At 66.5% G+C, this 56,099-nt stretch carries 54 protein-coding genes, 1 tRNA gene and 1 pseudogene (1 of these 56 running past the window's edge); 28 read left to right on the top strand and 28 right to left on the bottom strand.

The features are described 5' to 3' along the window. From NNX35_RS11540 to NNX35_RS11525, 4 genes are all read right to left on the bottom strand, one after another. Positions 1-179 carry the 5' end (the start) of a threonine/serine exporter ThrE family protein gene (locus NNX35_RS11540; protein WP_370647048.1) on the bottom strand. The gene continues 1,324 nt to the left of window position 1, outside the view, so only the first 179 of its 1,503 coding nucleotides appear in the window; the start codon lies at positions 177-179; its stop codon lies beyond the left edge, outside the window. 507 nt (positions 180-686) lie between these two features. Continuing rightward, positions 687-1,760 (bottom strand): peptidoglycan bridge formation glycyltransferase FemA/FemB family protein, encoded by a 1,074-nt coding sequence (locus tag NNX35_RS11535; protein ID WP_255863760.1) that lies wholly within the window; start codon positions 1,758-1,760, stop codon positions 687-689. A gap of 129 nt (positions 1,761-1,889) precedes the next feature. Then, positions 1,890-3,455, bottom strand: a complete 1,566-nt coding sequence (locus NNX35_RS11530; protein ID WP_255766658.1) for an MFS transporter — start codon at positions 3,453-3,455, stop codon at positions 1,890-1,892. A gap of 13 nt (positions 3,456-3,468) precedes the next feature. Beyond that, positions 3,469-4,986 carry a CHAD domain-containing protein gene (locus NNX35_RS11525; protein ID WP_255867842.1) on the bottom strand — a complete coding sequence of 506 codons (1,518 nt, stop codon included), beginning with the start codon at positions 4,984-4,986 and terminating at the stop codon, positions 3,469-3,471. 136 nt (positions 4,987-5,122) lie between these two features. On the opposite strand from NNX35_RS11525, the gene NNX35_RS11520 reads away from it, so the two are divergent. From NNX35_RS11520 to NNX35_RS11510, 3 genes are all read left to right on the top strand, one after another. After that, positions 5,123-6,100: an aldo/keto reductase gene (locus NNX35_RS11520; protein WP_255867937.1), complete on the top strand. Its 978-nt coding sequence runs from the start codon at positions 5,123-5,125 to the stop codon at positions 6,098-6,100. 146 nt (positions 6,101-6,246) lie between these two features. Continuing rightward, positions 6,247-6,618, top strand: a complete 372-nt coding sequence (locus NNX35_RS11515; RefSeq protein WP_255766656.1) for a DoxX family protein — start codon at positions 6,247-6,249, stop codon at positions 6,616-6,618. Further along, on the top strand, positions 6,615-7,592 hold the full coding sequence (locus tag NNX35_RS11510; protein ID WP_255867841.1) for a transposase: 978 nt from the start codon (positions 6,615-6,617) through the stop codon (positions 7,590-7,592). The genes NNX35_RS11515 and NNX35_RS11510 overlap by 4 nt, the downstream gene beginning before the upstream one ends. On the opposite strand, the gene zapE is transcribed toward NNX35_RS11510, so the two are convergent. Continuing rightward, entirely contained in the window at positions 7,593-8,663 is a 1,071-nt protein-coding gene (gene zapE / locus NNX35_RS11505) for a cell division protein ZapE (protein ID WP_255867840.1), read from the bottom strand. A 136-nt stretch (positions 8,664-8,799) separates the two neighbouring features. Between zapE and NNX35_RS11500 the strand changes: the two genes are divergently transcribed. Genes NNX35_RS11500 through NNX35_RS11490 form a run of 3 tightly spaced genes read left to right on the top strand, consistent with a single transcriptional unit; the run spans position 8,800 to position 10,357 of the window. Then, positions 8,800-9,090 (top strand): DUF1540 domain-containing protein, encoded by a 291-nt coding sequence (locus NNX35_RS11500; protein ID WP_255766652.1) that lies wholly within the window; start codon positions 8,800-8,802, stop codon positions 9,088-9,090. Positions 9,091-9,093: 3 nt separating this feature from the next. Next, positions 9,094-9,963 (top strand): restriction endonuclease, encoded by an 870-nt coding sequence (locus NNX35_RS11495; RefSeq protein WP_255863756.1) that lies wholly within the window; start codon positions 9,094-9,096, stop codon positions 9,961-9,963. Positions 9,964-9,976: 13 nt separating this feature from the next. Continuing rightward, the gene (locus NNX35_RS11490; protein WP_255766649.1) at positions 9,977-10,357 is read left to right on the top strand and encodes an RNA-binding S4 domain-containing protein; all 381 of its coding nucleotides are present in this window, start codon (positions 9,977-9,979) and stop codon (positions 10,355-10,357) included. A gap of 22 nt (positions 10,358-10,379) precedes the next feature. Here NNX35_RS11490 and NNX35_RS11485 read toward each other — a convergent pair whose 3' ends face one another. Beyond that, positions 10,380-11,906, bottom strand: a complete 1,527-nt coding sequence (locus NNX35_RS11485; RefSeq protein WP_255766648.1) for an acetyl-CoA hydrolase/transferase family protein — start codon at positions 11,904-11,906, stop codon at positions 10,380-10,382. 160 nt (positions 11,907-12,066) lie between these two features. Between NNX35_RS11485 and NNX35_RS11480 the strand changes: the two genes are divergently transcribed. Genes NNX35_RS11480 through NNX35_RS11470 form a run of 3 tightly spaced genes read left to right on the top strand, consistent with a single transcriptional unit; the run spans position 12,067 to position 15,444 of the window. Then, complete coding sequence (locus tag NNX35_RS11480; RefSeq protein WP_255766647.1) at positions 12,067-12,834, top strand: tyrosine-protein phosphatase; 768 nt, start codon at positions 12,067-12,069, stop codon at positions 12,832-12,834. A gap of 2 nt (positions 12,835-12,836) precedes the next feature. Then, entirely contained in the window at positions 12,837-14,663 is a 1,827-nt protein-coding gene (nhaA, locus tag NNX35_RS11475; protein WP_255863755.1) for a Na+/H+ antiporter NhaA, read from the top strand. 22 nt (positions 14,664-14,685) lie between these two features. After that, positions 14,686-15,444: an SDR family NAD(P)-dependent oxidoreductase gene (locus NNX35_RS11470; RefSeq protein WP_255867839.1), complete on the top strand. Its 759-nt coding sequence runs from the start codon at positions 14,686-14,688 to the stop codon at positions 15,442-15,444. Between the two features lie 19 nt (positions 15,445-15,463). On the opposite strand, the gene NNX35_RS11465 is transcribed toward NNX35_RS11470, so the two are convergent. Genes NNX35_RS11465 through NNX35_RS11455 form a run of 3 tightly spaced genes read right to left on the bottom strand, consistent with a single transcriptional unit; the run spans position 15,464 to position 18,249 of the window. Beyond that, positions 15,464-16,231, bottom strand: coding sequence for an SDR family NAD(P)-dependent oxidoreductase (locus NNX35_RS11465; protein WP_255863753.1), 768 nt, complete (start codon positions 16,229-16,231; stop codon positions 15,464-15,466). A gap of 50 nt (positions 16,232-16,281) precedes the next feature. Beyond that, positions 16,282-17,541, bottom strand: a complete 1,260-nt coding sequence (locus NNX35_RS11460; RefSeq protein WP_255766643.1) for an MFS transporter — start codon at positions 17,539-17,541, stop codon at positions 16,282-16,284. Positions 17,542-17,583: 42 nt separating this feature from the next. Further along, entirely contained in the window at positions 17,584-18,249 is a 666-nt protein-coding gene (locus NNX35_RS11455; RefSeq protein ID WP_255863751.1) for a peptidyl-tRNA hydrolase, read from the bottom strand. A 285-nt stretch (positions 18,250-18,534) separates the two neighbouring features. Here NNX35_RS11455 and NNX35_RS11450 point away from each other — a divergent pair, with 285 nt between their 5' ends. Next, positions 18,535-18,912: a hypothetical protein gene (locus NNX35_RS11450; RefSeq protein ID WP_255867838.1), complete on the top strand. Its 378-nt coding sequence runs from the start codon at positions 18,535-18,537 to the stop codon at positions 18,910-18,912. Between the two features lie 28 nt (positions 18,913-18,940). Here NNX35_RS11450 and NNX35_RS11445 read toward each other — a convergent pair whose 3' ends face one another. The 3 genes from NNX35_RS11445 to NNX35_RS11435 all read right to left on the bottom strand — a co-directional run bounded on the left by NNX35_RS11445 (position 18,941) and on the right by NNX35_RS11435 (position 20,541). Next, a complete protein-coding gene (locus NNX35_RS11445; protein WP_227922892.1) occupies positions 18,941-19,360 on the bottom strand; it encodes a hypothetical protein in 420 nt (139 codons plus the stop codon). 93 nt (positions 19,361-19,453) lie between these two features. After that, the gene (locus tag NNX35_RS11440) at positions 19,454-19,990 is read right to left on the bottom strand and encodes a hypothetical protein (protein ID WP_255766640.1); all 537 of its coding nucleotides are present in this window, start codon (positions 19,988-19,990) and stop codon (positions 19,454-19,456) included. Next, positions 19,990-20,541, bottom strand: coding sequence for a hypothetical protein (locus tag NNX35_RS11435; protein WP_255863749.1), 552 nt, complete (start codon positions 20,539-20,541; stop codon positions 19,990-19,992). Before NNX35_RS11435 ends, NNX35_RS11440 begins: the two co-directional genes overlap by 1 nt. Before the next feature lie 197 nt (positions 20,542-20,738). Here NNX35_RS11435 and NNX35_RS11430 point away from each other — a divergent pair, with 197 nt between their 5' ends. Further along, the gene (locus tag NNX35_RS11430; RefSeq protein WP_255867837.1) at positions 20,739-21,239 is read left to right on the top strand and encodes a GNAT family N-acetyltransferase; all 501 of its coding nucleotides are present in this window, start codon (positions 20,739-20,741) and stop codon (positions 21,237-21,239) included. 152 nt (positions 21,240-21,391) lie between these two features. On the opposite strand, the gene ligK is transcribed toward NNX35_RS11430, so the two are convergent. The 4 genes from ligK to NNX35_RS11410 form a co-directional block, all read right to left on the bottom strand. Continuing rightward, positions 21,392-22,075, bottom strand: coding sequence for a 4-carboxy-4-hydroxy-2-oxoadipate aldolase/oxaloacetate decarboxylase (ligK, locus tag NNX35_RS11425; protein ID WP_255867836.1), 684 nt, complete (start codon positions 22,073-22,075; stop codon positions 21,392-21,394). Further along, positions 22,068-23,123 carry an amidohydrolase family protein gene (locus tag NNX35_RS11420; protein ID WP_255766626.1) on the bottom strand — a complete coding sequence of 352 codons (1,056 nt, stop codon included), beginning with the start codon at positions 23,121-23,123 and terminating at the stop codon, positions 22,068-22,070. Before NNX35_RS11420 ends, ligK begins: the two co-directional genes overlap by 8 nt. Next, positions 23,120-24,313 (bottom strand): 4-oxalomesaconate tautomerase, encoded by a 1,194-nt coding sequence (locus NNX35_RS11415; RefSeq protein ID WP_255867835.1) that lies wholly within the window; start codon positions 24,311-24,313, stop codon positions 23,120-23,122. The genes NNX35_RS11420 and NNX35_RS11415 overlap by 4 nt, the downstream gene beginning before the upstream one ends. 121 nt (positions 24,314-24,434) lie before the next feature. Next, complete coding sequence (locus NNX35_RS11410) at positions 24,435-25,100, bottom strand: GntR family transcriptional regulator (protein WP_255766624.1); 666 nt, start codon at positions 25,098-25,100, stop codon at positions 24,435-24,437. Between the two features lie 160 nt (positions 25,101-25,260). On the opposite strand from NNX35_RS11410, the gene NNX35_RS11405 reads away from it, so the two are divergent. Beyond that, the gene (locus tag NNX35_RS11405) at positions 25,261-26,043 is read left to right on the top strand and encodes an NAD(P)-dependent oxidoreductase (RefSeq protein ID WP_255867834.1); all 783 of its coding nucleotides are present in this window, start codon (positions 25,261-25,263) and stop codon (positions 26,041-26,043) included. Between the two features lie 124 nt (positions 26,044-26,167). Further along, the gene (locus NNX35_RS11400; RefSeq protein ID WP_255766622.1) at positions 26,168-27,130 is read left to right on the top strand and encodes a catechol 2,3-dioxygenase; all 963 of its coding nucleotides are present in this window, start codon (positions 26,168-26,170) and stop codon (positions 27,128-27,130) included. A gap of 64 nt (positions 27,131-27,194) precedes the next feature. Here the strand turns inward: NNX35_RS11400 and NNX35_RS11395 are convergent. From NNX35_RS11395 to NNX35_RS11375, 5 genes and pseudogenes are all read right to left on the bottom strand, one after another. After that, positions 27,195-27,878, bottom strand: a pseudogene (locus NNX35_RS11395) (ABC transporter ATP-binding protein); the annotation flags it as partial. A gap of 181 nt (positions 27,879-28,059) precedes the next feature. Next, a complete protein-coding gene (locus tag NNX35_RS11390; protein WP_255766621.1) occupies positions 28,060-28,833 on the bottom strand; it encodes an ABC transporter permease in 774 nt (257 codons plus the stop codon). Further along, positions 28,830-29,669 carry an ABC transporter permease gene (locus tag NNX35_RS11385; RefSeq protein WP_255867833.1) on the bottom strand — a complete coding sequence of 280 codons (840 nt, stop codon included), beginning with the start codon at positions 29,667-29,669 and terminating at the stop codon, positions 28,830-28,832. Before NNX35_RS11385 ends, NNX35_RS11390 begins: the two co-directional genes overlap by 4 nt. Continuing rightward, the gene (locus tag NNX35_RS11380; protein ID WP_255867832.1) at positions 29,669-30,646 is read right to left on the bottom strand and encodes an ABC transporter substrate-binding protein; all 978 of its coding nucleotides are present in this window, start codon (positions 30,644-30,646) and stop codon (positions 29,669-29,671) included. Before NNX35_RS11380 ends, NNX35_RS11385 begins: the two co-directional genes overlap by 1 nt. Before the next feature lie 139 nt (positions 30,647-30,785). Continuing rightward, a complete protein-coding gene (locus NNX35_RS11375; protein WP_255867936.1) occupies positions 30,786-31,856 on the bottom strand; it encodes a PLP-dependent cysteine synthase family protein in 1,071 nt (356 codons plus the stop codon). A gap of 92 nt (positions 31,857-31,948) precedes the next feature. Here NNX35_RS11375 and NNX35_RS11370 point away from each other — a divergent pair, with 92 nt between their 5' ends. From NNX35_RS11370 to NNX35_RS11335, 8 genes are all read left to right on the top strand, one after another. Further along, positions 31,949-32,899 (top strand): NADP-dependent oxidoreductase, encoded by a 951-nt coding sequence (locus NNX35_RS11370; RefSeq protein ID WP_255766617.1) that lies wholly within the window; start codon positions 31,949-31,951, stop codon positions 32,897-32,899. A 328-nt stretch (positions 32,900-33,227) separates the two neighbouring features. After that, positions 33,228-33,455, top strand: a complete 228-nt coding sequence (locus NNX35_RS11365) for a hypothetical protein (protein ID WP_255867831.1) — start codon at positions 33,228-33,230, stop codon at positions 33,453-33,455. A gap of 416 nt (positions 33,456-33,871) precedes the next feature. After that, positions 33,872-34,819, top strand: coding sequence for a nucleoside hydrolase (locus NNX35_RS11360; RefSeq protein ID WP_227922853.1), 948 nt, complete (start codon positions 33,872-33,874; stop codon positions 34,817-34,819). After that, entirely contained in the window at positions 34,816-36,270 is a 1,455-nt protein-coding gene (locus NNX35_RS11355; protein WP_255867830.1) for an MFS transporter, read from the top strand. The genes NNX35_RS11360 and NNX35_RS11355 overlap by 4 nt, the downstream gene beginning before the upstream one ends. Next, positions 36,267-37,700, top strand: coding sequence for an MFS transporter (locus NNX35_RS11350; protein ID WP_255766614.1), 1,434 nt, complete (start codon positions 36,267-36,269; stop codon positions 37,698-37,700). The genes NNX35_RS11355 and NNX35_RS11350 overlap by 4 nt, the downstream gene beginning before the upstream one ends. 31 nt (positions 37,701-37,731) lie before the next feature. Beyond that, positions 37,732-38,646, top strand: coding sequence for a ribokinase (locus NNX35_RS11345; RefSeq protein ID WP_255867829.1), 915 nt, complete (start codon positions 37,732-37,734; stop codon positions 38,644-38,646). 157 nt (positions 38,647-38,803) lie between these two features. Further along, positions 38,804-39,313 (top strand): hypothetical protein, encoded by a 510-nt coding sequence (locus NNX35_RS11340; RefSeq protein ID WP_227922849.1) that lies wholly within the window; start codon positions 38,804-38,806, stop codon positions 39,311-39,313. 85 nt (positions 39,314-39,398) lie between these two features. Then, on the top strand, positions 39,399-40,877 hold the full coding sequence (locus NNX35_RS11335) for an ATP-binding protein (RefSeq protein ID WP_255867828.1): 1,479 nt from the start codon (positions 39,399-39,401) through the stop codon (positions 40,875-40,877). A gap of 103 nt (positions 40,878-40,980) precedes the next feature. Here the strand turns inward: NNX35_RS11335 and NNX35_RS11330 are convergent, their stop codons facing one another. Continuing rightward, positions 40,981-41,355 carry a DUF4259 domain-containing protein gene (locus NNX35_RS11330; RefSeq protein WP_255867827.1) on the bottom strand — a complete coding sequence of 125 codons (375 nt, stop codon included), beginning with the start codon at positions 41,353-41,355 and terminating at the stop codon, positions 40,981-40,983. 54 nt (positions 41,356-41,409) lie between these two features. Further along, on the bottom strand, positions 41,410-42,234 hold the full coding sequence (locus NNX35_RS11325) for a histidine phosphatase family protein (protein WP_255766610.1): 825 nt from the start codon (positions 42,232-42,234) through the stop codon (positions 41,410-41,412). A gap of 690 nt (positions 42,235-42,924) precedes the next feature. On the opposite strand from NNX35_RS11325, the gene NNX35_RS11320 reads away from it, so the two are divergent. Both NNX35_RS11320 and NNX35_RS11315 read left to right on the top strand, forming a co-directional pair. Beyond that, entirely contained in the window at positions 42,925-43,287 is a 363-nt protein-coding gene (locus NNX35_RS11320; RefSeq protein ID WP_255867826.1) for a hypothetical protein, read from the top strand. 982 nt (positions 43,288-44,269) lie between these two features. After that, on the top strand, positions 44,270-44,686 hold the full coding sequence (locus tag NNX35_RS11315) for a hypothetical protein (RefSeq protein ID WP_255867825.1): 417 nt from the start codon (positions 44,270-44,272) through the stop codon (positions 44,684-44,686). A 501-nt stretch (positions 44,687-45,187) separates the two neighbouring features. On the opposite strand, the gene NNX35_RS11310 is transcribed toward NNX35_RS11315, so the two are convergent. Then, positions 45,188-45,264, bottom strand: a tRNA-Thr gene (locus NNX35_RS11310). A 156-nt stretch (positions 45,265-45,420) separates the two neighbouring features. Then, positions 45,421-46,290 (bottom strand): thioredoxin domain-containing protein, encoded by an 870-nt coding sequence (locus NNX35_RS11305; RefSeq protein WP_255867824.1) that lies wholly within the window; start codon positions 46,288-46,290, stop codon positions 45,421-45,423. Between the two features lie 169 nt (positions 46,291-46,459). Between NNX35_RS11305 and NNX35_RS11300 the strand changes: the two genes are divergently transcribed. From NNX35_RS11300 to NNX35_RS11285, 4 genes are all read left to right on the top strand, one after another. Continuing rightward, positions 46,460-47,941 carry a trehalose-6-phosphate synthase gene (locus tag NNX35_RS11300; RefSeq protein ID WP_255867823.1) on the top strand — a complete coding sequence of 494 codons (1,482 nt, stop codon included), beginning with the start codon at positions 46,460-46,462 and terminating at the stop codon, positions 47,939-47,941. Between the two features lie 2 nt (positions 47,942-47,943). Next, a complete protein-coding gene (gene otsB, locus NNX35_RS11295; protein ID WP_255867822.1) occupies positions 47,944-48,729 on the top strand; it encodes a trehalose-phosphatase in 786 nt (261 codons plus the stop codon). 166 nt (positions 48,730-48,895) lie between these two features. Next, positions 48,896-49,984 (top strand): ABC transporter ATP-binding protein, encoded by a 1,089-nt coding sequence (locus NNX35_RS11290; protein ID WP_255766603.1) that lies wholly within the window; start codon positions 48,896-48,898, stop codon positions 49,982-49,984. A 105-nt stretch (positions 49,985-50,089) separates the two neighbouring features. Then, positions 50,090-51,451 (top strand): DUF4032 domain-containing protein, encoded by a 1,362-nt coding sequence (locus tag NNX35_RS11285; protein WP_227922831.1) that lies wholly within the window; start codon positions 50,090-50,092, stop codon positions 51,449-51,451. A 33-nt stretch (positions 51,452-51,484) separates the two neighbouring features. Here NNX35_RS11285 and NNX35_RS11280 read toward each other — a convergent pair whose 3' ends face one another. Beyond that, positions 51,485-52,000 (bottom strand): DUF4190 domain-containing protein, encoded by a 516-nt coding sequence (locus NNX35_RS11280; protein ID WP_255867821.1) that lies wholly within the window; start codon positions 51,998-52,000, stop codon positions 51,485-51,487. Between the two features lie 276 nt (positions 52,001-52,276). Here NNX35_RS11280 and NNX35_RS11275 point away from each other — a divergent pair, with 276 nt between their 5' ends. Then, positions 52,277-53,986 carry a glycoside hydrolase family 13 protein gene (locus NNX35_RS11275; protein ID WP_255867820.1) on the top strand — a complete coding sequence of 570 codons (1,710 nt, stop codon included), beginning with the start codon at positions 52,277-52,279 and terminating at the stop codon, positions 53,984-53,986. Here NNX35_RS11275 and NNX35_RS11270 read toward each other — a convergent pair. Both NNX35_RS11270 and NNX35_RS11265 read right to left on the bottom strand, forming a co-directional pair. Beyond that, entirely contained in the window at positions 53,983-55,362 is a 1,380-nt protein-coding gene (locus tag NNX35_RS11270; protein WP_255867819.1) for an FAD-binding oxidoreductase, read from the bottom strand. The genes NNX35_RS11275 and NNX35_RS11270 overlap by 4 nt on opposite strands. 9 nt (positions 55,363-55,371) lie before the next feature. Then, on the bottom strand, positions 55,372-55,863 hold the full coding sequence (locus NNX35_RS11265) for an SRPBCC domain-containing protein (RefSeq protein WP_255867818.1): 492 nt from the start codon (positions 55,861-55,863) through the stop codon (positions 55,372-55,374). Positions 55,864-56,099 lie beyond the last annotated feature (236 nt).

Raw genomic sequence — 56,099 nt, 5'->3', positions numbered from 1 at the left:
ATGGACATGGCCTGGGTGGGCGGATTCTCCCCTTGGACCAGCTTGCGCAGCATGCGCCGCGCCGCAGCGGATGAGCGGTCGGCGCGGACGGCGGTGGAGGCCAGCGGCACCGTTCCCGGTGGAACGGTTTTGCGCGTACGCGCAGGCCGTTTCTCGCGCGGGTCGGCCGTCGTCCGCATGCGGCCCGTCGGCGGCCGAAGCACCTTGGAGCCACCCGGGCGGATTACCGACGTGGTGGGAGGAGGCGGCTTGGGCCGGGTGCTGCGCAGGGCAGCGGTGGGCATGTCCATGCCGGTGGCCGGCTGCCCCGGAGCCTTCGACGGCGGGGCCGGCGTCTTGGCAGCCTGCCGCGAAGGCCGCCCGGCCGCGCCTTGCCCCGGCCGCGGTCCCTTGCCGGACTTTGCCCTCTGGGCCTGTGGCTTCCCTGCCTGGGCGCTGCCGGGCTGAGGGTTCCCCGGCCGCACCTTCCCGGGTTCAGGGCTCTCCGGCTGCGCCTTTGCTGGCTCCGCCCGCCGGCGCGCCGGCATGCTGATCAACGGAATGGGCCCCGCAACCGGGTCCGGATTCGGTGCCGAATCCGGATTCGATCCGGGCTTGCGCCCACCCGGATCGGCTGTGTTCTCCAAGGATTCACCCTTTCGCCTGTTCCGGGACCCGCCCGGGTTATTGCCTGGTGGAACTGCTGCTTAGTAGAACGGCTGCTGGTGGCGGCGCCAGTAAATCTGCCGCGCCACGCGTTCGCCGATGGTGTTCCAGATGCGATAGCGGATCGGATCCACAATGAAGTCGTAGCAACCGACGAAATCCGTGACCGTCTTGGAGAAACTGGTCTTGAACAGACCCAGCCCGTGATGCGGGTGGCTCTTGTCCTTGAGCTGGTTGCTCGGCGGTGTGCCGCAGAAGTCGTACTGGACAATGCCGCACTCCTTCTTGAGTTCGGTGATCGCGGTCCACTGGACCAGGTGCGAATCCCCGTACTGGGAGCGCCGCGGCTTGGACCCGCCGTCCTTGTAGGTGCCCTTGTTGCCGTAGGCAATCACGAAGGCACCCACAGTGGGTTCCCCGTCCTCGAATGCGAAGTAGAAGCGTCCCTGCCCGGCAGCAACGAAGTTGGACCAGAACCGGTGGTAGTACTCGTAGGAGCGCAGCCGCGCCGCAGAGCGGTCCTCGATGTGGGCCATCAGGCGGTACATGATCCGCATGTTCTCTTCGGTCGGCTCGACCCGGCGGACATCCGCGCCTTCGCGGATCGCCCGGCGGACCGCGTTCCGGCCCCGGGAGGAGAGGTTCTTGAGCAGCTGCTCCTCGTCCGGCGTAGTGTCCAGCAGGGCAGTGGAGTCGTTGGGCTGCAGGTTGAAGGTCTTGATGAATCCGGCACCCGTGAACAGGGCCTGGACCTCTTCGCTGTCCACGATGTCCGGCTCAACCTTGATCGCGAAAACCTTGCGGCGGGTCTCCTTGATGAACCGTGCCAGCGCGTTCACCACCAGCGGCACATCTTCGGGTGCGGCGACGTCGGGACCCTTGATGAGGTACCAGAGGCTGCCGAGGGCCGGGACCTTCTTCTCGATCGCCAATGTGTAGGTCACGTAATCGGGTCCGGTGAAGGCCAGGTAGACGGGATTCCAGCCGTGGTGGGACTTCACTTCCGCGAAGGACGCTGACTGAAGGACATTGCCGCCGCCGGGGTTGGCCAGCACGTGCTTGTCCCAGTTGGCGATCTCCTCGGCAGTGGCCAGGCGTGCACTAAAATCTCGCAAAATACCTCAACTAATGGTTTGTTCACTGCATCGTTTTCAGCGCATCGTTACCAACGCGCCGGCCCGCCGCGGAAACGGCCTTCGAACCGGGTCCCAGTCTATCCGTTGCACTGCCGCCGGGCCGAACGCTCAAGTGGACGCAGGAAGGAACCAGCGGACCCGCGGTTCCACTTCGGCCAGGTCCCATGCGGCCTGGATGATCCGGCGGTCCTCCCCCGTGGTCCGCGTCTGTTCCTGCCGCAGGTACTCCCGCCAGGTGGGCACATCGTAGATCTCCCGGAACTGGTCCTGGTCAGTGACCGAGTGCACCAGCTCCCAGTCCGTGGCGCCGGTGCGCATGCGCGACAGCCGGACCGACTGCATAGCCGCCACGAACTCGTCATTGAGGTCCGCAGGCACCTCATAGGAGATCAGGACCGTCACCGGTCCGGCGCCGGGATCCGGTTCCTGGCCGGCAGGAAGCTGCAGTTCCGTGCCGGCTACGCTGCGGTCCAGGCGTCCGGTGCCCGGCAGCAACGGAAGCACCAGGACGCTGGCCCCGGCCAACAACAGCACGCCGGCGGCAAAAGCCAGGGTAGGAGCGTAGCCGGCTCCGGTGGCACCCGATCCCCAGAAAACGGCGCCCACGGCCTGCGTGCCGGAGGCGACCATCAGATACACAGACAGGCCGCGGGCACGCACCCATTCGGGCAGGGTCAGTTGCATTGCGGCGTTCAAGGTGGAGAACGTGGAGATCCAGGCGAACCCCGCGAAGACCAACAGCACGGCAACGGCCCACGCGGGCAGGTAGCCCGAGGCGAAGGCCCCGGCCGCGAAGACCACGGCACTGATGCCCAGCAGTGTGTTGTCCTTCAGGACGGTCCGGAGCCGCGGCAGGAACAGGACACCCAGCACGGCACCGATACCCAGCGCCCCGAGGAGCAGCCCGTATCCTGCCGACCCCAGGCCGAGATGGCCGTTGGCGGCAACGGGCAGCAGCGCATAGAGGGCGCTGGCGGGGAAAATGAACAGACCGGACCGTAGGAGAATCCGGCGGATGAGCGGTGCAGCACGGATGTAGCGGATACCTGCGGCGAGCGCCTCCCCCACGTGTTCCCGTTCGACGGGATCCCGCTGGGGAGCCCGCCAACTGTAGATGGCAATGGCCGTGCCCACGAAGGACAGTGCGTTCAAGCCGAACACAAAGGCTGGACCGGTCAGGGCCACCAGCAGACCGGCAATCGCGGGACCAACGGCACGGGCCGTGTTCATCGCCACGCTGCCGAGCGCCGCAGCCGCCTGGATCTCTTCCCGGGGCACCAGTGCAGGGGTGATGGCCTGCCAGGCGGGGGCGCTCAGCGCCATGCCGCAGCCGATGAGGAAGGTGTAGAGCAACAGCGAATCCGGGTCCAGCAGGCCCATCGCGGCCACGACCGTCAGCACGGTGGCAGCGCCGGCGGCGAAGATGTTGGCGCCCAGGATCAGCCGGCGCCGGTTGAAGGCGTCCGCCAGGACCCCTGCGATAAGGCCCAGCAGAAGGGAAGGTGCGAGGTTGGCAGTCTGGACCAGGGATACAAGGGCGGGGTTTTTGCTGGATTCCACCAGGAACCACTGGGCCCCGACGGTCTGCATCCAGGTGCCGATATTGGATCCCAACTGGGCAAGCCACAGAATGAGGAACATCCGCCGGCGCAGCGGCGCCCAGGGCGATTCCATTCGATTCACTCCCTCAGGGGCTGGACGGGAAGCCTTTCCACGCACGGGCAAAGCGCGCCCGGGCCGATTGGGCAGAGGCCTGTTCCAAGGCGTGCAGCCGCCCGTAGGTAAAGCCGTTCTCACCGGCGGCCAACGCTGTTGCCCCCATCCGCCGCAGATAGGCCTGCGTCACCACGCTGTCCTGGTACTCACCGAGGACTTTCTGCACATGCTCGGCGGCGTCCACCATTTCCTTCGCTTCCTTCGGCTGGACGGGTGCCCAGACCTCGGCTGCGTAGCGGAGCTGTTTTGCATCCTTGCGCGCGTCATGGAGCGCTTCCGCGTAGTCTTCGCCCGCCAATGTCCGTGTGGCCCGTACCCGGCGGTGCAGCCTTTTCCGGTCCCGCCGGACGATGCGGGCAGCGGCCGGACCGGCCGGCTTCCTCGCTGTTTCCGTCCAGAACGGGCGGTCCAGCAGCGCTTCGAGTCCGTCCAATGCCTGGAAGTACCGCTGGGAGTGCAGTGCTTCGCGGACGTGCCCGTAGGCCTGCCGATAGTCATGGAGCAGTTCCTCATCCACGCGGGCGGCAACCGGCCCCATCACCAGGTCAGCGGGTTCAGATGCAATCAGTTCCTGGAGCCGGTGCCGCATCACCTGCGCATCCCGGGCCTCCCCCAACACCCGGGCGATCCACCGCAGTTCCCCGCGCAGCGAGCGCCCCGGCTCGGGGTCCATGGTGCTGCGGTAGCTGGAGAGTGCCGAGCGCAGCCGCCTGGTGGCAACCCTCATCTTATGGATCCCGTCAGTGTCTCCCCGCCGTACGCGTGGATCGTGGCGCAGCAACTCCTCGAACTGTTCGCGCAGATACTCCAGCAGCAGCAGCGCCACCGGGCTGCCGGCGTCCAGGAGGTCGGCGTCTGTTCCGTCCGGCGCTCCCCCGGTGCCCGCGCCGGCCCTCTCCGGGTGCCGGACCGCGTCCCGTCCCCCACCTGCCTCCGGGCCCGCCGGCACGGCACCGGCAGCGAGGAACATGGTTCCAGCCTCCGTGCCCAGCGCATTGTGGTCGGAAGAAATGGTCCAGACCCGCCGGCCCGGTCCGCCGGGCTCCGCTTCTACGTCGTTTGTCCTGGTGCTTTCATCGGTGACCCGGGCAAGCACCGTGCCCGCACTGTCCAGCAGGTCGTACTCCAGGTAGCGCGTGACCAGGGTCTGCACAGGCGCAAGTTCCCGGCCCCGAACCACGGCTTGGACGTCCTCCACCAGTTCCGTCGGAATCCCTGCTTCGGGTTCGGCAGTGTTGCTGGACCGGACAGCAGGCTCCAGAGAGGGGGCGCTGCGCTCCCAGCGCGTGCCGCCGTCGTCGTCGGTATGCCGGGAGAGGCTGAACCGGTGCCTGTGGAGGGAACCGTCCGAAGTGTCATACCGGACCTCCGTGCGCCGGCCTTCCCTGGGCTGTGCCACTTTGGCGACACCCGACAACTCATGCAGCGGCGGCAGCACCAATGCAACATGCACCAAGAAGCGGCTTGCGGTACCTGTTCCGGCGGCCATGTGCGCCAGTATAGGACCGCAACGGCCGCTGCCGGGAGTCCTTGGGCCTCCTCCCTACCGGAGCCGGGGCGCATCCCGGTAGCATCGTGCGGTAATGAACCGGCACTGCAGCAGCGGAGGCCAGCGGATGAACTCGATGACATACGCCAAGCTCGGCAAGTCAGGGGCAACTGTCTCGGCCCTTGGGCTGGGCTGCCTTGCATTCGGCGATCCGGACCGCGGCGCGCACGGATGGACCATCCGCGAGGAGGAGGCCAAGTCCCTGCTGCGGCACGCAGTGGAGCTGGGCATCAATTTCTTCGACACCGCCAACGTGTATTCCGCCGGCCACAGCGAGGAAATCCTCGGAGCTGCCGTCGCGGAATTCTGCCGGCGGGAAGAGGTGGTGATCGCCAGCAAGGTCCACGGCGAAATGGGGCCGGGCCCCAATGGATGGGGATTGTCCCGCAAACACATCCTGTGGCAGGTGGAGCAGAGCCTGCGGCGCCTGGGCACGGACTATATCGACCTTTACCAGGTGCACCGCTGGGACGGCACCACGCCGCTGGAAGAAACACTGGGGACCCTCGACCAGCTGGTCCGGGACGGCAAGGTCCGGTACCTGGGCGCCTCGAGCATGCACGCCTGGCAGTTCTCGAAAGCCCTCTTCCTGCAGGAGCAGCACGGCTGGGCGCAGTTCATCACCATGCAGGACCACTACAACCTCCTCTACCGCGAAGAGGAACGGGAGATGTACCCGCTGTGCGCGGACCGCGGCATCGGGGCACTGCCCTATTCGCCGCTCGCGCGCGGGCGCCTGGCCCGCCCCTGGGGGACGAGGACGGTCCGGCAGGACTACGACGAGCAAGGCCAAATGCTCTATCGGGGCAACGAGGAAGTGGACCGCAGCATCACCGATGCAGTGGGGAACGTAGCCGAGGGACTCGGCGCCACCCGGGCGCAGGTCGCCCTGGCCTGGGTCCTGGCCAACCCGGTGGTCACGGCTCCGTTCATCGGCGCCACGGCCGCTTCCCACTTGGATGAGAACATCCAGGCCTTGGACATCCAGCTCACCGAAGAGGAATTCAGCGCGCTCGAGGAGTACTACCGTCCCCGTCCCGTGGCCGGGTTCTGAGCGACCTGCGCTGCGCCACGCCCGTTATTGCGCAGTTCCCGGACGGCAGACCATGCTTGGGTTGTGATGGTTCCACTGGTTCCAATGGTTCCACCGTGTTGTATGTGCTGACTCCTGCCCGTATACAGAAAGTCGCTTAGGTACCCATGCTGTCTCTGGTCTTGTGGCTTGTTCAACTGCTGTTGGCACTTCTATTTGCCGGAGTCGGCTTCGTAAAGATCTTCCAGGGCTATGCACGCCTTCGGGAGAACCTTCGCTGGCCCGAGGACTTCTCCCCCGCCACCGTGAAACTGATCGGCGTCCTCGAAGTCCTTGGAGCCGCCGGGCTGGTCATCCCCGAGGCGACCGGTGTCCTGCCCGTACTGACGCCGATAGCTGCCTCTGCACTGACCCTCCTGATGGCGCTGGCGGTCCTGGTCCACGCGAGGCGCGGTGAACGCAACCGGATTGCCCTGGGCGTCATTCTGATGGTGCTTTCGCTGGTGGTGGCGCTGGGCCGGTTTGGTGTCTTCGGGTGAGCAGTGCGGATCCGCACTCCCCGCCGCCGCTCGGTGCTGCCGTCGTCGAGCTCTACGCGCTGCTGCCGGCTGAATTCACCGCTGCCCGCAACGCCCGCGCCGCCGACGCCGGGCGGGCCGGGGACAAAGAACTCGCCAAACGCATCAAGGCGCTGCCAAAACCCTCGACGGCGGCCTGGCTCGTGAATCTGCTGGCGCACCAGCGGCGGGAGGACCTGGACCAGGTGCTGGAGCTGGGAGCAGCGCTGCGCGAAGCCCAGGAGGACCTGGACCAGAAGCAGCTGCGCCGCTTAAGCACCGAACGCCAGCGCCTGCTCCGCGCGATTGTCCGCCAGGCCCGGGACCTGGCCTCCGAACTGGACCACCCGGTGAGCGAATCGTTGGCGGCGGAAGCCGAACAAACGCTCTGGGCCGCGATGACCGACCCCTCGGCGGCCGACGCCGTTGCCAGCGGCCAGCTGGTCCGTTCCCTCGCCGCCAGCGGGTGGGAAGAGGTGGACCTGGACGGTGCCGTTGCCGACCCGGACTCGATCTCCCACGGCGCCGGGGGCAGGGCGGGGTCCGGGTCGGCGGCGGACGGGGCCGGGACTGCGAAGGACAAGGGCGGGAGCTCGGACAGCGCCGCAGTACGACGGCGGCAGGCCGAGGCCCGGCGGGCGGTCCGGAAGGCGGAGACGGACCTGGAGGAAGCGGCAGGCGCCGAACGCCGGGCGCAGGAAGCACTGGACACGGCCCAGCGGGAAGTGGATGAGTCCGCCGGCCGCCGGGACGGGCTCACGGATGAAATCGACGAACTGCGGGAGCGGATCAGGCAGCTTGAGCGGGAGGTCGCAACCGTGGACCGACGCTCCGGGAAGCTGGAACGCGAGCGGGACAACGCCCGGCGCACGGCCCGTGCCGCCCGGCGCACGGCGGAAAAGGCCCGGCAGAAGCTCGCCGACGCCCAGGACCTTTCCGACGGCGGGACGCCGTAACTAGCTTCCGTGTCCGGGCAGCTGCTGCAGCATCCCGAACCGGCTGCGGATCCGCGCCAGATCGGTGGGATGGGCTATCCCGGGGAACACGCCGTCGTAATCCGGCATCCCGATGACGTCCAGGCGGCAGCCGGCGTCGTAGAGCACATCCACGACGTTGCCGAAGCGCTGCCAGCCGTAGGGATTCGATCCCTCGGTCGGGGGCACGCCGCTGATTACCCAGTGCCGGTGCGCCTGCGCCAGGTGCAGGTAATCGGAGGTGGCCGACTGCGCATGGCACAGGTCCTCGAAATCGAACCACAGCTGCCCGCCGTCCGCCCGCAGCGCATCCAGCGTCCGGGTGCCCGGGGTCAGCTGCAGCGCTTCCGCTGCGCCGGGCGGGATCAGCCCGGCCGAGGCCAGCAGCACGTCGTCGTCACTGCGCAGGTGATACCCGGCGGCGAAACCCGACGCACTCCGGGGCCCTGCAACGGCCCGGTAATCGGTGTCCCCGTCCAGCTCCAGGACCTGCAGGTGTCCGGCAATCAGGGCAATGCCGGGTTCGAAGAGATGGTGGAACATCTCATCCGGAAGCAGCTCCTGCGGTGCATAGTTGGACGTCGCCACCAACACGATGCCGCGGTCCAGCACGGTGCGGAGCAGCCGGGTAATGAAGGCTGCATCTGCCGGGTCCTTCACATGGAATTCGTCAAAGCACAGCAGCCGGACCCGGCCCAGCATTTGGTCCAGGGCCGCAGCGAAGGCCGAATCCTGCCGGTAGCCGGGGTTTCCGTAACCGGCGAAAACGAGTGCATGCAGTTCCCGGAAGAAGTCATGAAAATGCAGCCGCCGTTTCTCCGGAATATCCACGGAATCGAACAACGTGTCCAGCAGCCAGGTCTTCCCCCGCCCCGGCGGACCCCAGAGGTAGACGGAGGTATTGTCCGGCGCGGGTTCGGCGGATCGGGCCGCCGCGGCAGCCGCGGCAAGCGCCGGAAGGACGGCCAGCTGGGCGGCATCCAGGGCCAGGCCCTGCGCTTGCGCTGCGAGCTGGAATTCGTCGGCGGCGCCCGGGGCCTGCATTGCGGTCATCCCTCCGTTCTACCCAACCGGACGGCACCGGCCAAACCGGTCAAATAAGGCAGGGAAATTCGCGCTAATTATTCCGGCACCGCGGTGGTACGTTCGAAGCCAGGCACGGAACGAATGACCGCCTTTTGGAGGAACCATGACCGACCACGTTGCCCAGGTGCAGGACTGCACCGTATCCAGCTGCGACTTCAACCATGAGGGATGCACCGCCTACGCGATCACGGTGGGCGGCTCACCCGATCACGCCAGCTGCGCCACCTTCATCGACACATCGGCCACCGGCGGCCTGCCCAAGGTCCTCGCCCAGGTAGGTGCGTGCCAGCGCAATGAGTGCCGGTTCAATGACCACCTCATGTGCGACGCCCGTGATGTACGGGTGGGTCCCGGCGCGGAACTCGCTGACTGCCTCACCTACCAGCCCCGCTAACCGGTGGCATCAGTCCTATTCGAATGGAATCCGGACCTCCCGGATCCCTGGCCCGGCGGTTACGGTCCGGCAGTAGCGGCGGTGAACGACGGCGGGACCTTCCGCCGGAGCATGCCCCCGATGGCCGGATTCCCGCCGGTTGCCGGAACCGAGGTATGGCTCGTACTGCGCGGCAGTAGGCGGGGGCAGCGGGGGCTGGTGGGCCACGGCGTCGTTGTGCCGTCCGGATCAGGGGACACAGCGGACGTCGTGACGGTGGACTTCGACCGGCTGCTGCCCCTTGGTGAGCAAGTACCGGCGTCGCTCCTCGAGGAAGATGTGCCCAACCTGCCCCGGGTCGACGGTGCCGCTTCCGTACCGTCAGCTTCCGTGCCGGCACTGCGGCGGCTGTGGTCGGGATTCCTCGGCGCCGGCCCGGATCCGCTGAGTCCTCCGCCGGGCACCATTGCCGCCGAAGCACTGGGCCTGCAGCGCGTCAATGCCTACGAGCATAACGCCGAGGCCCGCCGGCTGTGCCTGGCCTTCCACGGCAATAGCTGTGCGGCCTGCGGGCTGGTCCCCGCACAGCGGTACGGTCCGGGGACGGAAGCGCTGATGCAGGTGCATCATCTGGTGCCGGGCACGGACCTGCCCGCCGACTACGCACTGGATCCGGCCTCGGATCTGGTGCCGCTGTGTCCCACGTGCCACGCCGTGGCGCATACCCGGGTTCCGGTCCCCTACACCCCCGCCGAGGTGCGCGGCCTGCTTGCCGCCGCACCGGATGCAGCATCACGGGCAGTGGGGGCGGACGCCGTCGTCGTCGGGTCCCTGGTGAGCCCGGAGCAGCAGCAGGCGTTGGACGACGCCGCCCGGCTGCGCGGACTTCGCTAGACTCGGAACTCCCATGAGCATTCCAGCGAGCACTTCCAAAACCGTCCGGGTGGATGCCTGGCTGTGGGCGGTCCGCGCCTATAAAACCCGGTCCGCGGCCACCGCAGCGTGCCGCGCCGGCCATGTCCGGTTGAACGGCAATCCGGCCAAGGCAGCGCAGCCGGTGCAGCCCGGGGACACCGTCCGGATCCGGCAGCCCGGCTTCGAACGGATCCTCGAGGTACGGCAGCTGATCAATAAACGCGTGGGTGCCGAGGCGGCATCGCACTGCTTCACGGACACCACGCCGGCCCGCCCCGCAGCTCCGGCACTGGGTATTCCGGTGCGGGACCGGGGCGCCGGCCGGCCCACCAAGAAGGACCGCCGCGAGCTGGACCGGCTGCGCGGGAGCTAGGCCGGCACCCTCGGCTTCGCGCCTAGGGAACCGCGGGCTGCGGCAGGCTGGTACCCGTTTCCACGAACCGCTGGTGGAAGGACAGGGACTCGTCCAGCAGATGCGGGGTGTGCTTGCCGAGGCTGTCCCGGCTGGCGCGCTCGAAGTAGTCCTGCAGCAGCGGCTGGAAGTCCGGGTGCGCGCACTTCTCGATGATGACGCGGGCGCGCTGCTTGGGGGAAAGGCCACGCAGATCCGCCAGGCCCCGCTCGGTGATGATGAGCATGGTGTCGTGTTCGGTGTGATCCACATGGGCAGCCATGGGCACGATCCCGGAAATCTTCCCGCCTTTGGCGGTGCTCGGGGACATAAAGGCGGAGAGGAAGCCGTTGCGGGCAAAGTCCCCGGAGCCGCCGATGCCGTTCATCATGGCCGTACCGGCAACGTGGGTGGAGTTCACGTTGCCGTAGATATCGGCTTCGATCATGCCGTTCATGGCAATGCAGCCCAGCCGGCGGATCAGCTCGGGGTGGTTGGAGATCTCCTGGGTCCGCAGGATGATGCGCTTGCGGTAGAAGTCGATGTTGGAGTTGAATTCCTCGATGCCGGCCGGGCTGAGCGAGAACGACGTCGCGGAGGCTACCCGGATCACCCCGTCCCGGATCAGGTGCAGCATGCCGTCCTGGATCACCTCGGTGTAGGCCGTGAGCCCGGTGTACCCGGCGGTGGAGAGCCCGGCGAGCACGGCGTTGGCGATGTTTCCCACCCCGGACTGCAGCGGCAGGAGCTTGTTGGTCAGGCGGCCGGCCTTGATTTCGGACTCGAAGAAGTCCAGCAGGTGCCCGGCGATCTGCTGCGAGGTTTCGTCCGGGGCTGCAAACGGAGTCATGCGGTCCGGTGCGTCGGTTTCGACGACGGCAATGACCTTCTCCGGGTCCAGGCGCAGGTAGGGCTCCCCGATGCGGTCATCCGGATTCACCAGCATGATGGGCTTGCGGTGCGGGGGCAGTGCGGTCCCGTAGTAGACGTCATGCATGCCGTCCATGGCCTCCGGCTGCTGGCGGTTCACCTCGATGATGACCTTGTCTGCCTGCTCAATCCAGGTTTTGTTGTTGCCCACGGAGGAGGACGGGATGAGGCTGCCGTCCTCGTTGATGCCGACTACCTCGATCACGGCCAGGTCCACATGCCCGTAGAAACCGAACCAGGTGTACTGGGCCACGTGCCCGAGGTGGATGTCGATGTACTCGAGTTCGCCGTCGTTGATCCGCTTCCGAAGCGTGGGATCGGACTGGTAGGGCAGGCGCAGTTCCATGCCGTCTGCCTTGGCCAGCACTCCGTCGAGTTCCGGGGCCGTCGAGGCGCCGGTGAGGACCTTGATCTGGAAGTCTTCGCCCTTTGCGTGCGCGGCTTCCATCTGGACTGCGAGCGCCTGCGGAACGGCCTTGGGATAGCCTGCGCCGGTAAAACCGCTCATCGCCACGGTCATTCCCGGGCGAATCATGGCCGCTGCCTGTTCGGCGGTCATAACGAGTTTCTGGAGTCCGGGATGGGAAATGCGACGGTGCATGGAGAGGCCTTTCAGAGAACGAGATCGAATTCACCCTATCGCCCTGTGAGCCGTGCCTCATAGTCGGGTGTCGGGGCACACGCAGCCGATCGTGCCTAAGATGGTGGCCACAAGCGCCGCCGGCCGTGCCCGGCGGATGGCACCCGGGAGGAAACCTGTCATGCCGAAACCCATCATTCCTGCCCCGACGCCGCTGGCGAACCTGCGGGACCTGGGCGGAATTCCAGTGGACGGGGGGAAGATCCGCGCGGGCCTGGTGCTCAGGGCCGACGACGTCGCGACCACCACCGCGGAGCAGGTAGCCGAACTCGTGGAGGCGGGCCTGCGCACTATCATTGATCTGCGCTCGGCCGACGAAGCGGAACGCACCGGACGCGGTCCGTCCGCAGACCACCCGGTGCAGTATCTGGCCCTGCCCCTGACCGATTCCATGGACGCCCCGCCTGAACTGGCGGGGCAACTCCTGAAGTCGGTCCGTTCCCCGGCGCAGGTGGGCCAGTGGTACGCGAAGACTTTCGTCTCCCGGAAAGAGGCCCTGGTGCGGGGGCTGCAGGCTGTGGCCGACTCCCCCGGTGCTGTCCTGTTCCACTGTGCCGCCGGCAAGGACCGAACGGGCCTGTTCGCCGCAGCGCTGCTGACCGTGCTGGGTGCGGAGCCGGAGGCCGTCGTCGAGGACTACGCCCGGACCCAGGCCCGGCTCCCGGAGGTCTACCGACGGCTGGGACTTGCTGAGCTCAGCGGCGGTTATGACATCCCTGCAGATCATCCCGTGCTGGCCGCCCACCCGGCTGCGATGCGGTCCATGCTGGCAACCCTTGACGGCAGGGCGGGCGGCGCTGCCGCGGTGCTTCGTTCCGGCGGCCTCACGTCGGATCTGATCGGCCGCCTGCGCAGCAAGCTGGTGCAGCCGGTACCCGCCCAGGTGTAGCCATGCCGGCCCGCCCGCACCGCATTGCCACCACCGCTGCCACCGGCAGGGGCGGCGCGGAAAAGCGTCCTGCCGCTCTGCTGCTGCTGGCAACCATTCTGGCGGTGCTTTGGGCCAATGCACCGTTTGCCGCCTCCTACGAGGAGTTCTGGGAATCCACCGTCGAGGTGCGTGCCGGCAGCATGGATCTGGAGCTGACCACGCGGGAGCTGGTCAACGATGCACTCATGGCCGTGTTCTTTTTCGTTGTGGGACTTGAGGTGCGGCGGGAGTTTGCCCTCGGGGAGTTGACCAACCGGTCCCGGGCGGTGATTCCGGTGGTCGCCGCGGCCGCGGGGATTGCCGTGCCCGCCGGAGTCTTCCTGCTGTTCACGTCCGGCACGGAGAATGCAGGTGCGTGGGGCGTAGTCATCTCCACCGACACCGCGTTCCTGCTGGGCGCGCTGGCCGTCGCAGGACCTCGGGTTCCCGGCAGGCTGCGGATCTTCCTGCTGACCCTCGCAGTGGTCGACGACGTTGCCGCGCTCAGCATCATTGCCCTGGTCTACACCGACCATCTGGAACCCGTGCCGTTGCTGCTGGCCTTCGTCGGGCTGGCTGCCGTCGCACTGACCCGGTACCTGCCGTACGGTCGCGGCGCCGTGTACGCGGTGCTGGCGGTGCTGGTCTGGCTGGCCTTTTACGCCTCGGGCGTGCATCCGACCCTGGCCGGCGTCGGCATTGCCCTGCTGGTCCCCGTGTTTCCGCCCGCCCGGAGGGACGTGGAGCATGCGTTGGAGCAGACCCGTGTCTTCCGTCAGTCCCCCAATTCCCGGTACGCCCGGGCAGCGGTGCACAGCGTGCGGGAGTCCCTCTCCATCAACGAACGCCTGCACAGTGCCTACACCCCGTACGTGGATTACCTGATCCTGCCCGTATTCGCCCTTGCCAACGCCGGAGTGCGGTTGGACGGGCCAACATTGGAACTAGCCCTGCGTTCTCCGCTCGCCTGGGGCATTGTCTGCGGCCTGGTACTGGGAAAGTTCATCGGCATCTTCGGTGCTGCGGCAGTGCTGCAACGGCTGCGGATCGGCGAGTTCGGCCCCGGCCTGACCCTGGGCCGCATCGCCGGCGGCGCCGCCCTGTCCGGCATCGGATTCACCATCTCCCTGTTCATCATCGGCCTCGCCATCGAAGACCCCGCGGTGCAGAACGAAGCGCGGGTGGCGGTCCTGGCCGGATCACTTCTGGCGTTCGCGGCGGGAACCATCATTTTCCGGGCAGTGGAGGGACGGCGCCCTGCCGTTCCCCCGGGTGAGGTGCTGGCCCGGCCGGTGGATCCGGCACGGGACCATGTGGTGGGCCCCGCAGATGCTCCGTTGACCCTTGTGGAATACGGGGACTATGAGTGCCCGTTCTGCAGCCGGGCCACGGGGACCATCATGGAAGTGCGCGGGCATTTCGGTGCCGAGCTGCGCTATGTCTGGCGCCATCTGCCGCTGTCCCGGGTCCATCCCAATGCCGTTGCGGCCGCCGAGGCGGCAGAGGCCGCGGACCGGCAGGGGCGCTTCCGGGAATACAGCGCGCACCTTTTCGAGCACCAGGACAATCTGCTCCCCGAAGATCTGCTGGGTGCAGCGGAGAGCCTGGGGCTGGACATGGACCGGTTCGAAGCGGACCTGCGTTCGGCAGAGGTCAGCAACCGTGTGCTGGATGATGCCCTGGACGCCGAGTCAATGGACCTGCACGGAACTCCCACTTTCTTCATCGGGCGCCGCAGGCACCACGGCCCCTACGATGCCGCCACCCTGATCCGCGCCCTGGAAGCATCACGTTCCGCCGTACCGTAGGGCCTGCCGGTACGCTCGGTCGATGAGTACAAACACATTGGTCACCGGCGCAGGCCGGGGCATCGGAGCAGCAATCGCAGCCGCCCTCGCGGACGCCGGCCACACCGTGGCGGTGCACGCCGGGCACGACGCCGACGCCGCCCGCCGGGTTGCCGATACGCTGCCCGGAACGGGCCACGCCGTCGTCGTCGGGGACCTGTCCTCCCCCGCGGAGTGCAAGCGGATCTTCGCCGAGGCCGTGGATCAGCTCGGCGGCCTGGATGTCCTGGTGAACAACGCGGGCATCTTCCGGGCCCAGCCGGTGTTGTCCGGGTCTTTTGCCGATTGGCACGAGGCATGGCGGCAGACCATTGACGTCAACCTGTTGGCACCGGCGAACCTCTGCCGGCTGATGGCCGAGCACCTGGTCCAACGGCCCGCGGGTCCGGCGGGCGGGCGGCTGGTGAATGTGGGATCGCGCGGCGCCTACCGCGGTGAGCCGGAGAACGCCGCCTACGGCGCCAGCAAGGCCGGGCTGCACTCCCTCACCCAGTCCCTTGCCGTGGCGCTGGCGCCGCATGGGATCTTCTCCGCCGCCGTCGCACCGGGATTCGTGGACACCCGGATGGGCCGCCCCGCGTTGGAGGGGGCCAGCGGTGCAGCCATCCGGGCGCAGAGTCCGTTCAACCGGGTCGCGGAGCCGGAGGAAGTGGCTGCGACCGTAGCCTGGCTCGCCACGGCGGCTCCGGTGTGGGTCAGCGGCACGGTGATCGACGTCAACGGCGCCTCGCACCTGCGCTGACTTCCGCGGGGCCCGGCCCTTAGGCCTGCTGCGGCTGTCCGTTGCTCGCCGTGGTGCCGCCGTCGACGGGCAGGATCGCACCGGTAATGAACCGGGCGGCGTCGGAGGCCAGGAACAGGATTGCGTCCGCTACCTCGTCCGGCTGGCCCGGGCGGCCCAGGGCAATCCGCTCGGCGAACTTCGCCTTCTGCTCTTCGTCGTCCTTCTTGTCCTCGACCAGGTCGGTCCAGATCAGCCCGGGAGCCACGGCGTTCACGCGGACCCCGTCCTTGCCGTGGTCCAGGGCCACCGCGCGGGTGAAGTTGTTTACCCCGCCCTTGGCCGCGTTGTAGGCGCTCATGTTCCAGTCAGCTGCCATGCCGGACACGGAGGAGGTATTGACGATGCAGCCCTTGGATTCGATCAGGTGCGGTATCGCGGCCTTGGTGCCGTAGAAGACGCCCGAAAGGTCGGTCTCGATGACCCGGTGCCATTCCTCGACGTCGGTCTCTTCGACCGGCCCGTTGGCCAGCGTGCCGGCGTTGTTCACCAGGACGTCCAGGTGCCCGTGCTGCTGCACGGTGTCCTCGACCAGTTTGCGGATATCGTCCCAGTTGGCGGAATCGGCGACGACGGCCGTGGCCGTGCCCTCAGGCAGGTCGGCGACGGTGGCTGCAATTTTCTCTGCCACCGTGTCGGTCAGGACAACGGTGGCTCCTTCGGCAACGAAGCCCCGCGCCGCGGCCTCGCCGATGCCGGATCCGGCGCCGGTAACAATGACGACTTTGCCCTCAAAACGGTTATTCATGTGCAAGCCTTCCTCATGTCTAAGCAGGGTGCCAGCGGTAGTGCCAGTCCTTACGAACCTATCACCGGGCGTTTCGGCACCGCGGCCAGTTCATCGTCCACGAACCGCGGGGCGGCTGCACGGATGCCGGCTCCGACCATCACGGCGGCGGAGGCAATCAGGAGTGCCAGCGGCAGGGTCCAGCTGCCGGAGACATCGTGCAGGGCGCCGATGGCGAACGGCCCCATGGCGGCCAGCAAGTAGCCGACGGGCTGGATGAAGCCCGAGAGCTGCGCGGTGACCCGCGGTTCCCGGGAGCGGGCGGTGATCAGTGCCAGCGCGGTGGGGAACGCGAACCCGCCCACGCCCAGGAACAGCGCCCAGAGCCAGGGCAGCGTGTCCGCTGCCAGCAGCAGCCCGCTGTAGCCGGCCACCATGCAGACACCCAGGCCGACAATGTAGGTCCGCAGGCGCGGCGAGCGTGCCACCAGCACCGGCATGATCAGGCCGCCCGGGATACCAAGCCCGGCAATGATCGCGGCCATCAGTCCGGCGTGCGCCTGTTCCAGTCCGGCGTCGCGGTAGATCTGCGCAGCCCAGCCGAACTGGACGTAGGCGTGCATGGACTGAACGCCGAAGAAGATGCTCAGGGCGACGGCGGTGCGTGACGAACGCATCCGGGCGCCCTTCGTCCGGCGCGGCTCGCCCGCCGCCAGCGGGTCACGGCCTGCCCGCAGCGCCACGAGAATCCACGGGATAAACGCCGCCACGGCCGCTGCGCCCCATACCCCCAGGCTCAGCCGCCAGCCGGCCGGATCACTGCCGGCCAGCACGCCGCCCAGCAGCAGCGGCAGGCTGGCGCCCAGGGCCAGCGTGGTGCCGTACACGGAGTTCAGCAGGGCCAGGCGCGACCCGCCGTGGCGCTTGATGAAGGCGGGGACGAGGATGTTGCCCACCGCCATGCCGGCGAAGGCGAGCACGGTAAGCACCAGGAAGAGCACGGCGGAGCCTGCCAGCGCCCGCGCCAGCAGGCCTGCTGCCACCACCCCCAGCGCCAGGACAATGGCGCCGTTGATGCCGGTTTTGCGCGAAAGTGCGACGGCGAGCGCCCCCACCATGGCAAAGGTGAGTCCCGGCAGCGCGGTCAGCACGCCGGCGGCGGTGGCGTCCAGGTCCAGTGCAGCCTGCAGCTCGGCGAGGACCGGGCCAATGGAGGACGCGCCGGGCCGCAGATTGACGGCGACCAGAACCACGGCGATGCCGACCAGCCAGATCGGCAGGGTGCGGCCGCCTGCGGTGGTGTTTGCCGGTGTCCCCTTGGTCTCGCTCACCCGAGTCTTTCTATCATGGCGCCGGCACCCGGGGCCTATGTGTCAGACGGGCAGCCCGGCAGCCGGGCTGAAGCTGGCCGACTCCACGAACGCCGTCGCGGTATCCGGGGCAATCTCCGTCATTCCGGCGTCGACGATCAGCGGTCCGGCTCCCGGGCGGGCGGCGGACTCGGCGAAAAGCTTCCCGGCCGTGAAGCGGACTCCCGCAGGTTCCCCGGCGTCCTGCCACGCCTGCCGGGCGGTCGGGTCCAGCTGCAGGTACCAGGACAGCAGCGCGTGCGCTGCCTGGGCGGAGGCCTTGCCGGTCGACATGTCCAGGTCTGCGTTCAGGACGATCACCGGGGCGTTTCCCGGCCAGGGCACCGGGGCGTCATCCGGCAGCTGGGTGCCGGAAACCTGCAGCTTCGCGAGGTTCTTGGGCATCTGGTCGTAGGTGACCGGTTCGAAGGCGATGGCCTGCGCCCGGCCCACCGTCACCGCCCCCGACGGCGCTTCAGCAGCCAGCCGCCCGAAGGTACTGGGATTGGCCCGGCGGACGGTCTTCGTAAACCGGCCGTACAACCAGTTCTCCCACGCTTCGCTGCCCTCGGTGGATGTGTAGGCCCGGACACTGGCGACGGCGGCCGCGGCCACGGCGTCGCGGTGGGCGGCGGGATCAGTCTTGTCCACGAGCAGGACGATGGGCTGGACTTTGTCGAACGGCTGCATGCTTCCAGTTTTCCATGTTCCGCTGGGAGACTCCGTGCGGTGTGCCCCGCTCCGGAGACCGGCCCGCCGTCGAACCCTTGGATCTCGTCGCTACTCTGCCCCTGCTCCCGCCGCCGCGGTAGCGTGCGCGGCATGAGCGATCGCGAAACCCGGAAACAACCCCAGAAACACAGTTCCCTTCCCCCGCGGCCGGCACCCGGCTTTTCCCCGAGGCTTGGTTCTTCCAGCAATCCTGTGCCTTCCCGCGGCCCTGATTCTTCCCGCAGCCCGGGGAAAGTCGATGCGGTGGGACCGGAGGCGCAGTGGCAGTCGATGGAACGGGAGGACGGCCTGTACACCGTGGCCCAGATAGCCCAGCAGCTGGGCTTCGGCGGCGGCCCCAATTCGATGGCCCGCCAGCTCACCGGGAAGGGGAGGATCCTGGTGGTAAAGCGGGGAGAGCAGTTCCTGTATCCCGGTTTCCAGTTCGACTGGAATGCTGAGCGGGTGCTTCCCACGGTTAAGGATGTGGTCCGGATGGGCCGCCAAGCCGGCTGGCCGGATGAGCGGATTGCCCTGTGGTTCTACACATCCCACCGGCGCCTGTCCGATAAACGCCCGGTGGATGTGAGGGCCAATGAGGAAGAGCTGATCACTCTCGCCGGGGAAGAGTTCGGGCAGTAACTGATCGCCGGCATGGGTCATTCGCCGGCTAGAGGCGGATGGCCGCAGCCATCTCATTGACGAAGTCCTCGGTCTCGGCCGCGTTCCGGAACCCGTAGGAGACCTCCCGCACCGCCTCCTGCCGGGAACCGGGCACGGCGTGGTATTTGACGGCGGCAAAGTTGCCCGGTTCGCTGACCGGTTCCACCAGCGGGCGGCCATTCAGCCGGGCGAACTGGCGCAGGGTCGGGTCGATGCGCCACTGATCCGTCTCCACCCAGAAGTGATCGCCCATGCCCGAGCTTCCGCTGGCCACGCGCACGCCCTCCAGCCCGGCGGAGGCCATCAGCCAGGCAAGCGTGAAGGAAGCGGGGGCACCCAGCCCGGAGCCGTAGGGAATATGGGCCTCGGCTACGGCTGCTGCCTGTTCTGCGAGGGCGGTGGCTTCCTTGAGGCTGAGTGTCTGCATACTTCTATGTTCTCAGCCGCTGGGCACAAACCTTGCCGCCGCCCCCGCACCCTGCCAGGACATACCGCCGGGGCACACCGTGCGGGCACCGCTTCAGGCGGCCGCCCCGGTGCCCGGACGGCGCATCCGATCAGTTGCGCGCCGGACCGGCGGATCGTTTTCGGCGTTCTGCAGCAGCCGGTCGAAGTCCATCAGCCCCACGTCGCCGCATTTGAAGGACAGCCTGGCCTCCGGCCTGCTGCCCGCCGCAGTAGGCTTCCGCCGCCCGGTCAGCGCCAGGCGCAGCTGCCCGCCGCCGTCGTCGTTGACCTGCAGTTGCCGCTTCGCCACCAGTTCACGGACGCCTTTGGCGTCCACGGCGGGTGCGTTGTAGAAGTACTCGCGGACCACTCGGGTAAGGGCTTCTGCGTCCGCACGGTCCTGCCGCGGCCACCGGATGAGTTTGTCCGTGACTGCCTGGACGGGCTGAACGATAAAGCCGAATGCGATAAGCAGTGCAATCAGGTCACCGCCGCCCATCACGAGGAACAGCATCGCGGCCACGCTCAGGCCCACGATGGTTCGCACTGAGTGGGGGTGCCGTGGACTGAGCGGAACGGTGACCAGTATCGGTTGGATCTGCGCGGCCATCAGGACCACCCTCCCTTCAGCCCGGCCAATGCCTCTGCTTCGCGGGCCAGCCTGGCCGCCTCGTGGAGCTCGTGGTCGGAGCGGCTTCGGTTATAAATCATCGGGTCCTGCTCGACGGCCGCTTCGAGGGAGCGCAGCCGGTTTCGATGGTTCTCCGCCGTTTGCGCCAGCTTCAGCTGCGACTTCGAACTTGTCAGTTTTTGCATCAATTCCTCCACACGGGATTCCTTCGCACGGACAACCTCAAAATGGTGGCGCGCCGTGGCTTCAACGCGTACCGCAAGGTCATGCATGCGGCGCGCGGTCGCGGCGAGGCTGACGGCTTGGCCTGCGGTCAGCCGTTCCTCGGCAACAACGGCTTCCAACGCTTTCAACCGGGTTTCGTAGGACCGCGTGACCGCACCGTAGTGCCGCGCCACTTCCCATGCCGCGCGGACCTGGTTCCGCAGCACGTCCTGGCGTGCCGCGGTGACGGCAATCGCCGCATCGAGCCGGGCACAGGTCTCGGAATAGCTGTCCGGGGGCTCGGGAACCCCGAACTGTACCTGCACTATCCTTTGGACCCGCCTCAGGTTTTCGCCCACAGCTGCCTCTCTACAGTCTGACCGGGAAAGAGTGCCGCATCGGATTCAAAGCAGAAACGGGTCCTGACGGCGGCAACGGTCATCCGGTCCATTAACCCTGCCTGCGCCCGGGCCGCCCGGTCAATGGATGGAGCCGGTTTGCCACCGTGTGGAAGACTGCGGGCATGGAAATCCGTCCCGCCGCGTTGCTCGGCGGCTCCTACCGGGTGCGCAGGGCAGAGCGCGACGACGTCGGCCCGATCGTTCGGCTGCTGCTGGCCGACACGCCGTCGTCCCCGTCCGATCCGCCGGGCGTCCATCCCCTGGAGCCGTATCTGCGCGCTTATGAGGCCATTGCCGCGGATCCGGCCAACTTCCTGGCCGCGGTCGAGGACCCGGCAGGGAAGATTGCCGGGACACTGCAGTTGACCCTGATCCCCGGCCTGGCCGTCGGCGGGGCAACCCGGTTACAGGTTGAAGCCGTCCATGTGCGGGCCGGTCTCCGGTCCAACGGGCTGGGTGCGGCCATGATGGACTGGGCGGTTGCCGAAGGCCGGCGTAACGGTGCCACGTTGGTCCAGCTCACCTCCAATGCCCGGCGGGAGTCCGCACACCGCTTTTACCGGCGGCTGGGCTTTGAAGCCTCGCACCTCGGGTTCAAGCGTGCCTTGCCGCCGCTGCCGTAGCGCGCGTTGACTACCGGTTCCTTGCGCTGGCACTGTCGTGCCCAAGAGCGGGAGGGCACACCATGCCGGAATCAGCTGCAATCGCGGATCATTTCACCGTTGTTCCGGGTGGTGGTGCGGATCGATTTCCTATCCGCACCACCCTCCAGCGGCTAATCGATGTAGCGCAGTCCTGCCGCTTCCAGCGGTCCCCGCATCGAGTACATGTCCAGTCCGAGTTCTCCCGCGGCGAGGCGTTGGCGTTTGGCCGCCTCGTTGTCCTCCCGCTTCCGGGAGGCCTCGGCCACTTCTGCGGCACGGTCGGCAGGAACGACGACGACGCCGTCCACATCTGCAACCACCACGTCGCCGGGGTTCACCAAGGCGTTGGCGCACACGATCGGAACGTTTACCGAACCCAGGGTCGCCTTGACCGTGCCCTTGGAGTTGATGGCACGCGAGAACACGGGAAAGTCCATTTCCTGCAGGGCCGCAGCGTCGCGGCAGCCGCCGTCGATGACCAAACCAACACCGCCGCGTGCACGCACCGAAGTTGCCAACAGCTCGCCGAAGAAGCCGTCTTCGCTCTCCGTGGTGCAGGCTGCCACCAGCACGTCGCCGGGCTGGAGTTGTTCAACGGCCACGTGCAGCATCCAATTGTCCCCAGGCTGCAGCAGCACGGTGACCGCCGGGCCGCAGAGTTTGGCGCCGGGGTAGACGGGGCGCATGTAGGGCCGCATCAGCCCCAACCGGCCCATGGCCTCGTGCACGGTACTGGTCCCGTACGGGGCCAGGGCCTCGACGTCGGGCTGCGGGGCACGGGTGATGCTGCGGTGGACCACTCCGAGTTCATGCATGGGTGCTGCTCCTTTGGGGTTCACGGCCCTGCCGGGTCAACAGCGCATCCAGGCGCGGATAGACGGCACGGGCATTGTTCTCGCGGATATCGGCAAGCTCCTCGCCTGTCAGGCCGGCTGCAGCCAGGTACCGCCCGGTGTCATCGAAGTTGAACCCGGTGTCCGGGTCGACGTCGCGCACCGCTCCGATCATCTCGGAAGCGAAGAGGATGTTCCGGGTGGGCATCACCTCCAACAGCAGGTCGATACCGGGCTGGTGGTAGACGCAGGTGTCGAAAAAGACGTTGTTGAGCAGGTGTTCCTCCAGCGGCGGCTTCTTCAGTGCCATGGCCAGCCCGCGGAAGCGCCCCCAGTGGTAGGGCGCGGCGCCGCCGCCGTGCGGAATAACGAACTTCAGCTCCGGGAAGTCCCTGAACAGGTCCCCCTGGATCAGCTGCATCACCGCGGTGGTGTCCGCGTTGAGGTAGTGGGCGCCCGTGGTGTGGAAGGCAGGATTCACGCTGGTGCTTACGTGGATCATCGCCGGCAGTCCGTACTCAATCATCTTTTCGTAGATCGGGTACCAGGAGCGGTCCGTCAGCGGAGGGGCGGTCCAGTAGCCGCCGGAGGGGTCCGGGTTGAGGTTCAGCGCCACGGCACCGTATTCGTTGACGCAGCGTTCCAGTTCCGGGATGCAGGACGCCGGGTCCACTCCGGGTGACTGCGGCAGCATGGCGGCCGGAGCAAACCGGTCCGGGAAGAGTTGGCTGACCCGGAAGCACAGCTCGTTGCAGATGGCCGCCCACGCGGCGGAAGTGGCGAAGTCCCCTACGTGGTGTGCCATGAAGGAGGCCCGCGGCGAGAAGATGGTCAGGTCGATACCCCGCTCATCCATCAGGCGCAGCTGGTTCGCGGAGATACTTTCCCGCAGTTCATCGTCGCTGATGACCAGGTCCGCCGGGTCCGGAGCAGCCGTTCCGGGATCGGCGAGCGCCGCAATCTGCCGGTCCCGCCAGTCGCCCAGGGCCGGCGGGGCGGTGGTGTAATGGCCGTGGCAATCGATGATCATCGGGTGTTCTCCTCTGTTGCTGCCGCCTCCTGGAGACGGTGCGGGACAAAAACTTCGCCGGCCATGATCAGCCGTGCGGTGCGCAGCAGCGCGGATTTGGTGACGTGCTGGGGGTCCTGCGGGTCAAGCCCGAGTGCCACGGTGAATTCGCCGGAGGGATGCTCCACCGAAACCGTCAGGTCTGCTCCGGGGCCGGCATCAGCAACGGTGCTGACTTCCCTTACCACGGTGCCGTCAATGACGCACGCGGTGGCAGCGGTGACGGCGGCCAGCACGCCAATGGATTCGTGGCAGACATGCGGGATGAAGCTGCGGGTGGTGATGGTGCCGCCGTATGCCGGCGGGGCTACCAGCGTCATCTTCGGGTAGTTCTTGGCGGTGACGTCTCCCAGCCCCATCAGCTGCCCGCACTGGAGCCGCAGTGCTTCAAGCCTCTGCTTCAGCTCTTCGTCACGGTTCAACTCGGCGGCGGATTCGTAGCCGGTGCGGTCCAGGTCCGTGGCCCGGACCATCACCAGCGGTTGGCCGTTGTCGATGCAGGTGACGCGGACCGGACCTACGCCGTCGAGAACCACCGTGTCGCTGGCATTGCCGGTGGGAAGCAGGGAGGCACAGACGGAACCGGCCGTGTCCAGGAAGTTGATGGTGACTGCCGCCGCCGTGCCGGGAACGCCGTCGATCCGCGTATCCCCGCCGTACTCGACAAACCGGCCCTGGTCCCCTGCCGGCGTCGCGATGCTGATTTCGGCCACCATGCCCGTGTTCAGCGTCAGGACCCGGGCGGTGGTGGTATCCCCGCCGGGCAGAAGGAGGCCGGACTCCACGGCGAACGGAACGACGGCGGCGAGCATGTTTCCGCAGTTGGCCGTGGTATCCACGGTGTCGGAAGTTGGTTGCAGCTGCGCGAACTGGAACTCCAGGTCCACCCCGTCCCGGCTGCTGACGTCCACGATCCCCACCTTGCTGGTGAGCGGATTACCGCCTCCCAGCCCGTCAATCTGCAGCGGGTGGGGAGATCCGAGGGCGGCAAGCAGCACCTCGTCCCGGCGTTCGCCGTGCAGGTCAGCCGGCAGGTCGGTGCGACGGAAGAAGGGTCCGCGGGAGGTTCCTCCCCGCATGAACCAGCAGGGGATGCCGAACTGGCTGCCGCGGACGGAACCCGGCACCGAGGACTTTTCTGTGGTCTGCACCACAAGAATGTACCTCGTCAACCAGATTGTTGACAATAACGGTGACAAAGACAAATAGCGGAGCAGCAGCCGCTAACCGTGCCGTGCGTTCGATTGGCGGCGGCTAGGCATACTACGCGTCTTAGTGCGGGGGCGCTGAGCCTGTCCGGCGGATGGCGTCGGCAATGCTCGCCATGTGGGTCTCCATCATGCGGGCAGCCTGCTCGCCCTGCCCGGCGCAGATGGCTTCAATGATTTCCACGTGTTCCGGCAGCGAAACGTTGGCACGCCCAGGCTGGACCGCGAGCCGGAACTGGTGGCGCACATTCTGTGCCCGCAGCCTTTCGATGGTGGCTCCGGCGGTTCCCTGACCGCTGATTTCCACGATCCGCCGATGGAGCCTGGAATTGATCTCCGAGTAGCGCATCAGTTCGCCGGCCTTTACGGCGGACGCCATGTCGTCGGCCATCTGCCGGAGTTCGGAGACCTGCCCGGCATCAATCCGCTCCGCTGCCTTGCGGGCACACAGCGCCTCCAGCACGCCGCGGACCTCAATGATCTCTACGGCTTCTTCCACGGGCACCGACCGCACGCGGGCTCCGCGGTTCTGCACCCGCTCCACCACGCCCTCGACGGCGAGCTCGGCAAGGGCGGAGCGGACCGCACTGCGGCTCGCCTTGAACTGCGTGCACAGGTCCGCCTCCACGAGCCGTTGGGACGGCACCAGCTCGCCGTCAAGAATTGCCGTGCGGATTGCGTCCGCCACCTGCGCAGCGTTACTCGTGGTCGCTGCTGCATCTGCTGTCATTTGAAGCTCCTCGGCGAAACGGCACCCGCCCGCCCTCATTTTTGGTGTCACGCCAAGTTATCACTGCATCACAGTCCCCCAGCCCCCGGCGGGCGGCCGCAGCTTGGAATTGTTGACAATCATGGCAATAATCGGCGGACAGCTACGAGAGGACACAACCATGACTGCGGTGACCGTACTGGGCCTGGGCGAAGCCGGACGCCTGTACGCACTGGGCCTGGCCGAGGCCGGGGCGGACGTACGCGGCTACGACCCGTACACCGACGCACGCGACGCCGGCATCCGCCAGTTCGACTCGCTTGCCGAATCCGTTGACGGAACGGATCTGGCCATCAGCCTGGTCGGCGCCGCCGCCGCGCGCAGCGTCGCGGAGCAGATACTTCCGCTGCTTCCCTCGAACGCCGTGTTCGCGGATTTCAACACCGCCGGCCCGGAGGACAAAGCCGCACTTGCCGAACTCTCCGCAGGCTATGGAGTGGCCCTGGTGGACGTGGCCGTCATGGCGCCCGTCCCCCGGGCCGGCAGCCGAACCCCGCTCCTTGTCAGCGGCACCGCGGCGGACAGGTTTGCCGCCCTGATGGAAGGCTTCGGCACCCCGGTGGAAACGATCCCCGGTGCCCCCGGCGCCGCGGCGGGCCGTAAGCTGCTGCGCAGTGTCTTCATGAAGGGACTGGCGGGTCTGGTACTGGAATGCCGGGCAGCCGGAAAAGCAGCCGGCGCGGAGGAGTGGCTCCTGGCGGAAATCGCCGGGGAGCTGGGCCCGGACGGGCCGGACCTGGTGGCCCGGCTCCTTCAGGGCTCGGAAACGCACGCCGTGCGGCGTGCACACGAGGTCGCAGACTCCTTGGCGTACCTCCGCGGACTGGGCACACCTGCCTGGATGACGGAAGGCACATTCAGCTGGTTGTCCGCACTGGCAGCTGGCGGCACCGGCCCCGCCTGACCTGCATTGTCTGCGAAATTGTTGACAATACCCGGGGCCGCTGATTGACTCTCAGCACTGCTTCGGGACCGGCAGGCCGGCAACGAAGCCCGTGCCGTTTCAGCAGACCGCAAAGGAAACCGCAATGCCTGATGCTTTTCGCGACGTAGCCCATCTGGGCTTCGTGGAACTCTATACCCCGGATTTCGACAAGAGCCTGTGGTTCTTCACCGAACTGCTGGCAATGCGCGAAGTCGCCCGAGAGGGCGATTCCGCCTACCTGCACGCGTGGGACGACTACGAACACCACACCATCAAACTCACCGCCCACGAGACTTCCGGCGTCGGACGCCTGGGCCTGCGCGCCGCCAGCGAAGAGGCGCTGCAACGGCGCGTTGCGGCCATCGAGGCGGCAGGACGCGGAGTCGGCTGGCACGACGGCGGCCCGGGCATGGGCAAGACCTACGCCTTCACGGATCCGGACGGGCATCCGATGGACATCTACTTTGACAGCGAATGGCATGTGCCCACCGAAGAGTCCCGGCCGGCCTTGAAGAACCAGGCGGACCGCTTCCCGGGCCGCGGCGTGAACGCCCGCCGGCTGGACCACGTCAATTTCCTCGGCGCAGACGTTGCCGAGAACGGCCGGTTCGTGGAAGAGGTGCTGGGCGGCAAGCCCACCGAACAGATCCGGCTGGACAACGGCAGGCTTTCCGGCCAGTGGTTCACCTTCTCCAACAAGTCCTATGACCTGGTGTACAGCGGTGACTGGACCGGCAGCAGCGGCCGGCTGCACCACGTCGCGTTCGCCACCGACACCCGCGAAGACATCCTCAAGGCTGCGGACATCTTCCTCGAAAACGGCATCCACATCGAAACCGGGCCGCACAAACACGCCATCCAGCAGACCTTTTTCCTGTATGTGTATGAGCCCGGCGGCAACCGGATCGAATTCTGCAACGCCGGTGCCCGCCTGATCCTGGCACCGGACTGGAAAACCATCGAATGGACCGAGGCGGAGCGCGCCAAGGGCCAGGCCTGGGGCATGAAGACCATCGACACCTTCCATACCCACGGCACTCCCCCGGTGGAGCTTCCCGCCGACTGAGCCCGGCATAACGACGGCGGCCCCTCCTTCGCGGGAGGGGCCGCCGTCGTTTGTCCTACCGGGCTCAGCGCGCCGCGTCCGGCCGGTGGCCCTTCTTGGCGAGCTGGATCTGCTCGTAGACGTGATGGCGCAGCTCGGTGAAGCGCGGCATCCCCCGGGTCTCCAGCTGGTCACGGTCCTCCGGGAGGTCGATCAGGATGTCCTCCTGCACCACGGTGGGCGAGGAGGACAGGATGATGACGCGTTCACCGAGGTACACGGATTCGTCGATGTCGTGCGTGACGAACAGGATGGTCATGCCCAGGTCCTTCCACAGCCGCCGGGTAAGGTCCTCCAGATCGGCGCGGGTCTGGGCGTCGACGGCGGCAAACGGCTCGTCCATCAGCAGCACCTCCGGCTGGTACGCCACCGCACGGGCGATGGCCACGCGCTGCTGCATGCCTCCCGACAGCTGCCAGGGGTAGGACTTGGGCACGTGCTCCAGCCCCACCGCCTCCAGCGCGTCGGCTACCCGCTGCCGGCGTTCCGCTTTGGGCACGCCGGCGTTCTTCAGGGGCAGCTCCACGTTGTCCGCGACCCGCAGCCAGGGAAACAGGGAGCGGCCGTATTCCTGGAAGACCACCGCCATTTTCTTGGGCGGCGCCGTCACCTTCTTGCCGTCGAGCAGCACTTCGCCCTCGGTGGCTCCGAGCAGTCCCGCGATGCACTTGAGCAGGGTGGTCTTGCCGGAGCCGGAGGGACCGACCAGGCAGGCCAGCTCGCCGTGCCCCAGGTCGAAGGTGAGGTTGCGGACGGCTTCGATGGGGCCGCCGTCGGTGGAGTAGACCTTTTTCAGCCCGCGGACCGAAAGCAGCGCTTCCCCCTCGGGCAGCGTGCGCCCGGACGGTGCGGTGCCTTCCGGTGCCGGAGTGGTTTTGGCGGAGATGGCGTCAGGCTGCATTTTCTACCTCTTTAAGGCCGTGGTACCAGCGCAGCACGCGCCGTTCGCACCATTGGAAGATCAGGGACAGGGCCAGGCCGATCAGGCCGAGCACCAGGATGCCGGACCACATTTCCGGGATGGCGAAGGACCGCTGGAACTGCAGAATAGTGAAGCCCAGTCCCGAGGAGGAACCGAACATTTCCGAAATGACCATGAGGATCAGGCCGATGGACAGCGACTGCCGGATGCCGGCCATGATCGTCGGCGCGGCAGACGGCAGCACCTGGTAGCGGATCCGGTTCATCCCGGAGATGCCGTAGGACCGGGTCGTTTCGTTCTGCACCGGATCAATGGAGCGCACCCCTTCGATGGTGTTCAACAGCACCGGCCAAATGCAGCCGACCACAATCACGGCAACCTTCATGCCGTCATTCAGGCCCACCAGCAGGATCAGCACCGGAACCAGCACCGGAGGCGGCAGGGCACGGAAGAACTCGAACACGGGTTCGGTCAGCGCCCGCAGCGTCCGGTTCAGGCCCACCAGCAGCCCGACGACGATGCCAAGGATGATCGCGATGGCGAGCCCGGCGAGCAGCCTTCCCAGCGACGGCAGGACATCCCCGGTGATCCGCCCCTCAAACCAGGTGGGACCGAAGACATCCACCAGAGCGGACGGGGTGGGTACGAAGAAGTTCGGTTCGCCCCGGGTGGAAGCCCACCACAGGAGCACCAGCAGCAGGGGCAGCGCAACCACGTAGGCAAGGCTCTTGAGCGTCTTCACAGCACCACCTCTCCGCGGACGGACGGATGCCAGGACAACAGGCGCTGCTCGACCTGGCGCATCACGATATTGATCGCCACGCCCAGCAGGCCGGTGGCCAGCACCAGGGCATACATGCCGGAGATGGCTCCGCCGGACTGGGCGTCCGCAATCTCACGCCCGAGCCCGGGCGAGCCGATGATCAGCTCGGCGGTGATGGCCAGGATCAGCGCCACGGAGGCCGCCAGACGGATGCCCGTCATCAGGTACGGCAGCACGGTGGGAAACACCACGTGCCGGATCCGCTGCAGCTTGGAGAAGCCGTAGGACTGTGCCGTCTGCGTTGCCACGTTGTCGACGTCGGCCACCCCGTAGAGCACCTGGATCAGCACCTGCCAGAAGCAGGCGTAGATGATCAGCATCAGCGAGGATTCGATTTTGACGCCGAACAGCAGCACGGCCAGCGGGATCAGGGCCACCGAGGGAACCGGGCGCAGGAACTCGATGGTGGAGTTGGTGAACCGTCGGAGGAACGGGCTCATGCCGATCACCAGGCCCAGGATGCCGGCGGCGACGACGGCGGCTGCCAGGCCAATGGCCCAGGCCATCAGGGTGTGCCCCACGGCCACCCAGAAGGCAGTCAGCCCGAAGTCCCGGACGAGGGCCATGATGACTTCCGAGGCAGGGGGCAGGAAGCGGGGCTGGACCAGGCCGAGCCTTGGAACCAGTTCCCAGATCAGCAGGAAACCGAGGACCCCGACCAGGCCCAGCACCGGTTTCGGCACGGAACGGCGCGCACCCGGCCGGGCTGCGCGTGGCTGCGCAGCCCGGCCGGGTTCCAGCACTTCGGTACTCATTACGGCAGCAACTCATCCAGCTTCGGCTCTTCACTGATCAGACCGTCACTGAGTGAGAGCTCCGCAAGCGTTTCCACGCCGGCACGGTTGATCTCCGTGGTGAAGCTGGGCAGGGTAAGGGCGTTGGCGGTCTCGGCGTCGATCTTCGTGTAGGTGAGCAGGACCTCGCGGACGGCGTCCGGGTTCTCCTCCGCGTATTCCAAGGACTTGTTCATGGCCGCCGTGAATTTCTCCACCGTTTCCGCATCGTCCTCGGCCTTCGCCGACGTCGTGAAGTAGGCGCCGACGGCGAGGTCCTCCGCGGTATCCACATAGTTGGAAGCGATCGGAACGGACCCGGCATTCTGCCCGCCCGTCAGGAAGGGTTCCACCACCTGGATGGCATCCACCTGGCCGCGTTCCAGGGCAGCCTGCATATCGGGGAAGGCCAGCTCAACGAACTCGATGCCTGACGGGTCTCCGCCTGCCTTGCGCACGGCCGCGCGGACGGTGGTGTCGTTGATGTTGTTGAGCGTGTTCACGGCGACCTTCTTGCCCGCAAGGTCCGCCGCCGTTTCGATCCCGGCATCCGGGTTAACCAGGATGCCGCCGAAATCGGCGCCGTCCTCGCCTGTCGACGCCGCTCCGGCGGTCACCACCTGCACATCCAGGCCCTTGGACTTGGCCACCAGCATCGAGGAAATGTTGCTGAAGCCGAAGTCCATGCTGCCGCTCATGACGGCCGGAACAATGGCCGCGCCGCCCTGGGCCGGCTGCAGTTCCAGCTCCAGGCCTTCCGCTTCGAAGAAGCCCTCCTGGACGCCGAGGTAGATCGGTGCCACGTCGACGATGGGGATGACTCCGACCGTCACCTGGGTGAGGTCCCCGCCACCGGCCTCGCCGGTGTCTTCGGCCTCCCCGCTGGGCGACCCCGAGCCGCAGGCGGCAAGAGCCAGGACCGCAGTGGAGGCGGCGAGCATCCTAAGAATTGGCTTCATTGTCATTCCCCGGTTTCCGTGTAAAAAGTAAGCTAGGTCACACACACGGTATTTTTGGTAAACACGATTGTCAACAATTCTCAATAACGATCGAGGAGCGGTGCCTGCCGCTCCGGCGGCGGGGCCGGCATGGAGCGGATCAGCCCGCAGGCCACCGCCCGGTCCGGAACAGTTCCTCCAGCACGGCTGTGGCCCGGTCCGGGTCCAGTCCGCGGGACGCCAGCCAGGCGTCGTCGCCGTAGGAAGCGGTGTACCGGTCCCCGGAATCGCACACAAGCGAGACGATGCTTCCGGCACGGCCGTCCGCTTCCATGGCGGCGGCCAGCTGCCAGACCCCCCAGAGATTGGTGCCGGTGGAGGGGCCGGCATGCAGCCCGGTGAGCCGCCTCAGGTGCCGGGAAGCAGCCACAGATGCGGCGTCCGGGACCTGGATCATGTGGTCGATTACCGCCGGAACGAAGCTGGGTTCCGGCCGCGGCCGGCCGATACCTTCAATCCGGGAGGGCCTTCCGGCCGCGGGCTCCCCCGGATTCTGCCAGGCGGGGAAAAACGCCGAGTTCTCCGGATCCACGACAGCCAGGCGGGTGGGATACCGGTGATAACGGATATAGCGGCCGATCGTTGCACTTGTCCCGCCGGTCCCGGCACCCACCACTATCCAGTCCGGCAGCGGATGGTCCTCCTGGGCCATCTGGGAAAAGATCGACTCGGCAATATTGTTGTTGCCCCGCCAGTCAGTGGCGCGTTCTGCGTACGTGAACTGGTCCATGTAGTGCCCGCCGGTGCTGGCCGCGACGGCCTCCGCGGCGGCGTACACCTCCGAAGGCTCCTCGACGAAGTGGCAGCGCCCGCCGTAGTGCTCGATCAGCCGGATCTTCTCCGCACTAGTGGTCTGCGGCATCACGGCCACGAACGGCAGCCCCAGCAGTTGGGCGAAGTAAGCCTCCGACACAGCGGTGGAACCGCTGGAAGCCTCCACGATGGTGGTGCCCTCGGTGATCCAGCCGTTGACCAGGCCGAAGAGGAAGAGGGAGCGGGCCAGCCGGTGCTTGAGGCTGCCGGTGCGATGGGTGGACTCGTCCTTCAGGTAGATCTGCACTGACCAGCCGGCCGGGACCGGGACCTGGAACAGATGCGTGTCCGCCGAGCGTGCCCCCTCGGCCTCGATGCGGCGGATGGCGGTCTCGGCCCACGTGCGGTCCGGAAGCATAGGAATGTTCACGCTCCAAGCCTACGTTCGGTCGGGCACCTGCTGGCCTGTCCGCCCGTCTGCCGGCACCCGGGATTTTCATCAGCACCCTGATGGTCGATATCGTCGAGTCCATGAAGATTGTTGGCATCCGCGCCTTTGGCGGCCCCGAGGTCCTGGAGGTCCTCGACGTGCCCGAGCCCCATGCCGGCCCCGGGGAGGTTCGCATCCGGGTCCGCGCCGCCGCCGTCAGCCCCACAGACACCGTCCTGCGCTCCGGAGCCCAGGATATGGGCGGGCAGGAGCCGCCGTATATTCCGGGCATGGACGCCGCCGGCGTGATCGACGAGGTGGGTGAGGGAGCCGGCTGGCGGATCGGTGACGAAGTCATGGCCCTGGCCCTGCCCCGGGCCGCCCGGCGGGGTGCCTACGCCGAGTACCTGGTGGCGCCGTCGGACTCCATCGCTCGGGTCCCGGCCGGGGTCGGGCTGGAGGCCGCCGCCACGCTGCCGATGAACGGCCTCACCGCGGTGCAGACCTTGGAGAAGCTGGACCTTGCCGAAGGGTCGGTCCTGGCGATCACCGGTGCAGCCGGCACCCTCGGCAACTATCTGATCCAGCTCGCCAAGGAGGCCGGGCTGACCGTTGTCGCCGACGCCTCCCCGCGGGACGCGGAGCTCGTGACCGCACTGGGAGCGGACTACGTGGTGGAACGCGGCGACGACGTTGCCGACCGGGTCCGCGGGCTATTCCCCGACGGCGTGGACGCCGTGGCGGATGCGGCAGTGATGAACGAGCTGGCCGTGGGCGCAGTGCGCGACGGCGGCGGGTTCGCCACCGTACGCGGGTGGGACGGTGATCCCGGCCGCGGCATTACGGTGCAGGCGATCCGGGTCGGCGAGGAGTACTCCTCCGGCGCGAAGCTGGACCGGCTGCGGGCGTTGGCCGAAGCGGACCTGCTCAGCCCGCGGATCGCGGATGTCCTGCCCGCCGACCGGGCTGCCGAAGCGCACCGCAGGCTGGAGGCCGGCGGCCTGCGCGGCCGGATTGTCCTGACCTTCTGATCCTTCGCTCGACCGACGCTCAACCGCGCGACGGCGGCACCGGTGCCTCAGGTGCCGTCGTCGTCGTTAATGCATCGGGTTCTTTGGGAAAGGGCTATCCCGCGGACGGCCGCGCTGTTATGGTCATCCGCATGGGAACACTGATATTCGAGTAGCGCTGCGCGCTCGAAACCCACCGCAGACACCATCCACTAGAGCTTGTTGAGGCGCTGCCTCCGAGCCCGTCCGTCTGCCCCGCAAAAGCCTCCCCGTAGAACCGGTGTGCTTTCGCATGCCCGGACGGTGTCCCTGACATAACCTCAACGGCCAAGAGCCATTGGAGAACACCATGCGTGCACCTAAAGAGAAAAAGCCCGAATCCGAACAGCCCGTACTGCCGCCGGTCGGGATCCATCTCGCTCCGGCGGCCGAAGCGCGGCTGAGCGAGGCGAGCGCACAGCAGCTTGCCTCCGCTCCGGAGCCCGCCCTGCCCGGCTGGCAGAGTCTCGGCAAGGACCACAAGCCCACCCGTGCGACCACGAAGCAAGGCCCGCGGGAACGAAAGGTCCGGTGGTAAGAACGCACGGCCGCCCCGCCCTTCGCGGGCAGGGCGGCCGCACCAACGTCCCGCATCGGGCCCGCGGATAGGCGGCGCGGGCAACCCCAATCGCTGCGCCTGTCTGGCGGGGACCGTGCCGTTCGGGCAAGCTGGATGGGGAGGCGGGAGCCTGCCGCACCGCCCCGCCCGAGAAAGAGCGGCGGACAGCATAATTTCCTGGCGGGCAGATGGCAAATTGGGCCGGCGCTCTGCCAGGGGCGTGGCAGAAGCCACGGCGGAGTGGTCCGCAATACGTCGATATCGTTAATTCCGGTGCCTGATGGGCACTCCCCCATGTCCGCACCGCCGCGGGCCGCTGCAGGAGTACCGGAAGTGGGCGCCGAAATGCCGGAACCGCGGTCCCGGAGCTAGAACCTCAACGAAGCGGAGACGTAATGCCCCACAAAATCATCCTGGATTGCGATCCCGGGCATGATGATGCGGTCGCCCTGCTGCTGGCACACGGCAGCCCGGAGATCGACCTTCTGGCGGTGACCACCGTCGTCGGAAACCAGACCCTGGAGAAGGTGACACGTAACGCACTGGCAATTGCCCGTGTCGCAAATATCACAGGCATTCCCTTCGCCGCCGGCTGCGACCGCCCCCTGGTCCGCACCATTGAAAACGCCCCGGACATCCACGGCGACTCCGGCATGGACGGCCCCGAGCTGCCCGAGCCGACCCTCGAGCTGGATCCCCGCCACGCGGTGGACCTGATCATCGATACGGTCATGGCACACGAGCCGAACACCGTCACCCTTGTTCCCACCGCCGGCCTGACCAACATCGCCATGGCCGTGCGCAAGGAACCGCGCATTGCCGAACGGGTGAAGGAAGTTGTCCTGATGGGCGGCGGCTACCACGTGGGCAACTGGTCCGCCGTGGCCGAGTTCAACATCAAGATCGACCCCGAAGCTGCACACATCGTCTTCAACGAGAAGTGGCCGCTGACCATGGTCGGCCTGGACCTCACCCACCAGGCCCTGGCCACGGACGAAGTGGCCGAGCGCATCGCCGCCGTCGGTACCAAGCCGGCCAAGTTCGTCGGTGAACTGCTCGAGTTCTTCGGCGAGGCGTACAAGGACGCCCAGGGCTTCGACTTCCCGCCCGTGCATGACCCGTGCGCCGTGGCCTACGTCATCGATCCCTCCGTCATGACCACCCGGCGCGTGCCGTTGGACGTGGAACTGACCGGCACCCTGACGCTGGGCATGACCGTGGCGGACTTCCGCGCACCGGCTCCCGCTGACTGCAACACATCCGTAGCCGTCGACCTGGACCACCGGAAATTCTGGGACCTGGTTGTCGACGCTCTTCAGCGCATTGGCGAGGTTGACCTGTGAGTGAAACCGCCCGCCGCCGGGTGAGCGTCGGCGCACTGATGGCGGCTCTGCTGGCCGCCTGCGTGGCGTTCCAGCTGAACGCCTCCATGCTCTCCCCCGCCCTGTTCACCATCGAGCAGGAGCTGGACACCACTTCGGCTGCCGTAGCCCTGACCCAGACGGCATTCTTCACTGCCGCCGCATTGTTCTCCCTGTTCCTGCCCCGCCTCGGCGACATCATCGGCCGCAAGAAGGTCCTCGGCGGAATGCTGGTGGTCCTGACCATCGGCTCCGTGGTGGCCGCCCTCGCACCGAGCATCGAGGTACTGTTCCTGGCCCGGCTGATCCAGGGCGTCTCCGGCCCCACAGTTGCGCTGTCCATGATCATGCTGCGCGTGGAGATCCGCGACCCCAAGCTTTACGGCACCCTGATGGGTGTCATTGCGGCAGTCAACGGCGGCATCGCCGGCGTTGATGCCATTGCCGGCGGCTATCTGGCGCAGAACCACGGCTTCGCGTCAATCTTCTGGTCCATGGCCGTCGTCGGCGTCATTGCCGCCGCCCTCGTCATCGCCGTCGTACCGGAGTCCCGCGCCGAGAAGAAGGAAAAGATGGACTGGGTGGGCGTTGTGCCCCTGGTCATCTCGGTCGGCACCCTGCTGACCGGCTTCAACGAGGCCGGCAAGCTGGCGGAAGCCAACTGGCCGCTGGTCATTGGCCTGATCGTCATTGCAGTCATCGCGTTCGTAGTGTTCTGGAAGGTCGAGAACCGCACCGAACAGCCGCTGATCGCGACCTACCTGCTGAAGCAGCGGTCCACCTGGGCACTGCTCCTGACCACCGTGCTGACCATGACCGGCGTCTTTGCCGTCATGAACGGCATCATCCCGGCCCTGGCGCAGGACGGTGCCGTGGGCTTCGGGATGGGCGCCGAAGAGTCCGCCTGGTGGACCATCACTCCGTACGCCCTCGCAGGCCTCATCGTGGGCCCGTTTGCCGGCCGCCTGGCAGGCACCTGGGGTTACGCCAAGGTGCTGCGGATCGGCACTATCGGCTCGGTCATCGCCCTGGCCCTGATGCTCCCGGTCGTCGGCAGCGATTCCCGGCTGGGGCTGCTGGCCATTTCCATCCTGGTTGGCATCACCTACGCCGGCATCGGCAACGTAATGCTCAGCGGCCTCGGCGTTATGCTCTCCCCCAAGGAGAACCCAGGCTTCCTGCCCGGCCTCAACGCCGGCGCGTTCAACCTGGGCGCCGGCCTGAGCTTCGCCGTGATCTACGCGGCCAAGACCGCCACCACCGTTACGGACGGATCCGGCACCGAAGGCTACTACGGCGGCATCATTGCCGGCGCGGTCATTTTGGGCCTGGCCCTGGCCGCGTCCTTCCTGATCCCCAAGCCTGCTGTCACCGCGGATCCGGCGGCTGCTGAACCGACCGCCGGCCGAGCCAAGATCGAGGTGAACTCGTGACTGAAACCGCCCGCCGACGGGTAAACGTCGGCGCACTAATGGCCGCCCTGCTGGCCGCCTGTGTGGCGTTCCAGCTCAACGCTTCCATGCTCTCCCCCGCCTTGGTCAGCATCGAGGAGGAACTGGAAACGACCTCCGCGGCAGTCGGACTGACGCAGACGGCGTTCTTCACCGCCGCCGCGCTGTTCTCCCTGTTCCTGCCCCGGCTCGGTGACATCATCGGCCGCAAGAAGGTCCTCACCGGGATGCTGGTGGTCCTGACCATCGGCTCCGTGGTGGCAGCCCTCGCCCCGAGCATTGAGGTTCTCTTCATCGCCCGGCTGATCCAGGGCGTTTCGGGACCGGTGGTTCCGCTGACGCTGATCATGCTGCGCGTGGAGATCCGCGATCCCAGGCTGTACGGCACCCTGATGGGCGTCATCACCGCCGTCAACGGCGGCATTGCCGGGGTCGACGCCGTCGCCGGCGGCTACCTCGCGGAAAACCACGGATTCGCCTCCGTCTTCTGGGCCATGGCCATTGTCGGTGCGGTCGCCACGGCCCTGCTCTTCTTCCTGGCGCCCGAATCCCGGGCCGAAAAGAAGGAAAAGATGGACTGGGTGGGCGTTGTTCCGCTGGTCATCTCCGTGGGTACGCTGCTGACCGCGTTCAACGAGGCGGGCAAGCTGGCGGACGCCAACTGGCTGCTGGTGATCGCCCTAATCGTCATTGGCGTTCTCGCCTTCGTGGCGTTCTGGAAGGTGGAGAACCGCACCGAGCAACCGCTCGTGGCCACGTATCTGCTGAAGCAGCGCTCCACCTGGGCCCTGCTGCTGACCACGCTGCTGACCATGACCGGAGTGTTTGCCGTCATCAACGGCATCATCCCGGCCCTGGCGCAGGACGGCGTCGTCGGTTTCGGCATGGGCGCCGAGGAGTCCGCCTGGTGGACCCTTACGCCGTACGCCCTGGCGGGCCTGCTCCTGGGACCCCTCGCCGGCCGGCTGGCCGCCAGCTGGGGTTACGGCAAGGTGCTGCGGATCGGCCTGATCGGCGCCGTCATCACCCTGGCCCTGATGCTCCTGATGGTCGGCAGCGACTCCCGGCTGGGGCTGCTGGGCGTGTCCGTGCTGATCGGCATCACCTATGCCGGCATCAGCAACATCATGCTCAACGGACTGGGTATCGTGCTCTCCCCTCGGGAGAACCCCGGCTTCCTGCCCGGCCTCAACGCCGGCGCGTTCAACCTGGGCGCCGGCCTGAGCTTCGCCGTCATCTACGCGGTGAAGACGGCGGCCACCCCGGCCGACGGCGCGGGATCCACCGGGTACTACGCCGGTATCATTGCCGGTCTGGTCATCCTGGCGCTGGCCCTGGCCACGTCCTTCCTCATCCCGAGGCCCGCCGACGCCGAGGTTGACGCCGCCGAGGCCGAGACCGACCACCGCTGATCCCAGCACGCCACCCAAGGAGAATCCCTGCATGTCCGCCGGAAAAGTTGTAGTTGTCGGCTCACTTAATGCCGACCTGACCGTCCGCACCGAGCGCTTCCCCTCCCCCGGGGAAACCCTGAACGGTTCGGAACTGGTCATTGTCCCGGGCGGCAAGAGTGCCAACCAGGCCGCTGCCGCTGCCCTGCTGGGTGCCGAGGTACGGCTCTTCGGCGCCGTGGGGGCGGACGGGCACGGGGATCTGCTGCTCGAGGCGGCTGCCGGTGCCGGCGTAGACGCCGCCCGCGTCCTGCGCCGCACCGGCACCGCAACGGGCACAGCCATGATCGTGGTGGATGCTGCCGGAGAGAACACCATCATCGTCTCCCCCGGCGCCAACGGCACGGTCACCGGCGCCGAGCTCCCGGCGGACCTGTTCGACGACGCCGCAGTGCTCTGCCTGAGCCTGGAGGTGCCGCTCGAAGCGGTGACTGCCGCGGCGCAGGCCGGGCACGACGCCGGCGCCCAGGTGCTGCTGAATCTCTCGCCTTACCGGGAGGTGCCCGCCGAGCTGCTGGCCCTGACCGATGTCCTGCTGCTCAACGCCCACGAAGCGGCGCTGGTCACTGGACTGTCCGATCCGGCGTCGGACTGGGAACGGGTCATCTCCGCCCTGTCCCGCCTTGGTGTGCGCCGCACCATCATCACGCTCGGCGGCGAGGGCGCCGTCGTACTGGACGGCACCGCTACCGGTGCGGACCGTGTTGTTGCAGTCGCTCCCACCCGGGTAACCGCGGTGGACACCACCGGGTGCGGGGATGCGTTCACCGCCGGCACTGCTGCGCGGCTTGCCGCCGGCGATTCGTTGGTCCAGGCTGCCGAGTTTGCGGCGCGCGCCGGCGCCCTGGCCGCTACCCGCGAGGGTGCGCAGTCCTCGTATTCGGCGCTGTTGGACATGGCGGACTGACCACCTATCCCGTCCACCAAAGGGGCCCTGCCTCTGCCGCTCGGCAGATGCAGGGCCCCTTTTCCGTATGGCTTTTCGTTAGTTCGTTCTCCGCCGCCTATGCTGGCAGGTACTGCGGCGAATCCGCCGCGGAACCAGCCGGCTTTATGGGGGAAGCATGTCCGAACAAGTGCCGCAGGGCACCAACAACGCCAACAGTTACAATTCCTACGCCTATCCCGGAGCCCCGGGTGTGCCCGGGCCTGCCGCAGCGGGGGTCGCGCCGAAGCGGCCGAAGCAGGTTGATTCAGCTTTCGTGCTGCTGATGGTCACTGTGGCTCTCACCGTGCTGAGTGTCCCCGCGGGCATCTTCATAGCGAACGCGGACGGCAACACGGTCACTGCCGAAGGCGTCGTCTTGTTGGTGGCGCTGGGCGTCATCTGCCTCGCTTTCACTCTGGTAGCCGCCATTTTCATCCGCAAGGGCCATAACTGGGCGCGGATCCTGCTTGCCGTCTACACCGGTCTTTCAGTGCTGTCCCTGTTCACCGGCACTAACCTGCTGGGCTGGTGGGGAATCCTGGCACTGGTCGTGGCCACGGTGATGGTGTACCGGAAGCCGTCGCCGGCGTATTTCAAAGAAATGAGCCAGTACCGGCAGCATAAAGCGCTCAACCAGGCTTACTAGCCACCTCTGCAGTGCAGTGCAGTGAAGGCGGTGCCTCCCCGATGGGAGGCGCCGCCTTTTTGCGCTGGTGCTAGGCTCTGCCCGCATGGATGAAAAACTGGGGGAATTCCTTAGCAACTTCAACCGCGCCATCGAGCTCTCGCGGGAGCATCTGACGCGAAACGATGGCAGGGAACGCATCCTTGACGTGCTGACGGAGCATATCGGCGTGCCTGCGGCTGACGTGCCGATTGTGTCGCAGGATGTTCCGGTTCACCGGTTCGCGGACTTGGACATTTCCCTGGAGAAGATCGCCGGACGGGATCCGGCGGCCCGGCTCATCGGGGTGGGCGGCGGGCAGCAGCGACAGCACCAATCCCTGGCCGACATCGTTCTGGAAGGCTACGGACCCGTGGGGATCGGCCAGCCCGATTTCGTGAACCTCGCTGTGGGGCCGGAGAGCACCCGTGAGGTGGTGGCTTTGGGGCTGCGGTTATTCGCCTATGAAGGTGTTCCGCTTGCCGTGCTGCAGCGCGCCGCCAACCCCCAGTACGGACGCTCGGGAGCGGACGTGGCGGTGCTGGGCCGGAACCGTGAAGCGTCCGTGGGCTTCCTGGCCGAGCTGCAGGAAGAACTGCGCACCAACAGCATCCTGCGCGGCCAGGTTGTCTCCTTCGCCTTCGATCCGTACGGCCAGCAGGGCGCCGGCGTCACCTTCCTCGCCCGCCCGTCGTTGCCTGCGGAGGAAGTGATCCTGCCCGGTGAGGTGCTCGAACGCGTGCGGCGTCATGTGCTCGGCATCGCGGCGAACCGGGAGGTGCTGCGGGAACATGGACAGCACCTGAAACGCGGCGTCCTGCTCTATGGCCCTCCCGGCACCGGAAAGACCCACACCGTTCGCCACCTGCTCAGTGCCAGTGTGGGTACGACGGCGGTGCTGCTGGCCGGGAATTCGCTGCACCTGGTGGGTGAGGCCGCACGGCTGGCCCGCGCCATGGCGCCGTCCATGGTGATTCTCGAGGACATTGACCTGGTGGCCGAGGACCGCAACATGGGCCACGGCCCGCAGCCGCTGCTCTTTGAAGTCCTGGATGCCCTGGATGGGTTGGATGCGGACGCCGACGTCGTGTTCCTGATGACCACCAACCGCGCCGAGGCCCTCGAACGGGCACTGGTGCAGAGACCGGGACGGGTGGACCTTGCCGTCCGGATCCCGCTGCCCGGCGTCGAGAACCGTGTCCGGCTGCTGGAACTCTATGCCCCCGCCGGGGTGTTCTCCGATGCCGCACTTCAGGCCGCGGCCGAGCAGTCCGAGGGCGCAACAGCGTCCTTTGCCCGGGAGCTGGTGCGCCGCGCGGTGCTGCGGGCAGTGGACGCCGGCGAGAAACCCGGCGATTCCCATCTGGCCGCAGCGGCGCAGGAGCTGATGGGGCAGGGAGAGGCACTGACCCGAAGCCTGTTGGGTGCAGGTGGAGACGGTTCCGGGGACGACGACGGCGCCGCCGGTAGCGCGGGCTTCGGACACGGCGGCGCAGGTCCGCAGCCCGGGGTCAGCGTGGGGTACACGTTTGGTTTGACGCCTTAGGTCCTGCCCGGACCTGTGCGCCGGCCCTTCGCGTGTTCCCGTCCGCCTACCCGGCGGGCCTTGCCCGGCCTACCGGCTAGATGGTCCTGTGCTCCCAGGCTGGCTACCGCCGGCGGAGCTTCATTCGGGCCGGTTGCGGCCCGGTGAGCTGGTCCCGCAGTTCCTGGAGGGCCGCCACACGTTCGGCCAGTTCGTCCGGACCCGCTTCCTCCCACTCCTCGAGGCGGCTGCCCTGATCGATCACATCAAGCGCGGCGGCTTTCACCTCGTCGTCGAGCCTGCCCACCTGGGACTGCGCCGCCGCGAGCGCCACCCACAACTCGGCAGCGTTGTCCTCGCGCAGCAGATAACCGAACGATTCGATGACCAGGCGCGTCGCTTCCTCGTCCGGAATCTCGTCCTCGAGATGTTCGCGGTACTCCCCGCGAATGTCCGCCGCCGTGTCATTGGCAAAAATGCCACTCCCCCATGCACCCATGCGGCGAGTATTGCAGATAAATGAATTTACGGGGCGGAAGCCGGTTGGACCTGCTCAGCTCCCGAAAGCTCCCTCAAGGAAATGCCTGTTTGCTTCGGCCCGCTCCAGGAGATCCTCGCTGGTGAAGTATTTCCGGTCGAACTCTTCCCAGTCGCCGACGAACATGGTCCATTCGCCGTCGACCTGAACCGGCCAGCAGCGGCGGACCCAGTTGAGCTTTTCGCGGATGTTGTTCCGGTTGGCCGGATCGGTGCTGGTGTACTGCAGGACGGTGCAGTTGTGGATCATCTGCTCTTTGTCCGCGTCCCGTTCCAGGAACTCTTCGTCGCTCCAGCGCTCCAGCACCAGGCGCGTGGCCCACATGAATTCACCATGGGTCACCAGGAGGACGTTGTCGCGGGCGTTTTCGCGGTGCAGGGTGCTCAGGATGTTCCGCACCCGGTTTTCGGCGACATTGGCAATGGATTCACCGGCGGGCGGAGCCCAGTACAACGGATCGCTCTCGCGGTAGGCGGCGTTCTGCGAATATTTCTGAGCGAAGTCCTGCTTTGACATGGATCCGATCTCGCCCCAGGAACGCTCGCGGATCACCCGGTTCTCTTCCCAGCGCACGTCCAGCCCGAGGTGCGCGGCGGTCTCGCGGGTCCGGGTGTAGACGGAGACCATGGCGCGGTCGAATTCGATATTCTGCCGGGCGATCCATGCCCCGGCGACCTTGGCCTGCTGGACCCCGAGTTCCGTGAGCCGCCACGAACGGTCCGGGACGGTCATCGTCTCTTCGGTGTAAAGGCTCGGGTCCCCGGCCTTGGCTGCCCTTTGCATTACGTTCGCTTCACTTTGTCCGTGACGGACGAGGAACAGGTTCCGGGGCATGACCATTGGAGACTCCTAACGCGTGCGCACTGACTCTGCTTTTTATCTTATGGGTGGTCAGGCGAGGTGCCTGACCAGGGTCCAGCCGTCCCCCACAACGACGGCTCCTCCCCTTCACCACAGCCAGTTGGCCCACACTCCGGCTGTGGTGAAATAGGTTGGTCTTCGCTTCGGCCTGAAGCGGATAACCTAGGCAGTCACCTTCGCCACGGAGGGGCTCTTTGAGGGAGTTGCCTTCGCCTTCCGCTTCCGCTTTCGCCGCCTCTTGGGTTTGCCGGGGAACGGAGGGCGCGGCCCGCCTAGCCGCGGACCCCACCAATACCTGCCGCTGCCTGCAGCTTGCATTTACCAGCGCGGCTTCGACCTTCGCAAGGAAGCCCGGGATGCAAGACTGAGCGAATACGCACAGCACATTGGCTATGATTGGCGCTTTCGAGGCGCCACTTCCGGCGACGCTTCGGGACCGTCACCGTCCCGCGGCAGATGCAGCACGCCGCCTGCGCCTGCTCTTCCGCGTCCCTGATCCGCTGCAGCTCAAGATCCGGCTTGTCCAGTGCAGCCATACCCGGGACGGGAAGCTGGCCGTCCCGAGCTGCTCTTCGAAGAGATCCATCAGTCCGAGAGCTTGGGAGGGCGTAGCGGAGCATTCTCTGCACGAGCCTTGTCTCATTCGGACGCCAAGACCATACTCTCGGCATGGACGAGCCTGAAGACAACCCGTGGGCGCCCTACTCGAGCGAAGAGGACAAGCGCCGGATCGAAGCTCAACAACGCTCTGATGAGTTGCACGACAAGGCTTCCAAGGTGGGAGGCTTTTTCGTGTCGATTGCTTGTGGAAGCCTTGCTCTCTGGCCGGTTGTTGCCGCTCAAGAGGCCTGCAAGGAAAAGCTGAGGCAGTTCCAATCAAGCATTATCCCCACGGTCTACGACCCGGACCCGTGGTGTTCCTACATCACCGCCCCCGGTTTCCCTTCACAAATTGTGGCCATAGGTCTTGGGCTGCTCGTCGCTGCGGTAGCCTACTGGGCAACATACATGTGGCATCGTTTTCACATGTAACAACGCATCGCCCCGGCAGACCGTTAGGCCGGTTGCTTCCGTTCGAAGGGTCCAGCTTGAGGAAGTCTCTCGGGCGAGGCTGAGTGGATGGACATCAGCATCGATGGCTGAAAGGGCAGCAACCCTGCACGCTCGAGTGGCTGACTGACTGACGTAGTTTACTCATCGTTGATGGCTAGTAGGAGGCGCCGAAAACATCTGCACCCTGCCCTGCCGTCATCGCCGAGCTCCCAACCAGGTCGTATACAGCGCCAGCGTGCGCCTCCGGATTCTTGGCCACGTTCGCGGCAGCACGAGCAGGTCGTCACGGGCTACCGCTGCTGCATCCGACCCCGACAGCTTTGCGGCGCACCCCGGATCCGCGGGCTCTGGCTGCAGCGCTGGTCGGCTTCAGTCCTATAGCGCCGAGGCCGCCCTGTCCCGGGATCCCGCCACAGTCCATTCCATCTTTCCTGACCCAGCTGACATCGTTCCTGGGCATCTCCCACGAGGGGGTCAGTAACAGTTACCCAGGAACGCCGTTGGTGGTGCAACGGTGGACCAGCGGCGGTGCTGACACCCGGGACGCAGTGCGACGTGTGTCGCACAAGAGACGTAGACTGCCGCTATGAATTCGGGGGAAACATTCAAGAAACGGGTTTGGCTGGCCGTGGCCGCGACCATTGTGATTGCCGTTATCGCTGCAGCAATAGTGACGCTGCGGATGACCGACACAGGTGGCGAGAAGGCAAGTTCCACGATACCGTCCAGCAGCACCACCCAAACACCGGTAGTAGCTACCCCGACCAAGACGGCGTCCCCCAGATTCACCCGCCCGGCAAAGCTAAAGACGCCGCAAGCAACACCCTCACCCGACCCGGAACCAGCCTTCACACCCCCGGCCAGTCCAGCCGCGGAGCAGCCTGCGCAGCTTCCGGCACCCGTCCGCATGCAGTGCCCCACAGGCGCAGTCTCGGCACAACTGACGTCCGTTAGCTTCGAGGTGGGAGAACCAGCCTGGGAAGGTGACACCATGCTCGACGTCACCGTAACGGCCCACGGTGTATTTACCAACGGAACGTCGGCGCCTCTCGCCGTCGACAATGCTGACATCCCCAACTTCCTGGGCCTCGATGACCGTGGCGAAAGCTCTGTCATCGAGCTCTACGGCACATACGATTCCCCGCCCCCTCCGCCAGGTGAGCCCAACGCCGGTGAATTCGTCCTGGAGTCAGGCGCGTCAGTGGTCTACACGGCGGTCAGCGATACCTACACCGATGCTGTCCGGAAGGTGAAGTACTGGCAGGCGGATAACGACGGCTATGTTCTGTACTACCCGTTCCGCGAACTGGTCAACTGCCCGGTGTCCTTCACCGCGCCGACCGGGCCCACGGCAATCCCCAACACGTTCTCCGGCTAACTCCGGCACTCAGTACTTGCTCGTTCCGGGCGCCCTTCCTCCCGTTGCCAGCACGAAGCCCAAATGCTAATGGACGGTGACCCTGTGGATATTCTCATCACCCACGACGTCCCAGCCGGCATAGCGCTCACATCGAAGGCGGCCATTTTCGCGGTGTCGTCGATCCAGGCTAAACGGTGCCGCGCTCGTAGCGGACGAACCCGCGTAACTTCAGTGGCAGGGGACCCAGACCGTTCGAACTCCAGTTGGCCAATGTCTTCAGGGATATCTGGAGGCAGGCTGTGACTTCCCCGCGGGTCAGGAGCTGCTCACGCATGCCATGGTGCGTGCTCGGTCCCATGGACTCTTTACTGTTCTACATATTTGTCTCTATGCGGCCCCGCAGCCTGACGGGTGAAAGCTTTTCCGCCGAAAGCGTGTCGTAAACGTGTAGTGAGCCTCTGGCGGCCCATAGAAAAACCCCTCCTGATCGGACGTCATGCCTGATCAGGAGGGGTTTGGTGGAGCCCCCTGCCGGATTCGAACCGGCGACCCCCTGTTTACAAGACAGGTGCTCTGGCCAACTGAGCTAAGGGGGCATGGCCGGCGGGCTAAAAGTCCCAGCCGGTCACGCCGTCGTCGTCCGCCCGAACAAACGGGTGCGAACAACAGCGCTAGACAAGATTAGCCCAGAGCGCCCGCCCCCGTGAAACCGGAAAGGTTTCACGGGGAACAGGCACCGGGCCAAGCAAGGCTTACTTGTTGGCGTCGATGGCGGCCTGGACAGTTTCCACGAAGGTGTTCAGGTCCGCTTCCTCGCCGTTGACGAAGGCCGTCGGGGTGCCGTTGATGCCGTCCACCCGTGCCAGCTGGTCCGCGTACTTCACGAACGGACGGTAGGTGCCGTCGTCGATGCAGTCTTCCATGCCCTCGGTATCGGCACCCACGGACGCAGCCATGTCCACCAGCTCGGCGTTCTTCACTTCACCGGAGGCGTGCTGGGCGAAGATGGCCTTCATGAAGTCCCAGTAGGACTCGGGGCTCTGGTCCGCCACGCATGCCGCTGCATTGGCGCCGCGGGAGGAGTAGTTGGAGGTGGAGTTGCGGTCCAGGAATGCCACGGTGCGGTATTCGTAGGTGATTTCGCCCGCATCCAGCCACTGGGAGATCTGATCGTCGTAGGTAGCGGCGAAGTCTGCGCAGTGCACGCAGTTGATGTCCACGTATTCCACCACCCGGACCGGCTCACCCTTCGATGCAGCTTCAACCCCCGGCGGAATCGGAGTCTCCTCGGCGGCTTCCTCCGGCGCGGCCGGCAGCGTCTCCGTGTCGAAGTCGAAGGTTTCCGTGGGCTCCAGCGCGGTGGTCGAGGTCAGCGTAAACCCGCCGTACTCATTGGCATTGGCCGGCGAAGTGCCGGTGTTCGCGATGTCCTTGCCCATGCTGTTCACCACAATTACGGCCACAATCGCGATCACCGCAACGATGGCCACCACAACACCCCAGATCACCAGGAGACGGTTGCGCCGCTCCTTCTTCTGCTGGGCCTCGCGCAGTGCGCGCGCCTGCTCGCGGGCAGCAGCAGTGCGTTCCGCCTTGGTCGGCTTGGGGTTCCGGTCAGTCATAATTCCTCATGTCTCTCAACGCCGGCCACGTTTCCGGGGCCGCTCAGCTCATCACCAGTGTAGGGGGAACGGCGCCCACCACCTTTCGACCAACGCCCGCGGGCGGTACAAAGTTTCCCCGCTTCGCTAGAGTGGCAATATACGACCAATCTATAAAGGGGTGCCATTCGTGAACGCTGACGCGGATCCGAGTTCCAAGGAAGACGCTCCGGACAGCTACGGCGACTTCGATTTCATCGTCGTGTCCAACCGGCTTCCGGTTGACCGCATTAGTGGATCCGACGGCGAAACCTGGCGGCGCTCACCAGGCGGGCTGGTCACGGCCCTGGCTCCCGTGATGGCAAAGGCCGACGGCGCGTGGGTGGGCTGGCCCGGCTCCCCGGACGAAGAAGTGGAACCTTTCGACCACGACAACATGTACCTAAAGCCGGTGCCGCTGAGCACCGACGAAGTGGAACTGTATTACGAGGGCTTCTCCAACGCGACGCTGTGGCCGCTCTATCACGACGTGATTGCCGCCCCGGAGTTCCACCGCACCTGGTGGGATGCCTACCGCACCGTGAACCGCCGGTTCGCCGACGCCGCCGCTTCCGTCGCCGCGAAGGGCGCCACGGTCTGGGTCCAGGACTACCAGCTGCAGCTGGTCCCCCAGCTGCTGCGGCAGGCCCGGCCCGACCTGAAGATCGGCTTCTTCAACCACATCCCCTTCCCCCCGCTGGAAATCTTCGCCCAGCTGCCCTGGCGCCGGAACATCATCGAGGGCCTGCTCGGTGCGGACCTGATCGGGTTCCAGCGCCCGTCCGATGCGAGCAACTTCCTGCGCTGCGTACGCCGCTTCGCCGGCTACACCATCCGCCAGCAGCAGGTGAACGTGACCACGGAAGACGGACTGTCCTACGTTTCCCGCGCCGAGGCGTTCCCCATCTCCATCGATGCCAGCCAGATCGCCGAGCTGGCGCAGCGCGAAGACGTTATTGAACGCTCCAAGCAGATCCGCCGCGAACTCGGCAATCCGGACACGGTGCTGCTGGGCGTTGACCGGTTGGACTACACCAAGGGCATCAGCCACCGGCTCAAGGCCTACGGCGAACTCCTCGAAGACGGCCGGATCACTGTGGAAAACGCCGCCATGATCCAGGTGGCCAGCCCCTCCCGCGAGCGCGTGGAACAGTACCGGCTGCTGCGCGAAGAAGTGGAAGGCACCGTCGGCCGGATCAGCGGCAGCTTCGACACCATCTCCAACACCGCGCTGCGATACCTGCACCACAGCTATCCGGTGGAGGAAATGGTGGCGCTCTACCTTGCCGCTGACGTTATGCTCGTCACCGCGCTGCGCGACGGCATGAACCTGGTCGCGAAGGAATACGTCGCCGCCCGCACCGGCAATACGGGCACCCTGGTGCTCTCCGAGTTCACCGGCGCCGCGGACCAGCTGCGCCAGGCCGTGCTGGTCAACCCGCACGACATCGACGGGCTGAAGGCCGCCATCCTCACCGCGGTAAACATGCCGGCCAGGGAAGCCAGCCGGCGTATGCGCCTGATGCGCCGGCAGGTGCTGCAGAACGACGTCGAGCGGTGGTCCCAGAACTTCCTGGAGGCGCTCGAACAGGACCAGGACCGGGAACAGACCGAGAATCAGGACCGGGAGTAGTTATGAGTGCGCTGGACACCGAGCTGCAGGCGGCGCTGGAGTCCCTGGCAGGCGCCAAAAAACTGCTGGTTGCGCTGGATTTTGACGGGACGCTCTCCCCGTTGGTGGAGCGTGCCGAGGATGCCCGCCCGCTGGACGGATCGGCGGCGGCTGTCCGGACCCTCGCTTCCCTCCGGGACACCGTCACTGCGTTCATCTCTGGGCGGGCGCTCGACAGCCTGCGCACCGTTGCCTCCCCGGATCCTGAAACCCTGCTGATCGGCAGCCACGGCGCCGAGACCTGGACCGGCCCGAACCAGGAACCGCTGCAGCTGACCGCCGAGCAGGCCCAGCTGCTGGCCAGCGCCCGTACAGCGGTGGAATCCGTGGTCGCCCGGCACCCGGGCTGCCGGCTGGAACACAAGCCGGCCGGCGTCGTCCTCCACACCCGCAGCGTCTCCGAACCGGCCGCTGCCGCCGCCGCCACTGAGGAAGCGCGGAGGGAACTGAGCCTGCTCGACGGTGTTCAGGTCACCGACGGCAAATCCGTCCTGGAGGCCTCCGTCGTCCACACCAACAAGGGCGAAGGTATCCGCGCCCTGCGGGAGCTGACAGGCGCGACGGCGGTGCTGTTCGCCGGCGACGACGTCACCGACGAACGCGGTTTCGCGGCTTTGCAGCCCGGCGACGTCTCGATCAAGGTGGGCGACGGGAGCACGGCCGCCGCATACCGGGTCGCCTCCCCCGAGGAGTTCACTGCGGTACTCGCAGAACTTGCGCGGCTTCGTGCCGCCGCCGTCGCCGGATAACATCCCGCACGGGCCGGACGTTCGCAGCTGGACAACGTGTGTAATACTGTCCCCGTGAGCTGCGTCACAGGTCGGTGAAGACCTGCCAGCGGTGATCAACTCAACTACATAGCTCTCCATTCACAACGGATCGTCGGGCACGTACCTGCCCGTGAAGGGAAACACCATGGCAACGGTAACGTTTGACCAGGCAACACGCGTCTACCCGGGGACGGAACGCCCCGCAGTAGACAACCTCAGCCTCGAAATCGCCGACGGCGAATTCCTGGTTCTCGTCGGCCCCTCGGGCTGCGGAAAATCCACCTCGCTGCGGATGCTCGCGGGGCTTGAAGACGTCAATTCCGGGCGGATCCTCATCGGTGACCGTGACGTCACCGACGTTCCGCCCAAGGACCGCGACATCGCCATGGTTTTCCAGAACTACGCGCTGTACCCGCACATGTCCGTGGCGGACAACATGGGCTTCGCCCTGAAGATCGCCGGCATCGGCAAGGAAGAGCGCATGGAACGCGTCCGCGAGGCCGCGAAGCTGCTGGACCTCGAAGACTACCTGGACCGCAAACCGAAGGCCCTCTCCGGCGGTCAGCGCCAGCGCGTTGCCATGGGACGTGCCATTGTGCGTAACCCGCAGGTCTTCCTGATGGATGAGCCGCTCTCCAACCTGGACGCCAAGCTGCGTGTGCAGACCCGCACCCAGATTGCTTCGCTGACCCGGCGGCTCGGCGTCACCACGGTGTACGTCACCCACGACCAGGTGGAAGCCATGACCATGGGTGACCGCGTGGCAGTGCTGAAGGACGGCGTCCTTCAGCAGGTCGATACCCCGCGCAACCTCTATGACCACCCCCGGAACGTTTTCGTGGCCGGATTCATCGGTTCCCCGGCCATGAACCTGCTCGAGCTTCCGGTGGTGGACGGCGGCGTGGCCTTCGGCGGGTCCGTGTACCCGGTGGAGAATTCGGTGCTCGGCGCCGCCGCGGGCAACACCGTGACCCTGGGCGTCCGCCCTGAAGACATGGAAACCGTGCCGGAGGGCGAGGGCCTGCGCGTCGAGGTGGACGTGGTCGAGGAACTGGGAGCAGATGCCTACGTTTACGGCCACAGCACCATCGACGGCAAGGACCATGACATGGTGGTCCGCGTTGACGGCCGGCGTCCTCCGATGAAGGGCGACACTCTCCACGTCCGCCCGCAGAAGGGCCACGTGCACCTGTTCGACACCTCCAACGGGGAACGACTGGCGGAACAGGCGTAACCCGGCCGGAACGACATGCGGTGGCTCCCCTGCTCAACTAAACTTTTGAGGTGGGGAGCCACCGCTTTTTCGTTAATGCATGCTGAGACGTAAGGGCTTTCGCCTATGACAGATTCCGTACCTGCCAACTGGCAGAACGAACCCACGGACTGGGAGCAGACCGGTAAGCTGCCCCGCACCACGCGCTCCTCGACCAACCGGATCAACACGCTGGGGTCGCTGAACATCACCGCTGCGTCCATGGACCCGGCCCTGCTGGACCTGCCCTGGCACATTCCGCTGGAGGAATGGCCCAAGGAGAACCTGGCCGCCCTCCCCCGCGGAATTTCCCGTCACGTTGTCCGCTTCGCGCGGCTCGGCGATTCCCTCATTGCCATCAAGGAAACCAGCGAACACGTGGCGCGGCAGGAATACCACATGCTGCGCAAGCTTCGTCGGCTCAACGTCCCCGCAGTGGCTCCGGTGGCGGTCATCACCGGCCGCATGGATCCAGCCGGCGAAGAGCTGCAGCCGGTACTGGTGACCCGGCACCTGCGCTTCTCCCTTCCCTACCGTGCCGTCTTCTCCCAGACCCTGCGCGAAGTCACGCTGACGCGGCTGATCGATGCCCAGGCGCTCTTGCTGGTCCGCCTGCACCTGGCCGGCTTCTACTGGGGCGATGTCTCCTTGTCCAACACGCTCTTCCGCCGCGACGCCGGCGCCTTCGCCGCCTACCTGGTGGATGCAGAAACCGGGGAGCTCTACCCCGAATTGTCCAACGGGCAGCGCGAATACGACTTGGAGATCGCCCGGGTCAACATCGCCGGGGAACTGATGGACCTGGCCGAGGGCGGCCTGGTCGAGGAGTCCGTGGATCCGCTGGCCACCAGCGAACGGATCATGGACAGCTACCGCCGGCTCTGGGCCGAGCTGACCGAGCGGGAATCCTTTGGAATGGCTGATCGGTGGCGTGTGGATGCCCGCATCCGGCGCCTCAATGACCTGGGGTTCGACGTCGACGAGCTCAGTATCAGCACCACCCCTGACGGGACGCAGGTCCAGTTGCAGCCCAAGGTGGTCGACGCCGGCCATCACCAACGCCGGCTGCTGCGCCTGACCGGCATCGATGCCCAGGAGAACCAGGCCCGCCGGCTGCTTAATGACCTGGACTCCTACCGGGTGACCAACCATCCGGAACTCGACGAAGAGCTCAGCGCTCATCTGTGGGTCACGCAGGTCTTCGAACCGATAGTCAAGGCCGTGCCGCGGGACCTGGGCAGCAAGCTCGAGGCCGCCGAGGTGGTGCACGAAGTCCTGGAGCACCGCTGGTACATGTCTGAAAACGCAAACCGCAACGTGCCCATGGCCGAGGCGGTGCAGTCGTACATGGATACCATCCTTCGCCACCGGCGTGACGAAGCTGCGATCCTGCTCAGCACCGATACCCGGACTATGGAGATCCTGGACGCAGGAGGAGCCCCGGCCTAGGGCCGGGGCTCCTCGGTGGTGCCGTTGTGCGGGTCAGTAGCTGGAACCGCTCTCGGCCGCGACCACCGCGACCATGAAAATGATGAAAAGGATCGTGAAGAGGGTTCCCAGCCCGCCGACAATGATGCCGATTACAGCGGGAGTGTTGCCCATCCCGGCCTTGCGTGACTGGTTCAGCCCCACGATGCTCAGCACCAGGCCCACCACGGAGAAGAAGAAGGACGTGATGAGGCCGGCGATGCCCATGGCCTGGCCCGGGTTCGGCCGCGGCTGGGGGTAGGCATCCTGTCCGTACGCCAGGTAACCAGGCTGCTGGCCGTAGGCCGGCGCGTCCTGGCCGGCTCCCGGGTAGGCAGGCTGCTGTCCGTACGCAGGCACTTCCGGCTGCTGGCCGTAGGAAGGATACGCGGTGTTTCCCGTTTCCTGCTGGGACCCGGGGTAGGCGGACGGCGCCGACGGGGGCGGGGCATACTGGCCGCTATCCGAAGCACCATCGTTTGCGGCTGCCGGGTCGCCGCCGGACTGCCATTCTGGTCGGTTCTCTGACACGCGTATTCCCCCTGAAGATGAAGTGGTTAGCGTGGTCGCGACGGCGTCCGTTCGACATCCATCCGACTACGCAAAGTCGGTGTGACCTACGCCAATCCTATACATTCAAGCTGAGCCGTACCATCCATTCCCGGAACGGAGAGCAGACGTCCCGCTTCCTGCAGAGCGTGGCGTAAATCTCCTGTGATCTGCATGACCATCGCCGACTCAGCGGAAGCCGGAGTCGTTAAATGGAACTGTAAGGTGAAAAAATCTGCGCGAAGGATGACGCCCTGAATGGTTGAACAACTGACTACCGCTTCCAGCCTGGCCAGGCTGGTCCCCGTCCATGAGCCGCCCGCCGGACGTGAGTGGTGGCGGTCCTCGGTGATCTACCAGATCTACCCGCGTTCGTTCCGCGACCTGCGTGGGGACGGAGTGGGGGACCTGCCCGGCATCACCGCCGAGATCCCCGCCCTGGCCGAACTCGACATCGACGCCATCTGGCTCTCCCCCTTCTACCGCTCCCCGCAGAAAGACGCCGGCTACGACGTCGCCGACTACTGCTCCGTGGACCCCCTCTTCGGCAGCCTGGAGGACTTCGACGCCCTCGTCGCCGAAGCCTCCCGCCACAACATCCGCATCATCGTGGACCTGGTCCCCAACCACTGCTCCGACCAGCACCCCCTCTTCCAAAAAGCCCTGGCCTCCCCCGCCGGCTCCCCGGAACGGGACCTGTTCATCTTCCGCGACGGCACCGGAGACCACGGACAGAACCCGCCCAACAACTGGCAGTCCCACTTCGGCGGCCCCGCCTGGACCCGGATCACCGAACCCGACGGCACCCCCGGACAGTGGTACCTGCACCTCTTCGACACCTCCCAGCCGGACTTCAACTGGGACAGCCCCGCCGTGCACGCCGAGTTTGAGAAGATCCTGCGGTTCTGGCTGGACCGCGGCGTCGGCGGGTTCCGCGTGGACGTCGCCCACGCTTTGATCAAGAAGTCCGGGCTCCCGGACTGGGGCGGACGCGCGGACGGGTCCTCCTCCGAGGGATTCCCCGGCTCGGACGCACCCATGTTCGGCCAGCCCGGCATCCATGACATCTTCCGGTCCTGGCGGAAAATCCTGGACTCCTACGACGGGGACCGGGTGCTTTGCGCCGAAGCGACCATCGACCCGATCGAGCGGCTCAGCGACTGGGTCCGGCCCGACGAAATGCACCAGACGTTCAACTTCGCCTACCTCCACCACCCTTGGCATGCCCCGGCCCTGCGGCATGTCATCGAGTCCTCCCTGCACGCCTTCGACCGCGTCGGGGCACCAACCACCTGGGTGCTGTCCAACCACGACGTCGTCCGGCACGCCAGCCGCTTCGGCCTGACCGGGGCCGGTCCCCGCACAGGGGACGGGCTCGGACCGCAGGACGAACAGCCCGACCTTGACCTTGGCCTCGCGCGTGCCCGCGCCGCCACCATGTTAATGCTGGCCCTGCCCGGCGGTGTCTACCTCTACCAGGGCGAGGAGCTGGGCCTGCCGGACCACACGATGATTCCGGACGAGTTCCGTCAGGACCCCACCTTCCACCGCACCGCTGGAGTCCGCGTCGGCCGGGACGGCAACCGCGTGCCGCTGCCTTGGAAAGCAAACCTGCCAAGCTACGGCTTCAGCTCCACCGGGGAGAGCTGGCTGCCGCAGCCGCCTATTTGGGGAAGGCATTCCCGGGACATAGAGCAGCGCAACCCCGACTCAACCCTGAACCTCTACCGCCGTGCCTTGGACCTGCGCCGCGAACTGGATCTTGGCAACGGTTCACTGGCGTGGTGGCCGGAGCACGACGACGACGGGCTGGTCGCCTTTGTGAATGGCGGCGTGCTGGTGGCCATGAATATGGGCGATGCACCGGTCCAGCTGCCCGATCTGCCGCTGCTGATGGGCAGCTCGCCTGACGCACTCGAGGGCGCGCGGCTCCGGCCCAACCGCACCGTCTGGATGCGCTTGGGCTAGTGCGGCTCGCCGGGAATAGCCTTCCCGGGGTTAAGGATGCCTGCTGGATCGAACACTGATTTCACCCTGCGCTGCAGTTCGAGCACCTCTGCCCGCTGCTCCTGCGGCAGCCAGTGCAGCTTGAACTGGCCCACTCCGTGTTCGCCGGTGATGGTTCCGCCCATTGCCAGCGCAACGGTGATGGATTCGTCCAGTGCGGCGTCCAACCGGTCGCGTCCGCCGTCGTCCTCGGCAGCCTGCACCCAAAAGGTGGGGTGCAGGTTGCCGTCTCCGGCATGGGCCACCACCTTGAGGTTGACCCGGTGCTGTCCCGCCATCCGTTCCAGCTCCGCGACATACCGCACCAGCGCGGAGCGGGGGACGGCGACGTCCTCCCCTACCCGCTCCTGGTCCAGCACCGCGTCTCCGCGGCTGTGCCTGCGCAGTTCTACCAGCCGTTCGGCCTCCGCTGCCCCTTCAGTGCTTACCGTTCCGCCCAGTTCGTTGAGTACTCTGCGCACGACGTCGGCCTCGGCGTCGGCTCCGAAACCATCTGTCTGGATCAACAACAGCGCATCGCCGCGGGCGCGAAGGGCGCTGCCGTGGGCTTCGTCCAAAGCGGTCAGGGTGGCACCGTCCAGCAGCTCCATGATGGCCGGCTGCACTCGGGCGGTGCCCACCGCCAAAACGCCGGCGGCCGCCGTCGGAAAATCCGGGAAGAAGGCCGCAATGGTTCGGATCGCCACCGGCAGGTACCGCAGGCGCACGGTGATGCCGACAATAATGCCCAGTGTGCCTTCCGACCCGGTGAAGAGGCTGGTGAGGTCGTAGCCGGCTACTCCCTTGAAGGTGCGCCGGCCAGTGCTGATGAGCGTTCCGTCGGCCAGCACGACGTCGAGCGCCAGGACGGAGTCACGGGTTACCCCGTACTTCGCGCAGCGGAGACCGCCGGCGTTAGTGGCCACATTCCCGCCAATGGTTGAGGACAGGTAGCTGGCCGGATCCGGCGCGTACATCAACCCGTGGGCAGCCGCCGCAGCATTCAGGTCCGCGTTGATCACGCCGGGCTCGACGATGGCCACTTCATCCTGCGGGTTGAGTTCCAAGATGCGGTTCATTCGGTCGAGGCAAAGGATGATGCAGCCGCCTGTGGCGTGTGCTCCGCCAGAGACGCCAGTGCCGGCGCCGCGCGGTACCACGGCTGTGCCCGTTGCAGAGGCCCAACGCAGTACCTCCTGCACGCCCTCCACACTGGTGGGCCAGACGACGGCCAACGGCTCTATATAGGCCAGTACCGGCCCGCAGTCTGTGGCATAGGCCGCGAGTACCTCCGGCGATGTTTCGACCAGCAGGTCAGGGCCACTAAGGGTGAGGCCGTGCAGGGCATCCAGGGACATGCCAGCAGACTACCGCGCCCCCATAAAGCGCGCGTAGCGATCCAGGATCTCCGACCATTCGCTTTGCAGCCGCTCATATTCCCGAGCCCCGTCGGGTAGCCGGTCAATGCCCGAGTGGCGGAGCGTCACCACCGTGGAACCGTCAGCCGCCGGCGCGAAGTCGACGCGTACATCCGTGGGGATCCGCGGGTCCTGGCCAGCCACCCAGTCCAGTTCCAGCAACGTGTCCGGTTCCCGGGTACGTACCGTGGCCCAGACCGCGGTTTCGCCCTCGGGTCCTGTCTCGGTAAGTACGCCCCCCTCAAACTCGGCGTGTGTACCTTCACCGAAGTCCGTAAGGTCCTCCGGCCACCACAGGTGAAGGTAATCGGTGAATCCGTTAAACGCTTCTTCTGCGTCTCGGGGGATCTGCCGAACCGCCACGACGTCCGGAACGGACACGTCTTGTTTAGTGCCCTCCGGGTCCGGGTCGGCGGCGTGGGAAAACAGGGAGGGGCTCATGCTTTCCAGCCTACCGGGACCTGGCCGGCTGCCTAGGGTCGGGCGGACGCCGCCTGCTGCCTCGACGCCGGCGGGGCCGGCGGGGCCGGCGGGGCCGGGGCCCGACAAGCCCGGCCCGTTAAAGAGGAAGAGCCCGTACCAGCACTGGTACGGGCTCAACCTGTATTCAAATATTGTCCGGCGGTGACCTACTCTCCCACATCCTCCCGGATGCAGTACCATCGGCGCTGTGGGTC

The organism is Arthrobacter sp. zg-Y844 (assembly GCF_024385465.1).
Taxonomy (GTDB): Bacteria; Actinomycetota; Actinomycetes; order Actinomycetales; family Micrococcaceae; genus Arthrobacter_B.
The sequence above is the reverse complement of the archived record's forward strand: the minus strand, read 5'-3'. Positions and strand labels throughout refer to the sequence as shown.

What these genes read in the sequence shown, in the direction of transcription:
- NNX35_RS11530 (WP_255766658.1), bottom strand. Translation starts at nt 3,455, where the DNA reads ATGGAATCGCCCTGGGCGCCGCTGCGCCGGCGGATGTTCCTCATTCTG.
- NNX35_RS11525 (WP_255867842.1), bottom strand. Translation starts at nt 4,986, where the DNA reads ATGGCCGCCGGAACAGGTACCGCAAGCCGCTTCTTGGTGCATGTTGCA.
- NNX35_RS11520 (WP_255867937.1), top strand. Translation starts at nt 5,123, where the DNA reads ATGACATACGCCAAGCTCGGCAAGTCAGGGGCAACTGTCTCGGCCCTT.
- NNX35_RS11515 (WP_255766656.1), top strand. Translation starts at nt 6,247, where the DNA reads ATGCTGTCTCTGGTCTTGTGGCTTGTTCAACTGCTGTTGGCACTTCTA.
- zapE (WP_255867840.1), bottom strand. Translation starts at nt 8,663, where the DNA reads ATGACCGCAATGCAGGCCCCGGGCGCCGCCGACGAATTCCAGCTCGCA.
- NNX35_RS11500 (WP_255766652.1), top strand. Translation starts at nt 8,800, where the DNA reads ATGACCGACCACGTTGCCCAGGTGCAGGACTGCACCGTATCCAGCTGC.
- NNX35_RS11490 (WP_255766649.1), top strand. Translation starts at nt 9,977, where the DNA reads ATGAGCATTCCAGCGAGCACTTCCAAAACCGTCCGGGTGGATGCCTGG.
- NNX35_RS11485 (WP_255766648.1), bottom strand. Translation starts at nt 11,906, where the DNA reads ATGCACCGTCGCATTTCCCATCCCGGACTCCAGAAACTCGTTATGACC.
- NNX35_RS11480 (WP_255766647.1), top strand. Translation starts at nt 12,067, where the DNA reads ATGCCGAAACCCATCATTCCTGCCCCGACGCCGCTGGCGAACCTGCGG.
- nhaA (WP_255863755.1), top strand. Translation starts at nt 12,837, where the DNA reads ATGCCGGCCCGCCCGCACCGCATTGCCACCACCGCTGCCACCGGCAGG.
- NNX35_RS11470 (WP_255867839.1), top strand. Translation starts at nt 14,686, where the DNA reads ATGAGTACAAACACATTGGTCACCGGCGCAGGCCGGGGCATCGGAGCA.
- NNX35_RS11465 (WP_255863753.1), bottom strand. Translation starts at nt 16,231, where the DNA reads ATGAATAACCGTTTTGAGGGCAAAGTCGTCATTGTTACCGGCGCCGGA.
- NNX35_RS11455 (WP_255863751.1), bottom strand. Translation starts at nt 18,249, where the DNA reads ATGCAGCCGTTCGACAAAGTCCAGCCCATCGTCCTGCTCGTGGACAAG.
- NNX35_RS11445 (WP_227922892.1), bottom strand. Translation starts at nt 19,360, where the DNA reads ATGCAGACACTCAGCCTCAAGGAAGCCACCGCCCTCGCAGAACAGGCA.
- NNX35_RS11440 (WP_255766640.1), bottom strand. Translation starts at nt 19,990, where the DNA reads ATGGCCGCGCAGATCCAACCGATACTGGTCACCGTTCCGCTCAGTCCA.
- NNX35_RS11430 (WP_255867837.1), top strand. Translation starts at nt 20,739, where the DNA reads ATGGAAATCCGTCCCGCCGCGTTGCTCGGCGGCTCCTACCGGGTGCGC.
- ligK (WP_255867836.1), bottom strand. Translation starts at nt 22,075, where the DNA reads ATGCATGAACTCGGAGTGGTCCACCGCAGCATCACCCGTGCCCCGCAG.
- NNX35_RS11420 (WP_255766626.1), bottom strand. Translation starts at nt 23,123, where the DNA reads ATGATCATCGATTGCCACGGCCATTACACCACCGCCCCGCCGGCCCTG.
- NNX35_RS11410 (WP_255766624.1), bottom strand. Translation starts at nt 25,100, where the DNA reads ATGACAGCAGATGCAGCAGCGACCACGAGTAACGCTGCGCAGGTGGCG.
- NNX35_RS11405 (WP_255867834.1), top strand. Translation starts at nt 25,261, where the DNA reads ATGACTGCGGTGACCGTACTGGGCCTGGGCGAAGCCGGACGCCTGTAC.
- NNX35_RS11400 (WP_255766622.1), top strand. Translation starts at nt 26,168, where the DNA reads ATGCCTGATGCTTTTCGCGACGTAGCCCATCTGGGCTTCGTGGAACTC.
- NNX35_RS11385 (WP_255867833.1), bottom strand. Translation starts at nt 29,669, where the DNA reads ATGAGTACCGAAGTGCTGGAACCCGGCCGGGCTGCGCAGCCACGCGCA.
- NNX35_RS11380 (WP_255867832.1), bottom strand. Translation starts at nt 30,646, where the DNA reads ATGAAGCCAATTCTTAGGATGCTCGCCGCCTCCACTGCGGTCCTGGCT.
- NNX35_RS11375 (WP_255867936.1), bottom strand. Translation starts at nt 31,856, where the DNA reads ATGCTTCCGGACCGCACGTGGGCCGAGACCGCCATCCGCCGCATCGAG.
- NNX35_RS11370 (WP_255766617.1), top strand. Translation starts at nt 31,949, where the DNA reads ATGGTCGATATCGTCGAGTCCATGAAGATTGTTGGCATCCGCGCCTTT.
- NNX35_RS11365 (WP_255867831.1), top strand. Translation starts at nt 33,228, where the DNA reads ATGCGTGCACCTAAAGAGAAAAAGCCCGAATCCGAACAGCCCGTACTG.
- NNX35_RS11360 (WP_227922853.1), top strand. Translation starts at nt 33,872, where the DNA reads ATGCCCCACAAAATCATCCTGGATTGCGATCCCGGGCATGATGATGCG.
- NNX35_RS11345 (WP_255867829.1), top strand. Translation starts at nt 37,732, where the DNA reads ATGTCCGCCGGAAAAGTTGTAGTTGTCGGCTCACTTAATGCCGACCTG.
- NNX35_RS11340 (WP_227922849.1), top strand. Translation starts at nt 38,804, where the DNA reads ATGTCCGAACAAGTGCCGCAGGGCACCAACAACGCCAACAGTTACAAT.
- NNX35_RS11335 (WP_255867828.1), top strand. Translation starts at nt 39,399, where the DNA reads ATGGATGAAAAACTGGGGGAATTCCTTAGCAACTTCAACCGCGCCATC.
- NNX35_RS11330 (WP_255867827.1), bottom strand. Translation starts at nt 41,355, where the DNA reads ATGGGTGCATGGGGGAGTGGCATTTTTGCCAATGACACGGCGGCGGAC.
- NNX35_RS11325 (WP_255766610.1), bottom strand. Translation starts at nt 42,234, where the DNA reads ATGGTCATGCCCCGGAACCTGTTCCTCGTCCGTCACGGACAAAGTGAA.
- NNX35_RS11320 (WP_255867826.1), top strand. Translation starts at nt 42,925, where the DNA reads ATGGACGAGCCTGAAGACAACCCGTGGGCGCCCTACTCGAGCGAAGAG.
- NNX35_RS11305 (WP_255867824.1), bottom strand. Translation starts at nt 46,290, where the DNA reads ATGACTGACCGGAACCCCAAGCCGACCAAGGCGGAACGCACTGCTGCT.
- otsB (WP_255867822.1), top strand. Translation starts at nt 47,944, where the DNA reads ATGAGTGCGCTGGACACCGAGCTGCAGGCGGCGCTGGAGTCCCTGGCA.
- NNX35_RS11290 (WP_255766603.1), top strand. Translation starts at nt 48,896, where the DNA reads ATGGCAACGGTAACGTTTGACCAGGCAACACGCGTCTACCCGGGGACG.
- NNX35_RS11285 (WP_227922831.1), top strand. Translation starts at nt 50,090, where the DNA reads ATGACAGATTCCGTACCTGCCAACTGGCAGAACGAACCCACGGACTGG.
- NNX35_RS11275 (WP_255867820.1), top strand. Translation starts at nt 52,277, where the DNA reads ATGGTTGAACAACTGACTACCGCTTCCAGCCTGGCCAGGCTGGTCCCC.
- NNX35_RS11270 (WP_255867819.1), bottom strand. Translation starts at nt 55,362, where the DNA reads ATGTCCCTGGATGCCCTGCACGGCCTCACCCTTAGTGGCCCTGACCTG.
- NNX35_RS11265 (WP_255867818.1), bottom strand. Translation starts at nt 55,863, where the DNA reads ATGAGCCCCTCCCTGTTTTCCCACGCCGCCGACCCGGACCCGGAGGGC.